At 38.6% G+C, this 57671-nt stretch carries 40 protein-coding genes, 2 pseudogenes and 1 riboswitch (1 of these 43 running past the window's edge); of the genes and pseudogenes, 32 read left to right on the top strand and 10 right to left on the bottom strand.

Translation table 11 applies throughout. The annotated features are described in order from the left end of the window. The 3 genes from clpB to VB713_RS07260 form a co-directional block, all read right to left on the bottom strand. Window positions 1-869, bottom strand: partial view of an ATP-dependent chaperone ClpB gene (gene clpB / locus VB713_RS07270; RefSeq protein ID WP_323310897.1) — the 5' portion only. It extends 1816 nt beyond the left edge of the window; 869 of the gene's 2685 nt are visible here — the first part of the coding sequence; its start codon is at window positions 867-869; its stop codon lies beyond the left edge, outside the window. A gap of 386 nt (window positions 870-1255) precedes the next feature. Beyond that, complete coding sequence (gene gloA, locus VB713_RS07265) at window positions 1256-1690, bottom strand: lactoylglutathione lyase (protein ID WP_323310896.1); 435 nt, start codon at window positions 1688-1690, stop codon at window positions 1256-1258. 179 nt (window positions 1691-1869) lie between these two features. Then, complete coding sequence (locus tag VB713_RS07260; RefSeq protein ID WP_323310895.1) at window positions 1870-2772, bottom strand: TetR/AcrR family transcriptional regulator; 903 nt, start codon at window positions 2770-2772, stop codon at window positions 1870-1872. A gap of 120 nt (window positions 2773-2892) precedes the next feature. On the opposite strand from VB713_RS07260, the gene VB713_RS07255 reads away from it, so the two are divergent. The 3 genes from VB713_RS07255 to VB713_RS07245 are packed head-to-tail and all read left to right on the top strand — an operon-like array spanning window position 2893 to window position 6131. After that, entirely contained in the window at window positions 2893-4182 is a 1290-nt protein-coding gene (locus VB713_RS07255; protein WP_323310894.1) for an ABC exporter membrane fusion protein, read from the top strand. Then, complete coding sequence (gene devC, locus VB713_RS07250; protein WP_323310893.1) at window positions 4179-5357, top strand: ABC transporter permease DevC; 1179 nt, start codon at window positions 4179-4181, stop codon at window positions 5355-5357. Before VB713_RS07255 ends, devC begins: the two co-directional genes overlap by 4 nt. 57 nt (window positions 5358-5414) lie before the next feature. Further along, a complete protein-coding gene (locus VB713_RS07245; RefSeq protein ID WP_323310892.1) occupies window positions 5415-6131 on the top strand; it encodes a DevA family ABC transporter ATP-binding protein in 717 nt (238 codons plus the stop codon). A gap of 327 nt (window positions 6132-6458) precedes the next feature. Here VB713_RS07245 and VB713_RS07240 read toward each other — a convergent pair. Then, window positions 6459-6687 (bottom strand): annotated as a pseudogene (locus VB713_RS07240) (Txe/YoeB family addiction module toxin). Then, complete coding sequence (locus VB713_RS07235; protein ID WP_323310891.1) at window positions 6668-6874, bottom strand: prevent-host-death protein; 207 nt, start codon at window positions 6872-6874, stop codon at window positions 6668-6670. Before VB713_RS07235 ends, VB713_RS07240 begins: the two are co-directional and overlap by 20 nt. Window positions 6875-7735: 861 nt before the next feature. On the opposite strand from VB713_RS07235, the gene ndhL reads away from it, so the two are divergent. The 4 genes from ndhL to VB713_RS07215 all read left to right on the top strand — a co-directional run bounded on the left by ndhL (window position 7736) and on the right by VB713_RS07215 (window position 10053). Next, window positions 7736-7945, top strand: coding sequence for an NAD(P)H-quinone oxidoreductase subunit L (gene ndhL, locus VB713_RS07230; RefSeq protein WP_323310890.1), 210 nt, complete (start codon window positions 7736-7738; stop codon window positions 7943-7945). A gap of 24 nt (window positions 7946-7969) precedes the next feature. After that, window positions 7970-8269 carry a DUF3007 family protein gene (locus VB713_RS07225; protein WP_323310889.1) on the top strand — a complete coding sequence of 100 codons (300 nt, stop codon included), beginning with the start codon at window positions 7970-7972 and terminating at the stop codon, window positions 8267-8269. Window positions 8270-8352: 83 nt separating this feature from the next. After that, a complete protein-coding gene (gene trpA / locus VB713_RS07220) occupies window positions 8353-9156 on the top strand; it encodes a tryptophan synthase subunit alpha (RefSeq protein WP_323310888.1) in 804 nt (267 codons plus the stop codon). 240 nt (window positions 9157-9396) lie between these two features. Next, the gene (locus tag VB713_RS07215) at window positions 9397-10053 is read left to right on the top strand and encodes a heterocyst differentiation related protein (RefSeq protein ID WP_323310887.1); all 657 of its coding nucleotides are present in this window, start codon (window positions 9397-9399) and stop codon (window positions 10051-10053) included. 60 nt (window positions 10054-10113) lie between these two features. Here VB713_RS07215 and VB713_RS07210 read toward each other — a convergent pair whose 3' ends face one another. Next, the gene (locus tag VB713_RS07210; protein ID WP_323310886.1) at window positions 10114-11991 is read right to left on the bottom strand and encodes a protein kinase domain-containing protein; all 1878 of its coding nucleotides are present in this window, start codon (window positions 11989-11991) and stop codon (window positions 10114-10116) included. Between the two features lie 165 nt (window positions 11992-12156). On the opposite strand from VB713_RS07210, the gene VB713_RS07205 reads away from it, so the two are divergent. From VB713_RS07205 to lepB, 16 genes are all read left to right on the top strand, one after another. Beyond that, window positions 12157-12645 carry a hypothetical protein gene (locus VB713_RS07205; RefSeq protein ID WP_323310885.1) on the top strand — a complete coding sequence of 163 codons (489 nt, stop codon included), beginning with the start codon at window positions 12157-12159 and terminating at the stop codon, window positions 12643-12645. A 424-nt stretch (window positions 12646-13069) separates the two neighbouring features. Then, window positions 13070-13273 (top strand): hypothetical protein, encoded by a 204-nt coding sequence (locus tag VB713_RS07200; RefSeq protein WP_323310884.1) that lies wholly within the window; start codon window positions 13070-13072, stop codon window positions 13271-13273. A 669-nt stretch (window positions 13274-13942) separates the two neighbouring features. Then, entirely contained in the window at window positions 13943-15292 is a 1350-nt protein-coding gene (gene mgtE, locus VB713_RS07195) for a magnesium transporter (RefSeq protein WP_323310883.1), read from the top strand. 368 nt (window positions 15293-15660) lie between these two features. Then, window positions 15661-16656: an aspartate carbamoyltransferase catalytic subunit gene (locus VB713_RS07190; RefSeq protein WP_323310882.1), complete on the top strand. Its 996-nt coding sequence runs from the start codon at window positions 15661-15663 to the stop codon at window positions 16654-16656. A gap of 144 nt (window positions 16657-16800) precedes the next feature. After that, window positions 16801-17550, top strand: coding sequence for a Uma2 family endonuclease (locus VB713_RS07185; RefSeq protein ID WP_323310881.1), 750 nt, complete (start codon window positions 16801-16803; stop codon window positions 17548-17550). Between the two features lie 151 nt (window positions 17551-17701). After that, window positions 17702-20059, top strand: coding sequence for a hypothetical protein (locus VB713_RS07180; protein WP_323310880.1), 2358 nt, complete (start codon window positions 17702-17704; stop codon window positions 20057-20059). Between the two features lie 233 nt (window positions 20060-20292). Next, on the top strand, window positions 20293-21891 hold the full coding sequence (gene gpmI / locus VB713_RS07175) for a 2,3-bisphosphoglycerate-independent phosphoglycerate mutase (protein WP_323310879.1): 1599 nt from the start codon (window positions 20293-20295) through the stop codon (window positions 21889-21891). A gap of 237 nt (window positions 21892-22128) precedes the next feature. After that, window positions 22129-22362, top strand: coding sequence for a preprotein translocase subunit SecG (secG, locus tag VB713_RS07170; RefSeq protein WP_015216141.1), 234 nt, complete (start codon window positions 22129-22131; stop codon window positions 22360-22362). Window positions 22363-22368: 6 nt separating this feature from the next. Then, complete coding sequence (locus VB713_RS07165; RefSeq protein ID WP_323310878.1) at window positions 22369-23190, top strand: peptidase; 822 nt, start codon at window positions 22369-22371, stop codon at window positions 23188-23190. A gap of 285 nt (window positions 23191-23475) precedes the next feature. After that, on the top strand, window positions 23476-28872 hold the full coding sequence (locus VB713_RS07160; protein ID WP_323310877.1) for an ATP-binding sensor histidine kinase: 5397 nt from the start codon (window positions 23476-23478) through the stop codon (window positions 28870-28872). 125 nt (window positions 28873-28997) lie between these two features. Then, window positions 28998-31193 (top strand): Hsp70 family protein, encoded by a 2196-nt coding sequence (locus VB713_RS07155; protein WP_323310876.1) that lies wholly within the window; start codon window positions 28998-29000, stop codon window positions 31191-31193. Between the two features lies 1 nt (window position 31194). After that, entirely contained in the window at window positions 31195-31695 is a 501-nt protein-coding gene (locus tag VB713_RS07150) for a LysM domain-containing protein (RefSeq protein WP_323310875.1), read from the top strand. Further along, entirely contained in the window at window positions 31692-34118 is a 2427-nt protein-coding gene (locus VB713_RS07145; RefSeq protein WP_323310874.1) for a peptidase M, neutral zinc metallopeptidase site, read from the top strand. The genes VB713_RS07150 and VB713_RS07145 overlap by 4 nt, the downstream gene beginning before the upstream one ends. Window positions 34119-34184: 66 nt before the next feature. Continuing rightward, window positions 34185-34841: a molecular chaperone DnaJ gene (locus VB713_RS07140; RefSeq protein WP_323310873.1), complete on the top strand. Its 657-nt coding sequence runs from the start codon at window positions 34185-34187 to the stop codon at window positions 34839-34841. Further along, window positions 34834-35406 (top strand): nucleotide exchange factor GrpE, encoded by a 573-nt coding sequence (locus VB713_RS07135; protein WP_323310872.1) that lies wholly within the window; start codon window positions 34834-34836, stop codon window positions 35404-35406. The genes VB713_RS07140 and VB713_RS07135 overlap by 8 nt, the downstream gene beginning before the upstream one ends. Before the next feature lie 233 nt (window positions 35407-35639). After that, entirely contained in the window at window positions 35640-36212 is a 573-nt protein-coding gene (gene lepB / locus VB713_RS07130) for a signal peptidase I (protein WP_323310871.1), read from the top strand. Between the two features lie 209 nt (window positions 36213-36421). Here lepB and VB713_RS07125 read toward each other — a convergent pair whose 3' ends face one another. Both VB713_RS07125 and VB713_RS07120 read right to left on the bottom strand, forming a co-directional pair. Next, a complete protein-coding gene (locus VB713_RS07125) occupies window positions 36422-36955 on the bottom strand; it encodes a ComEA family DNA-binding protein (RefSeq protein WP_323310870.1) in 534 nt (177 codons plus the stop codon). A gap of 14 nt (window positions 36956-36969) precedes the next feature. Beyond that, window positions 36970-37344, bottom strand: coding sequence for an NINE protein (locus tag VB713_RS07120; protein ID WP_323310869.1), 375 nt, complete (start codon window positions 37342-37344; stop codon window positions 36970-36972). Window positions 37345-37632: 288 nt separating this feature from the next. Between VB713_RS07120 and VB713_RS07115 the strand changes: the two genes are divergently transcribed. From VB713_RS07115 to VB713_RS07100, 4 genes are all read left to right on the top strand, one after another. Beyond that, window positions 37633-38592, top strand: coding sequence for a J domain-containing protein (locus VB713_RS07115; protein ID WP_323310901.1), 960 nt, complete (start codon window positions 37633-37635; stop codon window positions 38590-38592). A gap of 48 nt (window positions 38593-38640) precedes the next feature. Then, window positions 38641-41196, top strand: a complete 2556-nt coding sequence (locus VB713_RS07110; protein ID WP_323310868.1) for a CHAT domain-containing protein — start codon at window positions 38641-38643, stop codon at window positions 41194-41196. Between the two features lie 138 nt (window positions 41197-41334). Beyond that, window positions 41335-43683 carry a filamentous hemagglutinin N-terminal domain-containing protein gene (locus tag VB713_RS07105; RefSeq protein ID WP_323310867.1) on the top strand — a complete coding sequence of 783 codons (2349 nt, stop codon included), beginning with the start codon at window positions 41335-41337 and terminating at the stop codon, window positions 43681-43683. A 148-nt stretch (window positions 43684-43831) separates the two neighbouring features. After that, on the top strand, window positions 43832-47137 hold the full coding sequence (locus VB713_RS07100; RefSeq protein ID WP_323310866.1) for a filamentous hemagglutinin N-terminal domain-containing protein: 3306 nt from the start codon (window positions 43832-43834) through the stop codon (window positions 47135-47137). Between the two features lie 20 nt (window positions 47138-47157). On the opposite strand, the gene VB713_RS07095 is transcribed toward VB713_RS07100, so the two are convergent. Beyond that, complete coding sequence (locus VB713_RS07095) at window positions 47158-48930, bottom strand: ShlB/FhaC/HecB family hemolysin secretion/activation protein (protein ID WP_323310865.1); 1773 nt, start codon at window positions 48928-48930, stop codon at window positions 47158-47160. 236 nt (window positions 48931-49166) lie between these two features. Further along, complete coding sequence (locus tag VB713_RS07090; protein ID WP_323310864.1) at window positions 49167-50672, bottom strand: dolichyl-phosphate-mannose--protein mannosyltransferase; 1506 nt, start codon at window positions 50670-50672, stop codon at window positions 49167-49169. A 677-nt stretch (window positions 50673-51349) separates the two neighbouring features. After that, window positions 51350-51491, top strand: a riboswitch (cobalamin riboswitch). A gap of 370 nt (window positions 51492-51861) precedes the next feature. Here VB713_RS07090 and VB713_RS07085 point away from each other — a divergent pair. The 5 genes and pseudogenes from VB713_RS07085 to VB713_RS07065 all read left to right on the top strand — a co-directional run. After that, a complete protein-coding gene (locus VB713_RS07085; protein ID WP_323310863.1) occupies window positions 51862-52272 on the top strand; it encodes a DUF1636 family protein in 411 nt (136 codons plus the stop codon). A gap of 249 nt (window positions 52273-52521) precedes the next feature. Further along, window positions 52522-54624 carry a TonB-dependent receptor gene (locus tag VB713_RS07080; RefSeq protein ID WP_323310862.1) on the top strand — a complete coding sequence of 701 codons (2103 nt, stop codon included), beginning with the start codon at window positions 52522-52524 and terminating at the stop codon, window positions 54622-54624. A 17-nt stretch (window positions 54625-54641) separates the two neighbouring features. Next, window positions 54642-55502 carry a (2Fe-2S) ferredoxin domain-containing protein gene (locus tag VB713_RS07075; protein ID WP_323310861.1) on the top strand — a complete coding sequence of 287 codons (861 nt, stop codon included), beginning with the start codon at window positions 54642-54644 and terminating at the stop codon, window positions 55500-55502. Window positions 55503-55566: 64 nt separating this feature from the next. Then, a complete protein-coding gene (locus VB713_RS07070; RefSeq protein ID WP_323310860.1) occupies window positions 55567-56778 on the top strand; it encodes an ABC transporter substrate-binding protein in 1212 nt (403 codons plus the stop codon). Further along, window positions 56778-57617 (top strand): annotated as a pseudogene (locus tag VB713_RS07065) (iron chelate uptake ABC transporter family permease subunit); the annotation flags it as partial. The gene VB713_RS07070 and the pseudogene VB713_RS07065, both read left to right, overlap by 1 nt. Window positions 57618-57671: the final 54 nt, after the last annotated feature.

Here is a 57671-nt window from a genome sequence, read left to right as displayed (position 1 = left end):
ACGGTATGAAGTTCGTCAATAAAGAGAACTATTTGCCCGTTGGATTCAATAACTTCACGGAGGACATTTTTTAACCGGTCTTCAAACTCACCTCGGTATTTTGCCCCAGCGATTAAACTACCGATGTCTAAAGATATCAATTGACGATTCTTCAAAGACTCTGGAACGTCGCCGTTGACCATTCTTTGGGCTAAAGCTTCGGCGATCGCAGTTTTACCAACTCCCGGTTCACCAATTAGCACAGGGTTATTTTTACTACGACGCGATAAAACCTGAATAACCCGGCGAATTTCATCATCTCGGCCAATCACAGGATCTAATTTTCCAGCTTTTGCCTGTTCTGTCAAATCTCTACCAAAACGTTTTAAAGCTTCATAAGGTGTGTCCGCAGATTCTGGTTCTCCCACCTTTTGAGTCACTTTCTGGGTAGCGCGAACTGTTTTGACAGCAGCTTCTAACTTAGCTATATCTACATTTAAGCCTTTAAATATTTTTCTGCCAATGCGATCGTCTTCAGCTAAAGCCAGGAGTATATGTCCTTCGCCAATTTCCTCTTCTCTCATTCTCGCTCGAATTTCTTCAGCGCGATCTAGTAGCAAATCTAAATTGCGTCCTAAGTAAAGTTGATCACTTTTACCAACTTTTGGCTGACGTTGGGTATAAGCTTCTAATTGTTGTTTTAAACGGTTAGAATCAACATCCCCACGGGCTAAAATACCTATAGCTAAACTTGTAGGTTCTTCTAAAAGAGCAATAATTAAATGTTCGACTTCTAATTGCTGTTGTTGATAAGCACGGACTATATCCTGAGATTTAGTAATTGCTTCCCAGGCCGTATCAGTAAATTTATTAGGATCTGTAGGCTGCATCTGTAGAATTTTGGATTTTTAGTTTAGAAATTGGGGAATGGGGAAATTTTAAGTATATAGACTAGGAAGACCTTTCGCTGTGCATACAAACAAGGGAATAGCAAAAAACATATCACTTCATACTACATACTGAATATCTTCCTAGTACAACATGGCGTAAATAAACCAACTTTTGTCAATTGCCAAAAAGCCTATACTATCTTAGTTCTGACTTTTGACTTTTGACTTCCGCCCTGCGGTACTATTATTCCACTCCCCCAAATAATGATCCAAACATAATTAGCGTGTATCCGCTTATATCTTCGGTGGCAATTTGAGATTGGCAATTTAGCTGAAGCCTGAGCAAATTGGCCTGTTTGTACTTCACCTAGATTTTGGTGGAAAAATTACTGTTTCACCAGCTGGTTTTCTGATTCCGCTTTTTCAGTTGTTCCGTGAGTAGCCAATTGAATTAACTCAACTTTATACCCATCTGGATCTTCCACAAAGGCAATGACAGTAGAACCATGTTTCATAGGCCCTGGTTCCCGGACTACCTTACCACCACGATTTTTAATTCCCTCACAGGTAGCGTAAATATCATCTACTCCCAGGGCAATATGACCGTAAGCATTACCCAATTCGTACTTTTCCACGCCCCAGTTATAAGTTAATTCTAGTACGGTATGGTCGCTTTCTTCACCATAACCAACAAAAGCGAGAGTAAATTCTCCCCCTGGATAATCTTTGCGTCGCAGTAATTTCATTCCTAGAAGTTCACAGTAAAATTTTAATGACTCTTCTAGGTTGCCGACTCGCAGCATTGTGTGTAGTAATCGCATCTTGATACCTTTGTTCAATTCTTATATTTTATCAAAAATGAAAATTTGAATATGTCTCACGCAAAGGCGCAAAGGCGCAAAGGTTAAATTTCCCAAAGGCCATATTTTGATTTAAAGTAGTGCGTTGCACTTTTGCTAAGGCATCCTACACAGATAAATATTCCATGTATATACAAAAATCATTCTCCCGACTTCTGAGCATCTCCAAAGCCTTGACGAGCAAAGATTTCAATCATCTCACTGCGGGTCAAATTATTTGCTGCCGCTAGTTCGTCCAACTTTGCCCAAGCAGTGTCTGTAAGCCGGATAGACCGCAACTTTTTAGTCTCAGAACCATAATCAGCCTGAAATTTACCCCCCGGTGTGCGCTTGCGTCTGGGTGATTTATGCCTTGTACCGGAATACTTATCACCATGTATATCTATTTTATTACTGGTGATTAAATTAACCAAATTATCAATCAAGCGATCGCTCTCCATTGGCAAAATCTCTCGACTATGCAGCATATTCTGAAGAATTGTGAAATGGATTAATGTCCCCTTAAAAATCCGTGCAGCTACCTCTGGATCAGGTAATTGTAGTTCTGGATGGGCTTGAAAATATTTGCTAATCACCTCCAAAGCAGGTTTATCTACATTGCGGACAAATACCTGTGCTAGTGAGGGAAACCTCCCCGATTCGGCAATAATCAGCCTCACAAGACCCAGTAATTCCTGTGAACAATTAGTATTATCTAAAATACTTTTTGCCAAGCGACGCAGCACAATTTCCGGCTCACCTTCCAAAAATCCGGGTTCAGGGTTAAAAACAGCCAAATATTTTTGCTGCGCTAATCCTTCAATCAATGCAGTGAATAATCCTTCTTTATCCTGAAAATAGCTGTATACAGTTGTTTTCGATACACCTGCGGCTGCTGTCACTTTATCCATTGTTGTTGCAGCGTAACCATGTGCCAAAAATTCCTGCATAGCACCAGCCAAAATAGCATCAACTTTATCTGCTAACAGTGATTGTCTTTGGTTTTGCGCTCCGTGCGATCGCTCTACAAGACTTTCTTCTACAGCTTTGTTCTTTTTTCGCATATCAGCTACCCAGATTAATTTTTCCGGTGACTATTGACATTATTGTAATGAACAGTTTAGTTTAGTAGAGTTACTAAACTAATTAGTTTACTTACCATTCTAAATTATAGAGAGAAATTTATGGTGCGTAATGTAGCATTTAAACCTAGTTTCCAACCAATAATTATGCTGGCTACGGCTATAATTGTCGGCATTGGTGGCTTACAAGGGTATAGAATTTTACAAAATCAATCTAAGACTGCCGATCAAACTCAAGTCTCCCCAGTCAACATACCGCAAATTAAGACGGTGACAGCATTAGGGAGAATCGAACCCAAAGGCAAAATAATTAAACTTTCCGCACCTACTTCTAGTCAAAATAGCCGAGTAGAGACACTTTTGGTTAAAGAAGGAGATAACGTTAAAACTGGTCAAATCATAGCCATTTTGGATAATCTTCCCCGTCTCGAAGCCGCTTTTCAAGAAGCCCAAGCATCAGTGAAAGTTGCCCAGGTAAACTTAGAAAAAGTTCAATCTGGTGCGAAATTAGGCGAAATAAATGCCCAAAAGTCTGAAATTGACCGAATAGAGGCGCAGAAGCTAGGAGATGAAGCCGGACAGAGACAAGCCGTGGCTAGATTAGAAGCTCAATGGCAAGGTGAAACAACAGCACAACAAGCAACAATTAATAGACTCCAAGCTGAACTCAAAAATGCCCAAGTAGAACTGCAACGTTATCAGCAACTTTACCAAGATGGGGCAATTTCTCAGTCTTTATTTGATACTAAAAGCCTCAGTGTTGATACCATCACCCAGCAATTGAGTGAAGCTAAAGCCAACCTCAATCGCATTGATAGCACAGGACGTAAGCAAATTAGCGAAGCCAAAACCATCCTCACTCGGATTAACGCCACAGGTAGCAAACAAGTTAGTTCAGCCACAGCTACCTTAAACCAAATAGCCGAAGTGCGTCCGGTAGACATAGCAGCAGCGAAAGCCGAAGTTAACCGTACTATAGCCGCAGCCAAGCAAGCCAAGGCTAACTTAGACCAAGCTTATGTGAAATCTCCTCAAAATGGTGTAATTTTCGACATTTATACCCGTTCCGGTGAAGTAGTATCCAATGACGGAATTGTGGAAATTGGACAAACCAAGCAAATGTATGCGGTTGTAGAAGTTTACCAAAATGATGTCAGTAAAATTACTCCTAAACAAAAGGTAAAAATATCCAGCAACTCCCTACCAGGTGAATTACATGGAACCGTAGATTGGGTAGGCTGGAAAGTACAACGGCAAAATGTGATCAATAGTGACCCCAGTGACAATATTGATTCCAGAGTTGTAGAAGTTCATGTACAGCTAGATGAGGCATCTAGCCAAAAAGCAGCAAAATTTACCAACTTACAAATTAAGGCAGTAATTTCACTATGATAGGATTAATTCAAGAACTGCAAAGACGTACACCTTTGGGATGGTTGCAACTCAACCACCATAAAAGTAGGCTTTTAGTTGCTTTATCAGGGATTGCTTTTGCTGATGTCCTCATTTTCATGCAGCTTGGCTTTCAGAATGCCTTGTATGACAGCAACACCACCTTAAATCGGGCTGTACTTGCAGACATCGTTTTAATCAGTCCGCAAAGCCGAAATATGCAAAATATGTCTACTTTTTCCCGAAGACGACTGTTTCAAGCTGCTGATGTACCTGGTGTGAAATCAGCCGAAGCCATGTATATCGGTTTAGTAACCTGGAAAAACCCCCAAACACGCCGCAAAACCTCAGTGCAAGCAATCGGGTTTAATCCGGAACAAGCTGTATTAGATATACCAGAAATCAACGCCCAATTAGATAAACTTAAATTACCAGATCACTTCCTGTTTGACCGGGGTGCTAGAGGTGAATATAATCAGGTTTTTAGTAAAGTTGATGCAGGTCAAATTGTCAGCACAGAAATAGAAAAACGGACAATTAATATTAGTGGATTATTTAAATTAGGAGCATCATTTGGTGCTGATGGTACACTAATTTCTAGCGACGAAAACTTTCTCCGTATCTTTCCCAAACGACGGGCTGGAAGTATCAATCTTGGCTTAATTTCCATTCAACCTGGCTATGATCCACAACAGGTTGCACAAGCATTAAAATCACAACTAAAAAATGAAGATGTGAGAGTTTTTACCAAGCAAGAGTTTATTAAATTTGAAGAAAATTATTGGAAAAAAGAAAGTCCTATCGGCTTTATATTTACAGTAGGCGTATCTATGGGATTTATTGTTGGTGTCATTATTGTTTATCAAGTTCTTTCTACAGATGTAAATGCCCATCTCAAAGAATATGCCACATTTAAAGCAATGGGATATCAAAACTCATACCTATTAGGTGTAATTTTTGAAGAAGCCATTATTTTAGCAGCATTAGGTTTCATTCCTGGATTCATAGTACCTTTAGGACTTTATCAACTGACTAGAAATGCCACAAACTTACCGATATATATGACCTTAACAAGAGCATTAATAGTTTTATTATTGACAATCATCATGTGTGCAATCTCCGGTACAATAGCCACTGGTAAACTACAATCAGCCGATCCAGCCGATATGTTTTAAAAACTTCAACATTACCCTCTACGCCTCTGCGTAAAAAAATCTTAAAAAACTTCGATTATGCAAACTATTAATTCTCCCATACCAGTCATTTCTGTTCAAAATCTCGACCATTATTTCGGAACTGGACAACTGAAAAAACAAGTATTATTTAATATCAATCTCACTATTAATACAGGTGAAATTGTCATCATGACAGGGCCATCAGGTTCCGGAAAAACCACACTATTAACCTTGGCTGGTGGTTTGCGTTCTGCTCAATCTGGAAGCTTGCGAATATTAGGTGAGGAATTATGCAAAGCTAATCCCAAACAACTCACCCAAGCGCGACGAAATAACGGTTATATCTTCCAAGCTCATAACTTACATGGTAGTTTAACAGCACTACAAAACGTGCGAATGGGTTTAGAATTGCAACCAAGAATATCAACTCAAGAAATGCTCAATCGTTCAAAAGCAATGCTAGAAGAGGTAGGATTAGGAAATCGAATTGATTACTACCCAGATAGTTTATCCGGTGGACAAAAACAACGAGTTGCGATCGCACGAGCATTAGTAAGTCAACCTAAAATAGTCTTAGCCGATGAGCCTACAGCCGCACTAGATAAGCAATCTGGGCGGGATGTGGTAGAATTAATGCAGAAATTAGCAAAAGAACATGGTTGTACAATTTTGCTTGTTACCCACGATAACCGCATTTTAGATATAGCAGATCGTATTGTTTACATGGAAGATGGTCATCTAGTCAGGGATAGTGTAGGTGCTGTGACTGCGTAAAATAAAAAAGTTTTTATCTTCTGCTTGATGTAAGTTACAACACGTTTGTAAATCACTCAAGCTTTTAATGGTGTCTGTAACTACACAACCGGGGTTATAGCTATCAACGAATAGCTGATAGATTATACTGCAAACGGGTCAAACTTGGACTTATGTCATACTGACCGTAACGTAGTGCAGGGAAGTATCTCGGAGATTCTTCACTTCGTACCCTGCGGGAAGCAAGCTACAGAATGACACTTTTAACCCGTTTTTAGTATAAACAAATCTGGTTACACAACTTCACGTGGTGGCCAGTGGTCTAAGCAGGTTGTATATAAGCGATTTTCAGTAGTGAAAGCGGCAGGTGAGAATTCTGATTTTATCATCTAGGACTTCATAAACCAGAGGATGTTCTTGATTCGTGTTTTAGCGCTTCAGGTTGTCCTGTGCCTTCAAATGGATTACGTTGTACTTCACGAATTAGTTTGATGATTTTTAATGCTTTTTTACGGTCGCTTTCGATCCACCAAGCTAAGTCCTCAAAAGCATCTGCATCAAATTCCAAGTTTTTCACAGGCTGCTTCTAAAGAAATTCCATCTTGACGTTTTCTAGCTGTAAGTAATCTTGCTTTCATGGCTGGACTGCTCAACAGATAAGCAGTTTCTCTCTCAGCAATTATTTCTTGCCAAAGGGCAATGGGGACAACTACGGAAACTGGTTGCCCTTCTGAATCACAGATGTATTGTAATGCGTCATTCATAGCAGCCAATATAATTTACTGGATTGCTAATAATTATAACGGCAAAAGTTTTTATGAAATATTTGTGATTCCTACGGAGCGCTTCGCGATCGCACCTCCCGTTTAAACTCCAGTTACTTCAAACATAAATTCACAATTACAAATTATTTTAATGGGGGTGGGGGGACTTGAACCCCCACGACCGTTTAAGGTCAACGGATTTTCATTCTTCCACAGCTTTCACTGTTGCCTTGTTGATTGAACAACTCCAGGTTTTAAGAATTGGACTCTCCCTTTACCCTCGTCTTTACGTTAGGGTAGCTCCCGTCGAGTCTCTGCACCTTCCCGGAAATTTGAATTTTAGATTAAAACCTTAAATCAAATATTTCTGGGCTTGGCTCAGGATTGCCATATCTGTAAACAGATTTAGGTTTCCCTGAATTTGAGAGCTTCCACTTGAAAGATTTCTCTATCAAGGCTCAGTTTTCTAAGTCCGTAGCGTCTACCATTCCGCCACACCCCCAAGGGTTTTTGATGTTTAGAGGCTTAAAAAACCTCCCCATCTATTTCATCATTAATTGCGTATTTTGTGCAAGTAGTTTTCAAAATTTTTTTTCAAGCACTACTTTTTTCACTTCAGCCCCAAAATCATAATTTTTAAGTTATGAGCTTGTTTAGCTAGCTAGGTTGCACAAACGCGTTTAACGGCGAAATATAACCATAACACAATATAAACTTTTTTTCAAATTATTGCAAGTCAGACAAAATTAATTTATTTGCTTTCCCAACAAAACTGATGCGTGATACTTCCCTGAGTCTGACCATTCAGCATATTATGGGAATAGATACACCGAATAGTCTTCTCAAATCCGATAAAGAATTATGGTTGTAGCGCTACTATATCTAATTTTGGCCGGAGCTTATCTTCTGGTAGTCCCAATGGCTGTGATGCTTTATCTAAAGCTGCGGTGGTATACAGCTAGTTCTGTTGAACGTGCATTTATGTACTTTTTAGTGTTCTTCTTCTTTCCGGGTTTGTTGCTGCTTTCGCCCATTGCGAATTTTCGACCCCGGCGCAGGCAAATTGTTTAACTTGATTGGTAGGTCATAACTCTCATGCGACGCATTGATGCAATCGGAATTGCTTTGGGGATTTTTGTAGCTGGTGGCTTGGCCTATGCAGGATTACAGCTAGTTGGGTTAGATGGACAAAAAGCTGGAATTTGGAGTCAAGTTTTACTGGTTGTTGGTTTGTTGGGCTGGTTGTCCACATATCTTTTCCGAGCAGGTAGCAAAAAAATGACCTACCATCAACAACGGGAAGAGTATGAAAAGGCTTTCCTGCAAAAGCGACTAGATGAACTCACTCCTGAAGAATTAGCAAAAATTCAAGCTGAAATTGAATCAGGAAATTAGGTGACAGGTGACAGAAAAGATAGGAAGATATGGAGAATAATATTTTCCCTGTTAAGAGTTCCCTGTTCCCTTCTTCTGAACTAATGACTGCAATTTCTCGTTGTTTTGAAAATTTAAGACGGAATCAAGAGTGCGCTCTGATTCCGTTTATTACTGCCGGTGATCCTGATTTAGAAACTACCGCTAAGGCTTTACAAGTTTTAGATCGTTCTGGAGCCGACATAATTGAGTTGGGTGTTCCTTATTCTGATCCTCTGGCGGATGGTCCTGTGATTCAAGCCGCAGCTACCCGTGCGTTGGCAAGGGGTACTACTTTAGATCAGGTGCTGGAAATGTTGCGAGCAACTACTCCTAGTTTAAAAGCACCAATTATTTTATTTACGTATTACAACCCAATTTTACACCGAGGAATTGATAAGTTTCTTCAGCAAATTAAGGCTGCTGGTGTAGCAGGTTTAGTAGTTCCTGATTTACCTTTGGAAGAGGCGGCAGGGTTATTAAAACCAGCGAGTGAGATGGAGATTGATTTAACTCTGTTGGTAGCTCCTACTAGCTCTACTGAGAGGATAGAAGCGATCGCTCGTGCTTCTCAAGGATTTATCTATTTGGTGAGTGTGACTGGTGTAACAGGAATGCGATCGCAAATGGAAAGCCGAGTTTCCGATTTACTCACACAAATTCGCTCGGTGACAGATAAACCCATCGGCGTAGGCTTTGGAATTTCTGACATTGAACAAGCTCATCAAGTCCGAGAATGGGGTGCAGATGCAGCAATTGTGGGTAGTGCTATAGTTAAGCGTTTAGCCGAAGGGACACCAGCACAGGGATTAGATGCGATCGCTCAATTTTGCCAAAATCTGAAGACAGCAATTACAACTACCTCTTGATGATTTGGGAAAATTAGATTAAAAAGTATAACAAGGTAGTTTTTTTACCATCCATTAGTGGACAATTTGACTGATATGGTCTTGAATATTAACAGCACATACTAAGGTAAAAAAACTACCTGGATATATTTGCTTATAGTTTGAGTCTTATTGTGAATTGAAGTAGGCAAGCAATATGAGTGTGAGAGTGAGTCAGTCAAAATCTAGTTACGCTGCCGTCGTAGTTGAGGGATAAAAGCAATGAGTGAAAGTATGGCATTTATCGGCGGAGTTGCTGTAGCTGGTCTGGCGGCTCTCCTCCTCTTAAAAGGAACAAATACTCCTATACAACAATCTAACTTTGCTGCTACACCACAAATGCCATCATTTGTACAGCCCCAGCTAATGCAGCAACCTGTCCAGTATCCCCCTAATTACGGGCAACCAGCATATCCATATCAACAACCAGTCACGCCTAATTCCGAGCAGCGTGTGGAAATGGAAAAGCTGAACATGACAATGGAGAAGTTGAAAACCGACAACGAACAGTTGAGGTTACAAAACCTGCAACTCCAGGGACAAGTACAGAATTACACCCAGCAGCAGTGGCAATTAGCCCAGCAGCAAAATCAACAAAAAATGGCGATACTCCCATCTGAACAGAAAGCGTGGTGGGAATCACCTATAATTTGGGCAGTCGGGGGAGCAACACTAACTATCGGTGGTGGTGTTGTGGTGGCTGGAGTTTTATCTCTATTTTCTCCAAAACAACATCGTCCTACCCGCACTGTGCAAGTAATTCATCCCTACAATGGTGCGACACCACCATTAGCAAATGTCCGTCGGGCTGAGTTTTTACCCTCCACTCGGATGGAAACCAGACGCATGGAAACCGCAGAATATGATGAACTACACTAGGACTTGATTTAATTCAGTCAAGCTGGTAATGGGAAGAAGATAGTTTCCATTACCATGCATTTACAAACTACTAGCTGGCTTGTCTGTAGCGCTAGGAGTTGGTGTAGAGGTTGGTTGATTTTCATTACTATTCTTATCTTGCTTAGGAAGAACCTGTTTAGCTGCATTTTCAGATGCTTGTTTAAACATTGGTTCTAATTTGTCCTGCCAGTATTTAATATTGGGTAATTTTTCAGGATTATCTCGATAAGCTAAAACTTGATCCCATTTACCATCATCAATAGCCTTATTGATGTCATTAGCTAAGGCTTCTGCCTTTGCCCAATCATTCTGCCATTGATTGACAATCTCAACAGTTTCTTTAATTCCTGATGCAGCATTGGCAGGTATTGATCTCAGTATAGCGATCGCACCTTGCAAATCTCCAGACTCAAACTTCTGTCTAGCTTGTGCGACAATTTTATCCTTATCCTTACTAGCTTGGGATTTTTCAGATTCTGATATTTCTGGCTCAGAAGTAGCAACAGCAATAGCTTTAACTTGCGGTTTCGGAACAGGGATAGATGTAATTAAAGAACTATCATCTACCGTTTGCACAGAAATACCTTGATCCCTCAAGCAAGAAATCCAATTGTCATTATTAGTAATCACATCGGAATGCGCCCAGGCCAAACGTCCCGACTTGAGTTTCAGTTCAATCCAACCCCGTTTTGTACGCTTGCCAGTCACATCAAATTGGCTATTATCACCAACAGTTTTCAAAATATTATCAGAATTAATTGCACTCGGTTCAGAGCGGATATTAGAATTAGCCACCACTACAGCCAAGCATTTGTTTCCCAATGTGTGATCGTTCCCTGTCCAATTAGCAGTTAAATTTTTCACATTTGGATATAAATTTGTCACCAAAGCCGCTGCACCACCTGCTAATAAAATGCCAATTAGCAAAGGTAATGGATCAGGTTTGTTAGACTCTCTGAGAACAGGCTTAGAAACCACCGGATTAGCGGGTGCAACAGCCACTGTGTGCTGTGAAAACACTTGAGAAGAGGGGGTAGGGGTTTGGTAACTAACTCGCTTAGGAGCCTCTGAAGGTAGGGAATATCCAGAAGTAAGATTCATCAACTCTCTACAGGCTTGCAGCGCTTCCGTAGCGGTTTGATAGCGGTCTTTAAAGTGATAACGTACCATTTTGCTGAGAATTTCTGCCAAACGGTAGTCAACAGGTAGAAAATGCTGCCAGAGAATTTCACCTGTATTGGGATCTTCTTGTAATTGCTTGGCTGGTACTCCCGTTAAAGCTTGAATAGCAATGATACCCAGAGAATAAATATCACTATTAGGACGGGGTTTGCCTTGTCCTTGTTCTGTAGGCATATAGCCCGGAGTACCAATCGCCACTGTAGCCGTGAGTTGTGCGCCAACTGTCACCAAGGGCGATCTTAATTGTTTAACTGCCCCAAAGTCCACTAAAACCAATCTATAATCAGCAGCGCGACGAATAATATTATCTGGCTTAATGTCGCGGTGAATGACACCTTGTTGATGGACAAATTCTAAAATACCCAGAACTTCCAGCAACAATTGCATGACTTGGCCTTCATTCCAAGGTTGTCCGGGAATTAATTCCTGACTCAGAGTATGTCCGTCAACATATTCTTGAACTAAGAAAAATTCTTGATTTTCGTCAAAATAAGCGAGTAGCCTGGGTATTTGGTCATGATTACCCAGTTTTTCTAAAGTTTCGGCCTCGCTGTTGAAGAGACGTTTAGCCGTTTCAAAAATTTTGGGGTCAGTGCTGGCCGATTTGAGGTGTTTAACAACGCAGATGGGATTGCCTGGCCGCCTGGTATCTTGGGCAATGTAGGTTTGACCAAATCCTCCTTTCGCCAAGATGCGAATGACTTGGTATCGGTGGTCTAGTAGTTTGCCTATCATATTCCCTCCCCAGTTTTAATACCTAATTTTCCAGATAGTAATAGATATCTCCAAAATTTCTTTGAGGAAATCCGCTATCTTGAGAAAAGATTTAAACTAAAAACGCGGTTTTTTAATAAAAACAACAAATTGTTACGTTTGATTTAGTATCTATGTTAACTAGCAATGCCACCTAAGATAACAAATTCCACTACATGGCAGCAAGCTGAACTCCTCATGCAACCTGCATTTATTCGCGTTGTCGATAATATTCGTAAGCATCTTGATGTATCTTCCTGGAAAGGTACTTACCATGATGTACTGATTTGGCCGCCTAACACAACTGATGAAACAAAAGTCTTGGTGACACAGTTGTTGCAAGAAATGGAATCTGCAACACATGAACGGGTGGAAGACATTAGAGAAAATCTTGCCCATCTGCCGATGCCCCATCCAGGATACCATCTGCGCTTGCAACGTCAAGAGCAGCAAGTGAATGTGGATTTGTGGGATATTTGTTACCAAGTGTGTTTTTTAGATTACAGTGCAGGAATTTCCGAAGTTGATATTGATACTAGTTTAGTTGATGAATCAGGAGAAGTGGATTGGCATCATTTGGAAGAAAAAACGAAGCAGCTAGTTAAACACCTATTTGATAGTTTACCAGGGGGTTGAAGCGTTGGGGTGTGGTGTGTGCGAATATACAGGGTTTTGGTATTGGGTATTTAAGATGAAAATAAATGGATTTTTGTATTCGATTAGCTCATTTAGAAGATATTCCGACGCTGACAACTTTAATCTCAGAGTCTGCCAGAGTTTTGCAATCAGGCTACTACAGTTCAGAACAAATTGAAGGCGCACTGGGCATAGTTTGTGGGGTTGATAGTCAACTAATTCAAGACAAAACATACTTTGTGGCTGAGAATAATCACCAGATTGTTGGTTGTGGTGGTTGGAGTCAGCGTAAAACGCTTTATGGAGGTGATTCAGGCAAAAATAATCAAGAGGACAGTCTGCTCAACCCAGACAGTGATTCAGCCAGGATTCGTGCATTTTTGTTCATCCAAAATGGGCGCGTCGAGGAATTGGAACTCAGATTATGCAAGCATCTGAAAAGGCTGCTAAACTTGCTAAATTTAAGGACGCTGAGATTATTGCAACGCTGTCTGGAGAGCCTCTCTACACAAAATTTGGTTATCAGGTGATTGAGAGATTTGAAATTTCTCTACAAAATAGTCAGTTTCTCCCCGTTGTCCGTATGTTTAAGAGCTTTAGGCGTAACCCAGCAAGTGACTTTAGCTAATTATTTGAGCGATATCAGGTTAAGCAAATCTGCATTATTATATACTTACGATTTTGGGCGATTGAATTACTATTTGACGGATATATCTGAAACGGTATTTTACACGTAACTACTAAACGTAAGGATTCAGCATACAGAATTTTTGATATGGCAGGGAACAGAAGAGAAAAATATTCTTCTTCCTGACTACTGAACTCCTGACTCCTGAATTCTTACTACTAAATTCTATGTAGGTTAAAGATATATCAGCATTCAGTTGAGACTGAACTAAAAATCAAAAAATTGATCGTGATGACAAAGTTTCAAAGTTAAAAATAAAAACTATTTTTTGTAATTCAAATATATTGATTTTGTAAAGTTTGTCAGTAAAGAGGCTATTTGACTTGACACAGATTAATACAGTAGTAAAATCTCTAAATTAAACTGGAACAAAGACCGCTATTTTCATAATCATGTACAATTTTACCAAGGATGTACATTATTAGCAAGCATTTGTCCGAGAAAACCATTCTGGGATAGGATGATAAACTAACGGTGCTTTAATCCAATATCAATAATATTGAGTTTTTAAGATTTTATGGACAGATGTCCACCAGATGGCAGTAGCAACCTCCTCTAAGCTGGCGAGTTAGTTTCCCAGCGTGGGGGAGACTATCGGAGGTATTTACTATGCTCACACAAGATGTTCGCAATGCCCTAGACATTGCTGACTTGAATCAGCTTAAATTTGATTTAAACCGATTACAACCCGTAGATGTTGGAGAATACATTACACAGCTACCTAAAAAACAAAGAGCGATCGCATTTCGTCTTCTCAACAAAGGTCAGGCTATAGATGTTTTTGAATATTTACCCACAGAAGTACAGGAAGAATTAATCAATTCCCTGCATGATATTCAGGTAGTACAACTTGTAGAAGAAATGAGTCCTGATGAACGGGCTTATTTATTTGATGAACTCCCAGCAGGAGTAGTTAAACGGCTATTACAACAACTAAGTCCAGAACAAAGACAAGCTACATCTACAATTCTCGGCTATCCAGAAGGAACTGCTGGAAGAGTGATGACAACTGAATATGTGCGGTTGCGAGAAGGATTAACTGTTGGTGAAGCTTTAAGCAAAATTCGTCTGCAAGATGAAGATAAAGAAACAATTTACTACGCTTATGTTACAGATGATAATCGCACCTTGCTAAGTGTTGTTTCCTTACGTCAGTTGTTATTTACTTTTCCTGATGTCTTAATTAAAGATATTGCTAGTGATCATGTAATTAAAGTTAAAACTGAAACCTTGCAAGAAGAAGTTGCTCGCATTATGCAGCGTTATGACTTAATTGCTATGCCTGTAGTTGATCGGGAAGATAGATTAGTAGGCATTATTACTATTGATGATGTCATTGATATTTTAGAAGAAGAAGCAACAGAAGACATTCAAAAATTAGCGGGGGTAAGTGGTGATGAATCGGCTTTATCTTCTCCACTGGTAACAATTTGCAAACGATTGCCTTGGTTGTTAGGGATTATGGGATTGTATATAGGTGCTGCTAGTGCGATCGCTCCTTTTCAATCTGTAATTGCTGCTGTACCAGTCCTCGCTGTGATTATGCCCATTTTTTCTAATACAGGTGGCACTGTCGGCATACAATCTTTAACCGTCACTATTCGCGGCTTGGGAGTGGGAGAAGTCACACCCAAAGATACTCTTAAAATTCTTCGTAAAGAACTGTTAGCGGGTTTAGGAACAGCCCTTGCTTTGTGCATAACCATGATGCTACTTTCCCTAATTTGGGCTAAACCCCAAGAAAGATGGGTAGCCCTGATTGCAGGAACAGTCATGGCAACTAATACAATTGTCGCTGTCACCCTCGGTACTTTACTGCCTATGGCTTTAACCCGTTGGAAGCTAGATCCGGCTTTAATGAGTGGTCCATTAGTCACCACACTTCTGGATACAATTGGCTTTTTAACCTTCCTCAGCATGATTTCTATTGCTTTAAAGGTTTTTAATCTACAACCTTAAATAGCCACATTTGCCGAAAAATTGAAATCTGCACTTAGCAACTTTTGGAGTGAGAGTTATGGACAGATTTATTGTTTGGTAGGCAAATGATAGAACAATTCCGGGAATGACAACAGCAATTGCTACAAAAATACTTAGGGCTTGCTGAAAATCTAATATTCCTGATTGGCTGATAACAGCAAGTTATCAGATGTATGTAACTTAGGCATTAATTAGTTTGGTGTGATGAGACTTTAGTTATACTGAATCAGATATTACAAAAAAAATGATAGAACAAAGGTGTGATTATTTGCGTCTACATATGTAAATTCACAAGCTGTAGAGAAACATTCAGTATCAATCTCTACAACCGAAATTAATAGTTATTTATGCCTAGTACTAACTGGAATCGTCATCACATTCTTTCCCTGGCTGACTTCACAACTGTTGAATATAACGCGGTTTTGCAAACTGCGGCCTCATTTCAAGAGGTACTATCACGGAGAACAAAGAAAGTACCTACCTTACAAGGACAGGTGGTGGCCAATTTATTTTTTGAACCCTCTACCCGCACCCGCAGTAGTTTTGAAATTGCAGCTAAACGGTTAAGTGCGGATACTCTCAACTTTGCGGCTGCGACTTCTTCCATGACAAAGGGAGAGACAATTCTCGATACAGCGAAGACCTATTTGGCGATGGGAACTGATATTATGGTGATTCGCCATCGAGAAGCGGGAGTACCGCAAGCGATCGCCCAAGAAATGGATCGTTTAGGTGTCAAAGTTAGCGTCCTCAACGCCGGTGATGGTCAACATGAGCATCCATCCCAAGGATTACTTGACTTATTTACCATTTGTACATTAATTGACCCAGTACAACCCCGCATTGAACTATTACACGGTAAAAAAATAGCTCTTGTTGGCGATATTCTCCATTCTCGCGTAGCACGTTCCAATATTTGGAGTTTAATCGCCAGTGGTGCTGAAGTTCATCTCGCTGCACCTCCAACATTATTACCTAAATTCTTTAGTGAATATTTAGGTGAAGCAGCAAACACAGGCAAGTTATTCACCCATTGGCAAATAGAACCAGCCTTAGAAAATGCCGATTATGTCATGACATTGCGGTTACAAAAAGAGCGCATGACGGCTCATTTATTGCCCAGTTTGCGAGAATATCATCAACTATTTGGCATTACCCGCGCCAAACTCAAACTGTGTAAACCTAACGTCAAAGTTTTACATCCAGGCCCAGTTAATCGGGGTGTAGAAATTAGCTCTGACTTAATGGATGATCCTGAATTTAGCTTAATTCAATCACAAGTTACCAGTGGCGTAGCCGTGCGGATGGCGTTGTTGTATTTTATTGGTAGTGGTAGAGCTTAATTTTAAGGAGGCAGGGGGCAGGAGGCAGAAGGCAGGGGAAAAGAATTTCTTATAATTACCCAGTCCCCAATCCCCATCTCATCCTCGTAAATTGGCGAAGGTATTTCAGATAAAATAAAAACAAATCAACAAGAGGCAGTCTTTATGGCAACCCAAATCAGTGAAATCAAATCTCCCACTGAACTGGTAATCTCTTGGGAAGCCTTACCCGATGATTTTCAGTTAGAGGATGAACCAGTGGAAAATACAGGACCGCCAATATTGGCTGGTGCTTTGCGAGAAAGCTTAGAAATTGCGGGTTTTATTCAGCCACAGATGTTGATAGCCTCAAATTTTGGTTTGTGTGCCACATTAGACGGTCAATTTATCGCCAAAGCACCTGATTGGCTATATATTCCCGCAGTTAAAGAGATTATACCGGAGCGCAAAAGTTACACACCCAATTTAGAAGGGGATGTTCCGGCTATAGTTATAGAATTTTTATCAGATACGGAAGGTGGAGAATATTCTGTTAAGCGAACATATCCACCAGGAAAATGGTTTTTTTATGAGCAAATTTTGCAAGTTCCTATTTATGTAATTTTTGATCCAGATGGTGGTTTATTAGAATTTTATCAACTAGAAAATGGTCGCTACGAATTAAAGCAACCGAATGAAAATGGTCTGCATTGGATTGATACAATGGGTTTATTTTTGGGAACTTGGAGAGGAGAAAAAGAAGCTAGAACAGGGTATTGGTTAAGATGGTGGGATAAAGCAGGTAATTTGTTACCTTGGTCTGTAGAAAAGATTGCAGAAGAACGTCAACTGGCTGAACAAGAACGCCAGGAGAAAGAACGGCTAATAGCTTATTTAAAATCCCAGGGTATTGATCCCAATAATTTACCGATTTGAACAACTTAGAGGTAGGTTGGGTTGAGAAACGAAAGCCAACACTTGAAAATTCTGTAGATGTTGGGTTTCACTTTGTTCAACTCAACCTACGGGTTTACTGTAGAAAAAATGCCTGAAAACCATACCCCAATAAAAAAGGTTTATCAAGTTAATGTCACTTGATTTAATTAAGCAAGAAGCAATTAATCTTAATACTTCACCACAAAGATTACGAGAACTAGCTGCAATTAATGATGATCTTGCGAGATTAGTTGCAGCTAACTCTGTGGCTGATAGTAGTTTATTAGGAGAACTTTTCCTAAAAGCCAGAATTAACAAAGATGTGGAAATGCAAAGATCACTCGCAAGTAATCCCAATACACCAACACAAAGGTTAATTGGACTAGCATATCTGTTTCCTGAAGAGTTTTTTAGCAATCCGGCTTATAATTTATCAATTCTGGAAAATGTCAATTTTACTCACAGGTTTGAGAAAAAATTACTCTTCAAGCTGGTTTGTGCATCTAATACACCAACATCTTTTCTAGAATTTGCTGTTGGCATTTGTGAGACTAATCTTAAGCGTATTCGGAATAATGACTATTTTGGACACTTCTCTCTAGAGCAACAATATGGTATTAAGTATCTTCGGATGAATATAGGGTATATGCATACATTCTCCTTTGAAGAATTTTGGAAATGGAGAGAGATTTTAATTGTTATAGCCAGTCATCAGAATACTTCTAGAAAAAAACTATTGGATTTATCAACATCTGGTGAGGATATTGTTGTAGAACTTGCTCATTTACGTCTTGATTGTCCCAATGATGACATTATTTTCTGGGATCAGGTTGCTTTAAATAAGAAACCAAATCTCATTCTTTTTATTCCACGTAGGCTGATGTTTAAATTGGTGCAATTGCCAGATATATCGACAAACTTTTTAAAAGCAGCATCTGAGCTTGAGACATTTACAGGAATTCTCAATATTATTGCCAATCATCCAAAAACACCCAAAGAAGTACTCGATAACCGTGCAAAAAACAGCTTTTCTTTTGTTGCTGAAGCAGCAAAGCTACATATTAATTATGCGGGAGAATTGGAAACTGGATGGCGCGATCTAGCTGAAGAAAAAATCGATAGAACCCAACTACCTAGTTTAATTATTAATGCAGAAGAAATTGAACTGCGATTGTGGTACGCAGGAGCAATTGATGAAAGTACTTTACCTTATTTAAATCAAAATTCAGTACACGAATATATAAGTACTTTATTAAAGATTATTTCTTCTGCTGACACACCCCGACCGATCTTAGATAATCTTGAAAACCACCCCAGAGTTTCTCAATTAATCACTGAATGTATTACTTATTTAAAACAGCGAGAATCAATAGTTTTCGATTTACTTCCGGGAACGATGCCAATAAATAGTACGAAATTATCGAATAACTTTGCTGCCAATCAAATTAACCCCATAGTTGCCGATTTAAATACTCTATTTGCAAATTTAGAAGATAGAAATTGGTGGTTTAAAATAAGATATATTCCCATAGATAACCCAACAATTAATCTATGTTTACTTGACTTGATACAGAAAAGGGGTTCGAGAAACAGAAGATCCCGCCTACGAAATATGCTTATGGATTTTGATAGAGGTAGATATAAAGACCAGAATCTAATGTTTATTAAATTTTCTAATTTAGAATACTATGGTGTAATTCTAGCGAACGACCCAAGAACTTCACCGCAAATCCTATCAAAATTAGTGGAGCATCCAATCCAGCGTGTAAGAGTTTTGGTAGCTAGTCATCACAATATTGCTCACAATTCTTTAGATAATTTAATTGATGATCGCAATCCAGAAGTTAGAGCAGCCGCTATGGCAAATCCTAAACTTGATTCGATACTTAGAGAACAATTAGCAACTTTGGAAAATCCAAATTTATCTTCATTAGATTTACTAGAACTAGCAAATAGTGAGCATACTGCTGTGAGAGCTAAAGTTGTTCGACATCCCAACGTTGATGGTTCAATTCTGGCAAGATTAGCTGACGATAAATTAATTGTCAGATTGGCTGTAGCTAAACATCCGAAAACTCCTGCCGAGATTCTAACTAGATTTACTGAGCATCCAGATCGAAGATTACCTCTAGCAGTTGCTCAAAACCCTGGTGCGCCAAAAGATTTACTAATTCAGTTAGCTACTCAACCCGGAGGACGTGGAGGATTTCACTTTAATCCACTCAATTTAGCTGCTATTAAAAGTTTACTGATTCAAGAACCAGAAGCGGCGATTCCTTTTTTAGATCGATGTCTCAAATTTCCTGAGCGACCATCATTTTCTCGGTTTTTGGTGCTGATGAATCCTCGGATACCTAGTTCATTTTTGGCAAGATACTATAGATCTTGGTTTTGGCCAGAAAGATATGCGATCGCTCAAAACCCGAATACTGACCCCGATATTCGCCAACAACTAACGCAAGACCCCAATAGGATTGTTCGTGCTGCCGCACGGGATACTTTAAAATAGTATTCGCTCTTAGGAGTTGCAAAATAGGCAGGCAAGAGCTTGATTTCTGCACTGTTCTTGTAAAGATTAACACAGTCCATTGAAGACTCTGAGAAGACCCTCAGTGATGATTTAGAACTATAAATACTTAACAAAATTTGAGATTTTAGATTTTTTCCTTCTTAAATTAACCTCCAGAGTTGGTTAGCAATGGTATCATTCGGTTATTACAAAAAGTAAAGGGCAATTTTACTATGACCAAAGCACCTGTTGCTCCTGTGGTGCTAGTCATTTTAGACGGATGGGGCTACTGTGAGGACAAGCGAGGAAACGCGATCGCTGCTGCTAAAACTCCAATCATGGACAGTTTATGGGCAGCCTATCCCCACACCCTCATTCGCACATCAGGCAAAGCCGTAGGGTTGCCAGAAGGTCAAATGGGCAACTCGGAAGTTGGTCATTTGAACATTGGCGCTGGAAGAGTGGTTCCCCAAGAACTGGTACGCATCTCTGATGCTGTTGAAGACGGTTCTTTAGCCGCCAACCCAGCACTTGTCAAAATTTGCCAGGAAGTCCGCTCTCGCAATGGCAAGTTGCATCTCATCGGCCTTTGTTCTGAGGGTGGGGTACATTCGCATCTTACCCACCTATTTGGACTACTTGACTTAGCCAAAAAAGAGCAACTTCCAAAAGTTTGTATTCACGCCATTACTGATGGACGTGACACTGCCCCATCTGAGGGTATTAAAGCAATCCAGAAACTGCAAGATTATATAGATAGCGTCGGTATTGGTCAGATAGCCACTATTAGCGGTCGTTATCATGCAATGGATCGCGATCACCGTTGGGATCGAGTCCAACGCGCCTATGATGTTATGACACAAGATGGTGCAGGAAATGGACTCATGGCGGTAGAGGTCTTAAAAGAATCCTACGCCAAAGGTGTAACTGACGAGTTTGTTGAGCCAATTCGTATTGCACCTGGTGCAGTAGAACCAGGTGATGGGGTCATATTTTTCAATTTCCGCCCCGATCGCGCCAGACAATTAACTCAAGCCTTTGTCAGTCCCAAATTTGCAGGTTTTGAAAGGCAGCAAATTACACCGCTGTCCTTTGTGACTTTTACCCAGTATGATCCTGAATTACCAGTATCCGTGGCTTTCACACCACAGAATCTGAATAATATTTTAGGGCAAGTCATCGCTAATCAAGGTTTAAAACAGTTTCGCACCGCCGAAACCGAAAAATATGCTCACGTCACCTACTTCTTTAATGGTGGATTAGAAGAACCTTGTGAAGGTGAAGATCGGGAACTAGTCAGCAGTCCAATGGTAGCGACCTATGACACAGAACCAGCAATGTCAGCCCAAGCAGTGACAGAAGTTGCGATCGCAGCCATCAAGAAGGGCATCTACTCCCTCATGGTGATGAATTATGCCAACCCAGACATGGTAGGGCATACAGGACAGATAGAAGCTACTGTTACAGCCATTCAAACCGTAGATCGCTGTTTAGGTCGTCTCCTCGAAACTATCAGCAAAGCTGGCGGCACAGCAATTATTACTGCTGACCACGGTAACGCGGAATATATGCTAGATGAAGACGGTAATCCTTGGACAGCGCACACTACTAACCCAGTTCCCTTAATCTTGGTAGAAGGCGAAAAAGTCAAAATACCAGGATATGGCACAGATGTGGAACTGCGAGATGATGGCAAGTTAGCAGATATTGCCCCCACTATTCTGGATATCTTACAGCTACCCCAGCCATCAGAAATGACAGGGATATCACTGCTAAAACCGGCAGAATATGACTTGAAACCTATTCGCACCCCTGCACAAATAGGTTTGTAAAATAGTGAAAGATGAACAGTTAACGATGACAAAGTTAACTGTTTTCTTTTTGAATTTGCAGTTTTGAGCGATGTCTTTGGCGGGTCTAAAAGAATAAGGATTAAATGAACCGCGAAGACGCAAAGGACGCGAAGTGAAGAAGGAAGAAGATAAGTAATTTTACACTAGAGAGGGGATAATAGTCCTTAGCCGTTATAATTTATATTTGGTCTAATAATTTTTGTTTTTGAATTACTTATGACACTTACTAACATCGTGCAAGGTATTTGGGCTTTTTCTGCTTTAGGTTTAATTATTCTAGTTTTACTCCATAGTCCTAAAGGTGATGGTATTGGGGCAATTGGTGGACAAGCACAATTGTTCAGCAGTACCAAAAGTGCAGAAAATACATTAAATAGAATTACTTGGGCTTTAGTAGTAATTTTTATGGGTTTAACTGTAGTTTTAAGTGCTAATTGGTTGCCTAAATAAGTAAAAATGGGGAAAATTACCCAAATATTGATATACAAAACCCGAAATAAAATATTTTGGCGGCGGTTATTAGCAGTCCTGACTTTAATAATAATTACAGGACTGTTAGTTATTTTTACTAACTTTCAGACTGAAGCTATTTTGAATAAATCCGTCGCAGAAACTGAATTTAGTCAAGATATAGCCGGAAAAATCTCTATAAACGACCCGAATAATAATTTAGATATCAAGACAAATTTGATACAAAAAGTCCATCCTTTACCACCCAATCTTGAAAATTGGCAAGATCAAACTAATAGCAGTGATTATTTTGACCAAATTACACCCACGAAAATTGGTTATCTAATTTGGTCGCGTTTTCCTGTGCAAGTGAAGATAGACACACCAACAGGAATTAGTGAAAAACAGGCGCAAGTATGGGTTAATAGCGTTTTACAAGCTGTACAAGAGTGGAGTGTTTATTTACCTTTGCAGGTAGTAAAACAGGCAGAATCTGATATTACCATCATCAGAAAAGCCCCACCGCTTCAGTTGTCACCCCAAAAAATTCCCCGTGCGCGTTCAGCTTTAACTACATATCAGTTATACACAACTAATAATGTGTTATCTCACCGCTTCACTATTTTGCTGAGTCCTAGTCAGACAGGGGAATATGTGCAAGCAGCAGCACGTCATGAACTTGGTCACGCATTAGGAATTTGGGGTCATAGTCCTCTCCAAACTGATGCACTTTATTTTTCTCAGGTTCGTCAACCACCATCTATTTCTATTAGAGATATAAATACATTAAAGCGTGTTTATGAGCAGCCTACAAGTCTAGGTTGGTGATTGTTATACTGCAAACGGGTCAAACTTGGACTTATGTCATACTGACCGTAACGTAGTGCAGGGAAGTATCTCGGAGATTCTTCACTTCGTACCCTGCGGGAAGCAAGCTACAGAATGACACTTTTAACCCGTTTTTAGTATAATTGTTCTAAAATTAACCTGTAACTCTATTTTGGCTAAGGGTACAGAATTTGCAATTGAAATTCCCGCCTAAATTCTAGCTCTTGTGACTTCATAACATATATCTGGGAATACTAAATCTAGAAGTTCTAAAGATTTAGCAATATGGTTAGCAACTTTGTCAGTATTCCCGGATATCAGATCAGCGAAGAACTCTACAATGGTTCGAGAACCATGGTTTATCGAGCAGTTCGAGAAACTGATAGCTTACCAGTAGTGATTAAACTACTGAAAAATCCGTATCCTAGTTTCAGCGAACTCCTATCGTTTCGCAATCAATACACCATTGCTAAAAATCTCAAATCACCTCCAATTGTCCAAACTTATAGCCTAGAACTCTACCAAAATGGCTATGCAGTAGTGATGGAAGACTTTGGAGGGATTTCCCTAAAAGATTATTTTGCCTCTGTAGACACACGACATATCATACTTCTACAAGAATTTTTACAAATAGCGATCGCACTTTGCAACGCCTTAGATATACTCTACCGCGAGCGAATTATTCATAAAGATATCAAACCCAGCAATATATTAATTAATCCTGAAACCAAACAAGTTAAATTAATCGACTTTAGTATCGCATCTCTACTACCAAGAGAAACTCAAACACTGATCAATCCCAATGTCTTAGAAGGGACACTTGCTTATATTTCTCCCGAACAAACCGGACGAATGAATCGGGGCATAGACTACCGGACAGATTTTTATTCTTTGGGTATAACTTTCTATGAATTACTCACAGGAGATTTACCTTTTATCTCAAATGATCCAATGGAGTTGATACATTGCCATGTTGCCAAAGTACCACTATCTCTTCGGGAAGTTGAAAATCAAAAGTCAAAAATTAAAAGTGAAGAGATTCCGCAAGTATTGTCAGATATTGTAATGAAATTGATGGCGAAAAATGCCGAAGATCGCTATCAAAGTATTTTAGGCTTGAAATATGATTTAGAAAATTGTTTAACTCAATTCATAGAAATGGGTGAAATTCAGCATTTTGCAATTGCACAGAGAGATGTGTGCGATCGCTTCATCATTCCTGATAAACTCTATGGTAGAGAAACCGAAGTAGAAATCCTACTACAAGCATTTGAGCGAGTCAGTCAGGGTGCAACTGAAATGATGTTGGTTGCTGGGTTTTCAGGGATTGGTAAAACAGCAGTTGTCAACGAAGTTCATAAACCAATTGTGCGACAACGCGGTTATTTTATCAAAGGCAAATTTGACCAATTTAATCGCAATATCCCTTTTAGTGCCTTTGTGCAAGTATTTAGAGATTTAATGTGGCAATTATTAACAGAAAGTGATGCCCAAATCCAATATTGGAAAAGCAAGATATTAGAAGCTGTTGGTGAAAATGGACAAGTAATTATTGAAGTCATCCCTGAATTAGAACGCATTATTGGTCAACAACCACCAGCGCCAGAATTATCCGGAACTGCTGCACAAAATAGATTTAATTTATTATTCCAAAAATTTATCCAAGTCTTTACTACTGCTGCACATCCAGTAGTAATATTTTTAGATGATTTGCAATGGGCAGATTCAGCATCGCTGAAGTTAATGCAATTACTAATGACTGATACAGGACATCTTTTGTTAATTGGTGCATATCGTGATAATGAAGTTAACTCAGCACATCCATTGATATTAACCTTGAGTGAAATTGAAAAAGCAAAAGTAATAATTAATACGATTGCTTTAGCACCTTTAAGTCAAATAAAAGTAAATCAATTAGTTGCTGACACACTGAAATGTCCAGAAAATTTAGCATGGAATCTTTCTGAAAAGATATTTCAAAAAACTCAAGGAAATCCATTTTTTGCTACTCAGTTTCTCAAAGCATTACATCAAGATGGGCTAATTCAATTTAATTTTGATATTGGTTGTTGGCAGTGTGACATAGCACAAGTTACTCAGCACTTGGGTACAGATGATGTTGTGGCTTTTATGAGTTCTCAATTGCAAAAACTACCTCTATCAACTCAAAATACATTGCAGTTAGCAGCTTGTATTGGTAATCAATTTGATTTAGAAACACTAGCAATTATTTCCCAACAATCATCAATCGAAACTGCTACTGCTTTGTGGAAAGCATTACAAGAAGGGTTGATTTTACCGTTCAGCGATGTTTATAAATTTTATATTGGGCAAGAAAATACAGAAATTACTCGAAAAAATCAACAGACTGTTACCTACAAATTTTTACATGATCGCATCCAACAAGCAGCCTATTTATTAATTCCTGAAGATCACAAACAAGCAACTCATCTCAAAATTGGGCAATTATTATTAAATAACGTGTCCCAGGAAAAACAAGAAGAAAAGATTTTTGATATTGTCAATCATTTGAATATGAGTATAGAGCTAATTACGCTTCAAGAAAAAAGAAATCAATTGGCTCAATTGAATCTCATCGCTGGATGCAAAGCTCTTGCTTCAACTGCCTATATTGCTGCCGCCAAATATTTTGATCATGGGATTAATTTACTAGGTGTTGATAGCTGGCAAAGCCAGTATCAGTTAACTCTATCACTCTATAAAGCTGCGGTTAAAGCAGAATATCTCAACATCAATTTTGCCTATGCACAAACCTTAGCTAACTTTGTTTTAGAACACGCAAATAGCCTACTAGATCGTGTCAAAGTCTATGAAGTACAAATTCAAATGTATATGGCTCAGTCAGAAATGCCAAAAGCACTGGCTGTAGGAATATTGGCTTTGGAACTTCTAGAAGTCGATTTAAATCATGCACCTATATCTTCAGCAATTGAGTTGCCGAAACTGGCGGAGATAGAATCATTACCAATGATGTTAGATGTCCATCAAATTGCTATCATGCGTATCCTGATGGCAATTTTTTCCCCAGCCTATACAACACAACCAAAGCTTTTATCACAGATTGTCTTGACAATGATTGATCTGAGTTTAAAACAAGGACACACATCGCTGACTGCTTTTGCCTATGTGTTTTACGGCATATTGCTGTGTGGATTTGAGAAAGATTTAGATAAAGGATATTATTCTGGATTACTTGCTTTGAAAGTTCTGGAGCATTTTCCGGCAAGAGAATTAGAATGTAAAGTCAACAATTTATTTAATGTTTTTATTAGACCTTGGAAGCAACCCCTAATTGATACTATTGAGCCATTGGTGAGAGCTAGTCAAATTGGTTTTGAAATCGGAGATATTGAGTACGCTAGTTATGCCACAACACATAGTTGTACTCATCGTTTTATAGTTGGAGAGCCACTAGCAGAGGTGCAAAAAAGACAAGATGCAGCTCTTGAGGTTTTGCTGAAAATTAAACAAGATCATTCCCTTCATAATGCCAAAATTTGGCAGCAACTTGTCTCAAATTTACTGGGAGATGTTACTGATCCACAGCAATTGTCAGGTAAAAATTTTGATGAAATCGAGCTTTTACCTGTTTTTTGTTCAGGGAACGATCGCTCACTACCATTTGCGGTCTATTTGGCTAAGTGCATTCTCAGCTATTTATTTGAGGATGATGCAGCGGCAGTGATATCAGCAGTAAATGCAGCAAATTATGCTGATGCTGCTATTGGGGTAACTGTTGGTATACATAATTTTTACTATTCTCTGGCTCTGTTGGCTCGGTGTATTGATTTGCTTCCCTCTTCCGTAGACGATCGCCATTGTCAATCTCTGCTAAATCAAGTAGATGTGAATCAAAAATTTATGCAGGAATGGGCGCTTCATACACCTATGAACTTTGAACATAAATATATTTTAGTAGAGGCAGAAAAATACAGAGTCTGGGGACAGAAAAGCGAAGCAATTGAGTTATATGACAAAGCGATTGCCAGTGCAAAAACCAACAAATTCATTCAAGATGAAGCCCTAGCTAATGAACTCGCCGCTAAATTCTACCTTGACTGGGGCAAAGAAAAAGTCGCCCAAGCATATATGCAAGAAGCTTACTATTGTTATGCTCGTTGGGGAGCCAAAGCCAAAACCGACGACTTAGAAAAACGCTACCCCGAACTACTACAACCCATCCTGCAACAGCAACAAATCAATTTCAACACCCTAGAAACGATCGCCTTTCGTGGAACTTCCTCATCCACTCACGCTTCGACGACAGCTAGTACCAATATTTCTGATGTCCTAGATTTTACTTCTATCCTCAAAGCTGCTCAAACTATTTCTAGCAGCATCGAATTAGATCAACTCATTACCAGTCTTACCCAAATTATTCTGGAAAACTCCGGGGCGAAAAAATCCATCCTCATTCTCCCCCAAGAAGATATCTGGCAAGTCCGAGCAATTACCTTTATTAATCCCCAAGCTCAAATACAAACTATCCTTGACCCACAAGCACTAGATACTTGTGAAGATATCCCCAGAAAAATTATCAATTATGTCAAGAATACTCAAGAAACAATTGTCATAGATAATTGCCAAACAGCTATCTCTGGGGTGATTGGGGAATATATCCTAGAGCATCGCCCAAAAAGTGTATTATGCACACCAATTATTAATCAAGGGCATTTGGTTGCTATTCTCTACCTAGAAAATGAACTTACAACTGGGGTCTTTACTAATCAACGTCTGCAAGTTATTAATCTACTTTCTTCTCAAGTTGCCATCTCATTAGAAAATGCCAGACTTTATCAAAAATCCCAACAAGCATTACAGGATTTACAACAAGCGCAATTAAAAATTATCCAAAGTGAAAAAATGTCAGCCCTGGGTAATTTAGTTGCAGGGGTAGCCCATGAAATGAATAATCCTTTGGGCTTTATTTATGCCAGTCTCCAACAAGCTAAACCCAGTGTTGCAGATATTGTTGAACACTTGAAATTATATCAAGCAAATCCACCCAGTACAGATGAGGAAATCAAAGATCATGCCGAAGAAATTGAATTGGATTATACTTTAGAAGACTTACCTAAGATGATTGATTCAATGGTGATGGCGTGCGACAGGCTTACAAATATCAGCACCAGTTTGAGAACTTTCTCTCGTGCTGATAAAGACTACAAAGTGCCGTTTAATATTCACCAAGGTATTGATAGTACGATTTTAATTTTAAAACATCGCCTCAAGGCTAATGAACAACGTCCCGCTATTGAAGTTATCACAAACTACGGCAATTTACCCCAATTTGAATGTTTTCCTGGTCAATTAAATCAGGTATTCATGAACTTGTTAGCAAATTCTATTGATGCCTTAGAAGAATTAAACAAGAGACGTACATTTGCAGAAATCAGAAGTTATCCTAACCAAATTATAATTACAACTTCAATAGTAGATAATTTCGTAAGAATTGCCATTGCAGATAATGGAATGGGAATGAGTGAATCAGTCAAACAAAAAATATTTGATCATTTATTTACTACAAAAGCTGTAAGTAAAGGTACAGGGTTGGGGTTAGCGATCGCTCGGCAAATTGTTGAAGAAACTCATGGTGGTAAATTAACTTGTAACTCTGTTTTGGGTAAGGGTACAGAATTTGTAATTGAAATTGGTATTTAGTTAACCTGAGTTCGGGTTAATTTTAGTTCTTACTCAAAACTCAGTACTCAATAGACTGCTTTGGTGATAAAGTGGCGATCTACCTAGTACATTAAAAACAATACATAGTAGGGTGAAGATTAGTAATGGGTAAGGCAATAGGAATTGATTTAGGGACGACTAACTCTGTCGCTGCGTTTAAGTTAGCAGAAGTGGAAGTAGTAACAGCAAACGATAACACGCCTCCAGACCGGAAACTCACTCGTTCTGTGGTTGCTTATGACCAAGGTAAATTTTTGGTAGGAGATCAAGCTTACAACCAGCTACGCCATGACCCAGAAAATGTAATTATTTCTATTAAGCGGTTAATGGGTAGGGGTTTTGGCGATTTAGCAGTTCAAAAACAAAAGTCGGAATTTGGCTACAAAATTACCCAACCAAGCCAGGGAACAGACAACAGTATTGCTGTGTGGTTAGGAAGTCAAGAATTGCAACCTGAGGATATTTCGGCAGAAATTCTCAAAAAGTTGGTGCAGAATACCCAAGCTTATCGCCAAGGAATTGGTAAAGTTGGAGAAATCATTGATCAAGCTGTGATTACTATTCCTGCCTATTTCAATGATAAACAACGCTATGCTACTCGCACCGCCGCCCTTAAAGCTGGATTGACTCCCTTAGAACTACTTCCAGAACCAACAGCAGCGGCGATATCCTATGGTTTTTCACCAAATAGCGATGAAGTGAAGACTATTTTAGTCTATGACTTTGGCGGTGGGACATTTGACGCTTCAGTCATTACCGCAGCGGGAACTCAATTTATTGAACAGGGAAAAGCTGGTGATTTATGGTTGGGAGGAGATGACATTGACTCTCGTTTGGTTCAATTTGTGACTCAGCAAGTTGCTCAACAAGAAAAAATTGGCGATATTGACGGCTTAATTGCTAAAATGCCCTATTATCAACGGGTGCGATTTAAGGCTGATTTAAAGATAGCAGTAGAACGGGCAAAGGTGGAATTAAGTAATGCGAAATCTGCTCAAATTAACCCTTCTACTCAATTGCTTGATGAGTTGGGAATTGCGATTCCGGTTGAGGTGGAAATTACTCGTGAGCAATTTGAGGAAATGATTGGAGAGTTGGTAGAGAAAACACTGCAAATTTGCCGCCAAGCTTTGGAATATGCTGAATATCACCTAGAAATGGTGGATGTGGTGCTGTTGGTGGGTGGTTCTTCCCAAATTCCCTTGGTACAACGCAAACTTAAAGAGGCTTTTGGTGCTAATAAAGTGGTTTTACATCCCCGTCCGATGTACGCAGTGGCTGAAGGTGCAGCAATTGTGGCGGCTGGACAAACAGATAAAGTCACAACGGTGTCCCGCGATTATGCCATTAAATTAGCTGATGGTGAGTATACAAAAGTGATTAATCGGGGTGATATTTTACCCGTGACAACATCCCACACCTTTAAGACTGTGGCGGAAGGACAACGCTTGATTCATTTTCAATTTTTTAGTCCGGATGAAGATAATAATTATGAAATAATTGGAGAAATATGGTTGGGTTTAGATGAAAAATATCCAGCCGGGACGGAAATCACAGTGTATTTAGAGTTGGATGAAAAAAATAGTGATTTGCGAATGACAGCGACTTTAAAAAATGATCCGACTGTGAAAGTTAGTTGTATTTTTTCTCGTGGTCGTGCTGATGAGAAAATATATAAAGAGTTAGAGGATGCGATCGCACAATTGAATCACCAAAGCCTGACTGTATTCGGTGTGGAAGAAGCTTTGAAGTTAGCAGTACCTGTTGTGCAGTCAGCTAATCAAATTATTAATCCCATTACGGGAGAAGAACGCAGCGATTTACGGGAACGTGCGGGAGAAAATCTGCAAAGATTCCAGGTATCCATGTCTCCAACTCGTCTGGAAGCTGAGACTCAGATCAATGATTGCGATCGCATTCTCCAATTTTGCGATTTTATGATTCCTGAACCACAGCAAGAACGTCTGCAAAGTTTGAGCCAAGAATTATCATCTGCTATTAATAGCAATAATCTCTCGGCGATGGAATATTACAGTGAAGAAGTCAGACGTGAACTGAGCAACCTACCAGAACCAGTACAGGTAATTCAAGCTTGTATTCTTGCCATTCAACAGGCTAAACCCGTCGCCCCAACCCAAGCAAATGCTATGTCTGACAAACTCTCCCGACTATTGATAGCGATGGAAAATGGTGATCGCAATGAAGCCGAACATTTGTTAATTGAACTGCAACCAGATGTGCAGAATTGGCTCAATCAAGACTTACCCAATAATAGCATTGTCACAGGAATCACAAGATAAGATGAATACTAAAATTAATTGTCCTGTCTGTGGATATCAAGATATTGAAAGCAATATTTGCCCTAACTGTGATACTGACCTTTCCCTAATTCGCACACTCCAAGAATTACCATCGGTAGAAAAAAAATCCCTCAAAATAAAATTGAGCGGTTGGACATTAGCAGTGGCTTTGTTAATGTTAATTATAGGTATTGGTTTGGGAGTGGGAAGTAGTTTTATAATTTTGCAATCTGGTCTATATAATGCAACTATTTTAAACCCTAATCCAACGGTAGTTAATAGCAGCATATCACCGATAAATAAGCCTGTATTACAACCAAATATTATTTATACTGTCAAACCAGGAGATAACCTGAGTTTGATTGCTTTAAAATTATGTGGTCAAGGTGGTGCTTGGAAACTTATAGTTAAAGCTAATCCCGAACTAGAAAACCGGAAAAACTACTATATAGATCCGGGGGAGGAGTTGAAAATTCCTAACTGTCAGGAGAAAACTGAATGAGTATCTTTGACACCGTAAAGGAAGCAAGCCAGAAAGCTGAAAAATTGGCTCTAAACAAGCAACTGCGAGAAGCTGTAACTACTGCGGAAACAGCCCTAAATATGTGGGCAGAAGAACCCAATTTTTGGGAAGTTTTAGTTGGTAAAATATTAATTGGTAATCTTGTAGAGAGGTTGCAAAAACAATTAGTAGAGTGGCAAAATCAAGTTACAGAGGCGGATAAATTGGCTGCTAGGGCTAATTTGATTTTGATGAATGATATTGGTGATCCTTTCGTCACTCAAGGCATATCTGATGCGATCGCACTTTATCGCTTACATAGTATAATTCTGGAAGATGAGCAAGTATTGTACTCAATTCAGCAATGCCAACAGGAACTGCAAAGGCGCAAGCAATTTCAGGATTTGGTCAAACAAGCCCAGTCACAGGCAGAAAATTACTTCTTTAAAAATGCGATCGCTATTTATCAAGAAGCTGAAAAACTATACACCACTGAGTTAGTCAAACAAGCCTTTACTGATGCTTTAACCCAAGTTCCTCTCGAAGAAAGTTATAAATCTATCTTCCGCAAGGCAAAGCAAGCCGAGTCTAAAGGTGAATTACAGGAAGCGATCGTACTTTTAGATTCCGCTTTGACTAATTTCCCTCGCACTGACGGACTTGATTTACGCCAAAAACTCAAATCTACAGTCAAAGGTAGAGAACTATTTCGTCAAGGTTTAACAGCAGAAAAAGCAGGTGATTTCCCAGCAGCTAAATCTTTATATAAAAATGCTCAATCACTTTTACCAAATCCTCAAGAGTCCCAAATTCGCTTAGGTATAGTGGCAATTAAAATGCAAGATTGGGCAACTGCACTATCTTATTTACAAGGTTTATCAGGACAACAAGCGGCTTATTTGCGTGGTTTTGCACTAGCTCAACAAGCAAATTTACAGTTAGCTTATTGGGAATGGCAGAACGTATCTGCGGTATCAATAAATGAGCAAAAAACAATTATTCAGGACGTTTTTCAGTATCAATACTCATTGTCTTTACATAATATTGAAGAGTTAGTTAGGTCTAAACAATTGGAGAAAGCTAAAACAGCGAGTAGGGAATTTATTCAAAAATTTGGTGCTAACGCCTTAGTCGAAACTAATCTGAAAGAACATATCCAACCAAGTTTAGAAGCCGCAGTTTGGCAAGACTCAGATTGGAAAAATATTGCTCCTAAAATGGAAAATATCTGGATTGTTAATCCTAATATCACCACACTACATAACTGGACAGTAGCAACTTATTACCATGCCCAAAGCAATCCTGATAAACTGATTGATTTAATTATTGCTTTATCCACTGCAATAGCTAATTTAAACTCTGATTCTAGCCTCCAAAATATTCCTTGGTTAGGAAATAAAGCTGTTGATTTTAATTTTGTATCTTTAGAATTAAAACGGTGTTTAGAAGCAGCAATTGATCATATCAAAAATACCAATATTGAAAATTATTTAAATTTGCGCGATTACTTACGTTGGCAAATAGTTACTCTCAGATTTATGGGAGAACCTGCCAATTCAGGAATGCAGATTAATGAAGTATTTATCACACCTGGCTGTTATCAAAAATTTAGTTCCCAATGGCAGAGTACTATAGTATATAAAATACATTCTAGTCAAAAAATTCTCCATTCCCTTTATACTCATTGGGGATTAGCTGTGGCTGCTTGTTTAGAAGGAGATAGGGAAAGAGCAATTCAACTTAAACCTGTTAGTAACCATACTATTGAAGTTGAAGAATTTGCTCACAATTTCGTTGCTTATCATGAAGGTTGTTATCATCTACAACAACACAAATGGCAACAAGCAATTACTCCTTGGCAACAAGCAAAAGCAGAAATTAAAAATAATCAAGATTGGCAACAAGAAATAGATCGACTGTGTAATTCCCAGCGTCAGATTATATCAGAGTTTCAAGAACATTTAGAATTTGCTGAATTTTGGTATGATATTGTAGATACTCAATCTGCTATTAGTTACTTGGCTGAGTATCAAGCAGAAGAAATTAGACAACAACTTATTAATAAACAAATTTCTTCAAAACAAGCTCTGACAAAACTCCAGAAACTTAAAAATATTGATGGCAATAATCCTGTTGTCAATGACATCATAGAAAACGTTGAATTTGACCAGGAAATAGAAGAAATTAATCGCTTATTTAAAACTCGACAGCATGAGGAAATGGTTAAAAAAGCTAGAAATTCAAAACGTGATAGAGTTCGTTATATTGTCGCTGAATTCTTTATAGATTTATTAATTAAAGGTGTAGAAGACGGTAGTTTAAATGACCCAGAAGTAGTGCTACAATTAGGGCGTTGGGCTTACGAAATTTGTCCAAATGAACCTGCATTTCAAGAAGTTTATCGGGGACTGAAATTTTGTTAAAGATTTTGTAAAAATTCAGGAGTCAGGACTACCATACAGCTTTATTTATACCCTTCTAATTAAATTATGGAAAATAACCCCTACGATATTTTAGGTGTATCTCAAGCCGCATCGAAAGCAGAAATTGCTAAAGCCGTAGCAATAGCCATGAAGCGCAAACTATATCCAGTAGATGTGATTGCTAAGGCGCAAAAGAGCTTGATGAAGTCAGAAGAAAGAATTATTGCTGACTATTTGCGTCCGATATTGCCGACTATTAAGCGATTTAAGTATACTGATTTGACAGTTTTGACTAAACCTGCGCCTACTCTAGTATTATTATCGGAATTTGACGGCTTAGATGATGCGATCGCAATGTCCGCCATTCGCGGAGCGTCTCGTAGAGAAGACATCCCACAAGCTACCCGCCAAAACAATATCAAAAGACAACCTTTACCGATTCCCTTATCACAACTATTTACAGAAGGAGTGGCAGCTTGTAAAGAGGGACGTTACCCCAAAGCGACAAAATACTTGGAAGACTACCGCCAAGGCTGTAAAAAACATAATAGCCAAGAATATCTACAAGCTACAATGTGGCTAATTAAAGCCTATCAAATGGGTGGACAATTACAAAGAGCGATCGCTCTTGCTGAGTCGTTGAGTAATCATACTCACCCCCAAGTCAATACTTGGGCTAACAAAATTTTAGCAATATTATCTAAAGAGATAACCCGTGTCTGACTTAAATCCTACCTATTTTATCAGCCAAGAATTGCGTGATTTGCTCATGCTTCAAATTGGTGAAATCAAAAAAGAAAACGTTACTTTACAGCAATCACTACGAGAACAACAAACTCAAACCGCAGCCCAAACTGAAGATTTTTTTTTAGAACTTTTAGAAGTTGCTGATGCATTAGAAGCTTTATTAACCTATCTAGAAAATAATCCCAATCCTAGTCCAGAATTTATAGAACGCTTACCCCGTTCTGTAGCCGCAGTTAATCGGAAATTTCTGAGTGTATTAGGAAAACGTCAACTCATACCTATAGAATTACAAGTAGGTACAGAACCGGATTTTAACCTATGTCGCGTCATTGATCGAGAAGAAAGAACTGATGTTCCAGACCAAACAATTACTAAAATAGTCCGTCGTGGCTTTTGTTGGGGTGAAAAAATTCTTCGTCCCACAGAAGTAATTACCGCTAAAGTAGAATCAAATTTAAATGGTAATATAGATGAAACTTTGGAGAAGGAGCCAGAAGTCAGCACTTCGACAAGCTCAGTGACCAGTCAGGAGTCAGAATAAATTAATAAATGGGGGATTCATACTTGCTAGTAATTAAAGACTATTTGGTGGCAGCCTTAAACCTGATTATACATCCGAAATTAGGAGATAATTAATTCTGTATTCTTTTTGATAAAATCCGTAATTACTAGATTATTTGTATGGGTTCGCACAGAAGCAAAATTACTAATAATCCTACCTTTAAAGTCACAATCGTCAAGATAGTTCCAAATTTAAACTAGCTGCAAAATTCTATGAATCCCCCTGAAAATAATATTAAAGAAACTTCCGCACCTTCAAAAACATGGCGTGCTTGGCAGGAAAATTTTACTTTAGTAGCGATCGCACTAACCTTAGCACTTCTGATTAGGACATTTATCGCCGAACCCCGGTTAATTCCTTCAGAATCAATGTACCCCACCTTACAAACAGGCGATCGCTTAGTAGTCGAAAAAGTATCCTATCGGTTTCATCTTCCCAAAACTGGTGATATCGTCGTTTTTAAATCACCTCCAGAACTGCAACGTCGGGGATATGAAGCCAACCAAGCCTTCATTAAACGGGTAATTGGGATGCCAGGAGAGGTGATTAGTGTAGCCAAAGGAAAAGTTTACCTCAACGGTGAACCCCTACAAGAAAAATACATCGCAGAACCACCAAATCAGCCCTTCCCACCCGTCACAGTTCCAGAAAATGAATTTTTTGTCATGGGAGACAACCGAAACGATAGTAATGACTCTCGCTACTGGGGCTTTTTACCTCAAAAAAATCTTATCGGTCGTGCAACTTTCCGCTTCTGGCCTTTCAACCGCATTGGGTTAATTTAGCTATTAGGGACTGGTAATAGAGGAATGAAGAGGAATCTATCTTTCTCCTTCCTAATCCCTACCTCCTGCCTCCTGCCTCCTACCTCCTACTCCCTACCTCCTGACTCCTACCTCCTGACTCCTGCCTCCTGACTCCTGCCTCCTGACTCCTGACTCCTGATTCCTGACTCCTGCCTCCTGACTCCTGCCTCCTGCCTCCTGCCTCCTACCTAAAACCGCAGATAATACATTAACTGAGCGATCGCATCCCCAGATAATTCTAGTCGTTGCTGAAAATCAACCAGATTACGGTAAGGCCCCGCAGTGAGGCGATTTTGTAGCACCGCTTGGGCTAAAGATAAATCTATAAAAGGAATTTTTGCCAGACTCTCTGCCGTTGCTGTATTTGGGTTAACCAAATAAGTCGGCTGATCTATAGATTCATCGTCATAATAACTAAAATTTAGCAATGGTTTTAGTGGCTGCACCCGTTGTACTGGAACACACAAAGCTGCTGCAATATCTTCAATACAATAGAACCTCACACCAGAACGAGAGAGTTCGACTAGCGATCGCCCTTGATGAATAGACAACCCCGGTAAACGTAGCCAATCATCAACCGTTGCTTGATTAGCATCAATACGCATTCCCAACTGTGCAGCCATCTCAATTTCTTCCCCAGACTGTAAACGATAGTAGGGATCATTCAGCAGCTTAACGCGGAGTTTTTGCAATTTCAGATTTAGAGGTAGCCAGTTATTCATTATTATTGCTTGCGTCAAGAAATCTGGTCTAGCATCTGGCGACGTTTTTGCTCAAATTCATACTCAGAAATTAAACCATCTTGGCGGAGAGCATCTAACTCACGTACCGCATTCGCTATTGATTCTACTTGATTACTTGTCTGTTGTGAAACCTTGGCTGTTGACTTACCTAAATTAAAATTTCGGTCAAAAGCTTCTTCATCTTGAGCTAAATACCAAACTCCCTCAATAGCACTAGCTACCTTAGGAATTGGTGTCCAAGACAACAAAACATACAGAATCCCCCAGAATGGTTGTCCCAGGTAAAATTTATGTAATCCTGAGATTGTCAGTGTACCAGAAAAGGCTAAAATAGCAGCAATGCTACGGTTTTTATGTTTAATTAACATTATCGTTATCAATCTCCAAATTCTATAATTTCTAAGATAAGACAGCCATATTCGCAAACCTCATTCATAAATTCAGTTTGGTCTAGTTGAGATGCAAAATATATATCTAAATCTATTGTAGGCATTAATTGTGATCTCTATCAGCTATCCCTGACGTACTAGGCACATTAAAAATACCTAACTACAGATAGAATAATTAAACGCTTTGTAGTAATTCACCCAATTAACAAAAATTCTGCATTTAGCTTTGATGATACCTTAAAGCTCTTATTTGCAAATATTAAAATGATGTCACAGCACTCCCTACCACCAGAAGTACTTGAATTACTGATTGACCCCTATGCCGTATTGGGAGTTTCTGTGAATGCCGATGAGCGTCAGATTCTTAAGCGCTACCATGCTTTGGCGAAACAGCTACATCCTGATAACTACATCAATAGAGATGAGAAAGACCGCGAATTAGCCACAATAGTATTTACGAGATTAATTAACCCAGCTTATCAGCAATTAAAGCAGGTAAAAACAAGGTTTAAAATAATAGGGGAATTGCGATTAAAAGCCGTATCGTTGGATCAGCAAACGATTTTAGAACTTCAAGCTGCCATCAATTTGCAAATCATGCCACTATCTTTACAAGAGACTAATATTGTTTATGAACAAGCGATAGCTTCTTGTGCAGAAAACCAATATAAATCACTGCAAAAAGTATATCAAGTAACTAAACATATCCTGCAACTGAATTTAGTTTACTTATCATTGCATAAAAAAAATTATTTCCAAGCGCCACCATTACCAACAATAGCAACATCCACCGCGTCCGTCTCTATTGTCCCTCGACCACGCATTCCAAAAGTCGAACTAACATTATCTAAAGATAAAGAAAAAGATTCTAAACCTGCACACATAAATTACGCTCAACGTCATTATGAACGAGCCGTTGAATATGGACAACAGGCAAAATGGGCATTAGCTGTACAAGAACTGCGTGACGCTATTAAACTAGAGCCAAATAATAGTGATCATTATGCTTTATTAGGTGTAATACACTTCCAACAGAACTTCCCAGGCATGGCTAAAGTTTATATACGTCAATCCTTAAAACTAAACCCAAAGCAACCACTAGCTTTGAAATACGCTGGAATACTCAAAATTAAAAATGCTGAAGAAGAGACTAGCCCTAAATCAATCGGAAAAGCTTTGAGTCTTGCCGCTTTATTAAGTCGATTTATATCCGGTGATCATTCTTGACACTCTCAGGGCTAAAGCCGCTGCGTTTCCCACTTACCGCGAGGTTTTATGATTATCAATAAGGTAATATTTAAATATTTTTGTTTAGGAATATTAGTCACATCGCTGACTATATTACAAGTAAATAAAAGTGTTTCTTTCCAACTACCTGTAGTCACTGCTGTTACTACAGAAACTACTTCATTAGTAGAAGCTGGAAAGCAACGCTATCTATTGGAACAGTTTACAGAAGCGATCGCACTTTGGCAACAAGCCACAGAGATATTTGCTAAAAAAGGTGATACCCTCAACCAAGCAATTGTACTCAGTAACCTAGCCTTAGCATACCAACATTTAGGTAAGTTACAACCAGCAAACGAGGCTATATCTCAAAGTATCAATTTGCTCAGTAGGGGCGGTGTCTCCCCGTCTTCCCAGTCCTTCTCCCTCTTAGCACAAGCATTAAATATCCAAGGAAATCTGCAACTATCTCAAGGAGAAGCAGAAACGGCACTTATCACCTGGAAAAAAACCGCTGATATGTATAAAAAAGCTGGAGATCAAACAGGAGTCAACCGCAGCTTACTGAATCAAACTCAAGCTTTGCGATCATTGGGATTATACCCCCGTGCGAGGAAAACTTTAGAGCAAGTAACCCAAAACCTGCAAGCACAACCAGATACTATGTTAAAAGCATCTAGTTTGCTGAACTTGGGTGATACTCTGCGAGTGATGGGTAATTTAGAAAAATCATATGAAATTTTACAACAAAGTTTAGCCATATCTCAAAAATTAAATTCCCAAACTGACATCGCTGTAACATTACTCAGTTTAGGCAACACGGCGTTTTCTCAACAAAGTGAAGTAGCTACCAATTATTATCAACAAGCAATATCTGCATCCACTTCACCTACTATAAAACTCCAAGCCCAACTCAATCAATTACGTCTTTACGTCAATACCAAAAAATGGTTAGAAGCTAAAGCTTTAATCCCGGAAATTCAGCCTCAAATAGAGAACTTAGTCCCCAGCCGCACCAGCATATATGCACAGGTAAATTTTGCCCAGAGTTTACAAAAAATTGCTCAAAAACAACTTGCTGCCAAAACTCTCGCCACCGCTATCCAACAAGCTCAAAGTATTAGCGATACAAGGGCAGAATCTTACGCTTTGGGTTACTTGGGTGGAATGTATGAACAAAATCAACAATGGTCGGAAGCGCAAAAACTCACTGAACAAGCCTTAATTCTTGCCCAAACAGGTAATGCTGCCGAAATCAGCTATCTTTGGCAATGGCAACTAGGAAGAATTTTTCAAGCTATTGGCAACTCAGAAAAAGCTATTGGTGCATACGACACAGCGGTTAAAACCCTAGCTTACATTCGTAAAGATTTAGTGGCCGGGAATAGCAATCTTCAGTTTTCTTTTCAGGAGAGTATAGAACCTATTTATCGAGAGTTAGTGAGTTTATTACTGCAACCCACAAAAACAAAAAATACCAAAGATATCAGTCAGTTAAATTTGACCAAAGCCCGTGATTTGATGGAATCGTTGAAAGTAGCAGAATTAGATAATTATTTTCGGGAAGATTGTCTCACAAGTCAGATTACCAAAGTTGATCAAATAGATTCGCAAGCTGCAATTATATATCCGATTATTTTGAGCGATCGCTTGGAGATGATTATCTCCGTTACAAATCAACCTCTACGTCACTATACTACGACTATTCCCCAGCCAGAACTAGAGAAAATTTTACTAGAAATGCGATCGTCCCTCAGACCCAACTTAGGAAATCAACAACGTCTAGCGATCGCTCAAAAAGTTTACAATTTAATCATCCGCCCCATAGAAGCAGATTTAGCTGCCAGCGACATCAAAACCCTAGTATTTGTCCTCGATGGCGTAATGAAAAACCTGCCAATGGCAGCACTTCACGACGGAAAGCAATATCTAGTAGAAAAATACAGCCTAGCGCAAACACCAGGTTTACAACTACTTTCTCCCCAACCCCTACAACAAAAACCCCTCAAAATACTAGTTGGTGCCATCAGCGAAGCCAGACAAGGTTTTTCCTCATTACCTGGAGTAGGTGTAGAAATTGAAGGTATCATTTCTGAAATTCCTACTCAAGTCCTATTTAATCAAACATTCACCAGCACAGATATCCAAAATCTCATCCGTGCAACACCATTTCCCATAGTACATTTAGCTACTCACGGTCAATTTAGTTCCAATGCTCAAGACACCTTTATTCTCACCTGGGACAATCGTCTTGACGTTAAAGAATTAGGCGAATTACTCCAAACTAGAGAACAAGATACTAGTAATCCCATTGAGTTATTAGTTCTGAGCGCCTGTCAAACTGCCCAAGGAGATAACCGCGCCCCACTAGGAATAGCAGGTGTAGCTGTTCGTTCTGGCGCACGTAGCACTCTAGCAACACTATGGTCTGTAGATGATGAATCTGCCGCTGAATTTATGGTGGAATTTTACCGTCAATTAGCCAAATCTAAAGTAACAAAAGCTGAAGCTATCCGTCTTGCTCAATTAAAACTACTAAAACAACCTAAATACAGTAATCCCTTCTACTGGGCCCCATTTGTGCTACTAGGAAATTGGCTTTAATGCAAATCATAGAAACGCACTGTAAAAATTAACCATAGTAAGTAATAACGGAATTATGTATCAACTTACCCTCGTAAATCGGAGAAGGTATTGGTATTGTAATTCGGAACATTCTTGCCAGAGTCATGGGTAACTGCTATGTTGTACAGCTTTTATTTGAGCCTCTACCTTTTTGCATTACTCACATCTGTTTTCATTACCAAAAAAGCTACAGCCCAAATAGTTCCTGACAATACTCTGCCAGTTAACTCTCAAGTACAACCAGGTTGCACGGTTTGTGAAATTAACGGTGGTACAGTTAGAGGTGTCAATCTATATCACAGTTTCCAAAAATTTTCCGTACCCACAAATGGACAAGCTTTATTTAATAACAGTCCAACAATTCAAAACATCCTCACACGAGTTACAGGTAGCAGCATCTCCAATATTGATGGACTAATTCGTGCCAATGGTAACGCTAACCTATTTATAATCAACCCCAACGGCATTATCTTTGGTAACAATGCCAGTTTAAACATTGGTGGTTCATTTGTAGCGAGTACAGCGAACAGCCTCAAATTTGCAGATGGTACGCAATTTAGTACCCAAACCGTTGAAAATACATCCCTATTAACTATCACTACTCCTCTCGGCTTGCAATATGGCAGCAATCCCGGAAAAATTCAAGTCCAGGCAACAAATAGACTACAAGTACAACCAAATCAAACCTTAGCTTTAATAGGTGGTGATATCACCTTAACAGGAACAACATTAGGAACCTCTGGAGGAAGGATAGAATTAGGTAGTGTTGCTGAAGAAGGTTTAGTTAACCTCACTGCCATTAACCAAGGATTTTTCTTCGGTTATGATGGCATAAAAAATTTTGGAGACATTCTACTTGCAGATAGTACTATTGATACCAATAGCATAACTGGCGGTGAAATTCGGGTACAAACAGGTAATCTGCGAATGATTGAAGGTTCACGGATGACATCTTTAAACTCGGGTTCAGTTCCAGGTGGGGCTATAACCATTAACGCCACTGATACTGTAGAAGTAATTGGTACTGGTAACTTTGAAAAAGTTTTTGCAGAAATTATTAATCCCAAAAATCTGCGTGATAATCGCAATGGTTTTTTTGCCGTCAGTCTGGGGACTGGAAGTGGTGGCAATTTGGAAATGAATACAGGTCAATTAATCCTCAAAAATGCAGCATTTATACTTGTTAATACTGCGGGTCAAGGTAACAGTGGAAATATTAATATTAACGCCTCTAATTCAGTGCAAGTAGTTAATTCCTTATTGGGAACAGGAAATGATTTTTATAGTACAGGAGATGCAGGTAATGTGAATATTAATACCAAGAATTTGATTCTCCAGGATAGAGCATTAGTAGGAGCGCCTAGTCTTGGTAATGGTAGAGGTGGGAATGTTACCATCAACGCTACAGAATCAATAGACATGACTGGTGGTAAACCTTTTTCAGATTCAGAACTAATTATTACTGGTCGCAGTATTAACACTAGGATCAGCTCTGAAACTTTTAGTGCTTTTGATCCAGATAATTTGAAGGTAAATACTTCTGATACACAACTAAGCGGCTCAGATGCTAGATATATGTCGCGTGCAACAGGAGCAGCAGGAAATATAAAAGTTAGCACCAATACCTTAAAAATTCGTGATGGGGCTACGATTACTGTAGAGGGTCGAGGAACAGAAAATGCAGGTAATATCATCGTCAATGCTCGCTTTATCCTCTTGGATAACTCGGCCACCATCACTGCAAATACCCGTGGTGAAAACACTGAACTCCATCCAGAGCAAGCAAGTATTAATTTAAGCACTCAAGGCTTAATAATGCGTCGTGGCAGCAGCATTACCACTAATGCAACTGGTAACAATGTTAATGGTGGCAATATCATTATTGATACTGATGTTTTAGCTGCATCAGAAAACAGTGATATTAGTGCTAATTCAACTGATTTTCGGGGTGGTAAGGTAACAATCAATGCTCAAGGTATCTTTGGGACAAAATCTCGTCCACAAGCCACTCCAGAAAGTGATATTACTGCGACTGGAGCAAATCCTGAGTTGAGTGGTAAAGTCCAAATTAACGAGTTAGCTGTTGATCCCAGTCAAGGCTTAGTCACTCTCTCAACAAACCTAATTGATACTGATAATGAGGTTGATCAAGAATGTACTGCTGATAGCAAATTTACAAGTCGAGATAATAAATTTACTATCGTTGGCCGTGGTGGATTACCATCTAGTCCTGATGATTTATTCACGGGGACGACAGCATTAGTTGATTTGGCAGAATTAGTGCCTAGTCAGAAAAGTAATCAGGATATTCAATCTGAAATTGCTACTAGCAGTTTACCAACAAAGATTGTGGAGGCTCAAGCATTGGTTGTTGATGACAAAGGTAACATTCACTTGGTTGCTCAAGTAGCAAATGTTTTACCTCATACTCCTATTTCACCTCAAGTTTCTTGTTCTACACATTAATTAATGTAGAATCCTGATTGTGTCAGACATCGCTTTAACTCAGTATATTTTCAAAACCACATATAAATCTTATAATAAAATTTACACCTGAATTAAGCAATTACCAGTATCTGGTCTAGCAGAATTCAGTATAAAACATAATTAGACTATGCTTGAAGATCAAATTAACCCTTACAAATACAGCCAGATTACCAAGAAATACAATATTTTAACTTTCAGTCTTTACCTGTTAGCATTTCTCACTTCTACTTTAATCTCTAAAAAAGTTACTGCCCAAATAGTCCCTGACAATACCCTGCCAACTAACTCTCAAGTACAATCAGGATGCACAGTTTGTGAAATTAAGGGTGGTACAGTTAACGGTGTCAATCTATATCACAGCTTCCAAGAATTTTCCATACCCACAAATGGACAAGCTTTATTTAATAACAGCTTGGGAATTGAGAATATCCTCACTAGGGTGACAGGTAACTCCATCTCCAATATTGATGGACTAATTCGTACAAATGGTAGAGCTAACCTATTTTTAATCAACCCCAATGGCATTATCTTTGGTAACAATGCTAGTTTAAACATTGGTGGTTCATTCACAGCTACTACCAGCAACAGTTTAAAATTTTTCGATGGTAGTGAATTTAGTGCTACCAATCCCCAAGCACCACCATTATTAACAGTTAATATTACTCCTGGTTTGCAATATGCTGAAAGTCAAACAGGTGCAAAAATTACAAATTTCGGTAATCTCTCAGTCGGGCAAGATTTTAACTTCGTTGCAGATCAACTAGACTTGCAAGGAACGTTAACAGCTGTCAATGACTTCATACTCCAAGCAACCGCAAACCTGCAAATACAGGATAGTACTATCACTACTGCTGGCGGAAACTTCGATATTGATGCTGGACAACTAAATCTGATTAATACCACTATTAACACTAACCCTAATAACAGCGGTGGAGAAATAGCTGTCAAAGTTAGCGACTCTGCAAACTTGACAAATTCCACAATCTCTACAAACCAACAAGGTAGTATTACTGTCAGTGCCAATACATTAACCCTTGATCACCAAGCTAAAATCACAACTAATACAGCATCGGGAACTAGTGGCGATATTCAGCTACTAAACTTAAAATCTTTACAAATCAGCAACAGTGAAATCTCTGCAAACGCAGTAGATGGACTAGCCGGAAATATAATTATTAATGCCAGTGATTCTATCAACCTTGATAGCGGTAGCCGGATCGCATCTGAAGCAAGTCAGGGTGATGCTGGCTTCGTCGAAATCAACACCGGACAATTTACTATGATTAATGGGGCAGAGATTAGCGTCAGTAGTTCAGATGATGCAGGCTATTTGCGACTTACAGCTAATACCGTCACTCTTGATAAACAAGCAAAAATAGTAGCTAATACAGCATCTGGTATTGGTGGCGAGATTGAGGTGTTAGGCTTAAAATCTTTGCAATTAAGCAATAATAGTGTAATTACAGCTTCCACAATTAATAGTGAAGCTGGAGATATAACTATTAATGCCAGTGATTTTATCAACCTTGATAGTGGTAGCCTGATCGCATCTGAAGCGATTGATCAGGGTGATGCTGGTTTCGTAGAAATTAATACTGGACAATTCACTATGAGTAATGGGACAGAGATTAGCGTCAGTAGTCCCAATGATGCAGGTTATTTGCGACTTACAGCTAATACAGTCACTCTTGATCAGCAAGCTAAAATTAAAGCCAATACAAGCTCTGGTACTGGTGGTGAAATTGAATTACTAGGCTTAAAATCCTTGCAGTTAAGTAATAACAGTTCTATCTTATCTGTCACAATTGATGGTGAGGCTGGAGATATAACTATTCATACTAGTGATTTTATTAATCTCGATCATGGTAGTCTGATTTCCTCTGGAGCTATTAACCAAGGTAAAGCAGGTTTTGTAGATATCACTACCGGACAATTTACTATGAGCAATGGAGCAAATATAAATGTCAATAGTAAAGATAATACTGCTGGCTATTTGCGTCTTGAAGCTAATACCGTCATTCTTGATCAGCAAGCTAAAATAGAAGCGAACACATTCTCTAGTAATGGTGGTGAGATTGAATTGCTAGGCTTAGAATCTTTGCAGTTAAGTAATAACAGTTATATCTCAGCTGCCACAAATAATGGTCAGGCAGGAGATGTAACTATTAATGCTAGTGATTTTATCAGTCTCGATAATGATAGCCTGATTTCATCTGAATCTATTGGTAATGGTAATGCCGGTTTTATAGATATCACTACCGGAGAATTGAATATCAATAATAGCTCACGAGTATCTGTTAGCAGTCAAAATAATACAGGTGGATACACACGCATTACAGCTAATAAGGTAATTCTTGACAACCAAGCCCAAATTAGTGGGGAAACTTTTTCTGGTATTGGTGGAGATATCGAATTATTGGAATTAAAATCTTTACAGTTAAGTAATAACAGTGCAATTACAGCTTCTACAGCCAATGGTGAAGCAGGGAATATAACTGTTTATGCCAGTGATTTGATTAAGCTCGATAGTGGTAGTCGGATCGCATCTGAAGCTACTGGTAAAGGTGATGCAGGCTTTGTAGATATCACTACTGGGCAGTTTACCATCTCCAATCAGGCGATCGCAACAGTGAGTAGTCCTTTAGGAGAAGCTGGGTATTTAACAATCACCGCAAATAACCTGTTTCTCGATCAAGGTCTATTAACAGCAGAAACAGGGTTGGGAGAAACTGGAGAGAACGCTACTATTAATTTGTTTGTGCAAGATTTATTACTGATGAGGAACAATAGCCGCATTTCTGCACAAGCCTTTAATAATGCTCAAGGTGGCAATATTTATATTGATGCTCAAAATGGGTTTGTTGTCGCGTTACCGTTTGAGGATAGTGATATTAATGCTAATGCTGAACAAGGTAATGGAGGCCAAATAGAAATCACTACACAGGGAATTTTTGGGACAGAGTATCGTTTACAAGGTACAGCAAAAAGCGATATTACTGCCAGTTCCCAATTTGGTCTGAATGGTGATGTCAGTATTAATGTATTGAGTATTGACCCTTCTCAGGGATTATTATCTTTGCCTACGAGTCTTATTGATGTCTCCAATCAGATTGTTCAAGGGTGTGCTGCGGGTAGTAAATTAGTTAGTAGTAAAAATAAATTTACTGTAGCTGGTAGAGGTGGTATCCCATCTAGTCCTCATGATTTATTGACAGGGACAACAGCTTTAGTTGAGTTGGTTGATTTAGTACCTAGTCAGAACAATCAGGAAAATAGTAAATCTGTTGGTGTTAGTAGCAGTCCCACAACGAAGATTGTGGAAGCACAAGGATGGGTAATTGATAGCAAAGGTGAAGTTCACTTAGTTGCTCAGGTAGCAAAAGCTCTCCCTCATAGTCCTGTTTTACCCACTGCTTCTTGTTCTGTACCTTAGGGCAACTTGCAGAAACTTATTCAAAAAGGACTATATCGTAAAGAAAAATACAGTCCATTTTCTTGCCATGTTCTTGGTTGTGAATCAACTGATATTAAGGGAATCCCCCAATCTAAACGAGCGGTAAGATTGTTCTGTGTCCATTGCCAACCTATTCCCGCCGCAGCTAGGGTGTTAGGTGTGGGATTGTCTGTACCGGAATTATTCCAGCCGACACCAAAATCTACAAAGGGGATAACCTGTAACATCCCATTCATTTTTGGTAGGCGAAAAATGGGAATGAGGACTTCAGCAGAAACGAAAGCACCATTATCTGTGAGTAAGTAATCTTGACGGTAGCCGCGCACGTTATCTTGACCACCTAATCCAAACTGTTCTAAAGGCAGTAACGCTCTTGAGGCTAATTGTGTATTTGCACGGAGTAAAAATAAGGTGTCAGGAGCTAAAAGCCTTGCCCATTGAGCTTGTCCCTGCCAAGAAAAAAAGCGTCCATCGGGAGCAGATGTATTAATTGTAGGATTTAAGAAATCAATTCCTAAATTAAATTGCGATCGCACTGCAATTACTTGATAGTTGTTGCGAGTAGTCCATTCTTGAAAAAAGCTCAACGCAGATAACCTTGTACGTCCTTCTTCATCTGCGCCCACCGAGGGGAAAGGAATGCGATCTCCGGGGAGATAAGAAGCTTCACTTTCTCGTCGGGAACCTGTCAAACCAAGAGTAAGTTCCTGTGTGGGACTTTGAACAATGGGTTGACGAAATGTGAGTTCGTAGGAACGGGAATTAGACTGAATATCGAGAATATTGAAAGGCTTTTCAATCACATTACTGCCTGTATTACTGAAGCTAAAAGCTATGGTTCCATTCCGAGAATTAACAGGTAATGTATAGGTGGCATCAAGAGAATTACTACCATCTGTATTGCTGTAAGTCAGGCTCAGAGAGTCTCCCAAGCCCAGTACATTTCCCTCGAATACATTTAAGCGGCGACGAAAACTACCAACACTAGGCGATCGCCCATTATCTAAGGTAATTTGGGAATGGAACGTTTTCGCCTCGTTAATTTTAACTTGCAGTATATTAGTGCCAGTACGAGAGCCAGCAGACAGTTCCGCAGACAGGTTTTCAATCAAAGGATTAAGTTGCAACAATCGCAGCGCCTCCAGTAAACGCTCCCTATTTACAGGTGCTTTTGTAGCTATTGCCAAACGACTACGTATATAATTGGAATTGAGTCGCCCCGTACCAACTATTTCTATGTCTTCTAATTTACCTTCAATTACCTGAATTTTAATCACACCAGATTGGATGCTTTGTGGCGGAATATACGCACCCGAAGTTATATAACCATTCTTAATATACAAATCAGTAATTTGAGAACGAGCCTGAAACAACTCAGCCAGAGAAATTGGTCGTTTAGTAAATTCAGCCGTGACTTGAGCTAATTTTTCGGCACTAAATACTGTACTACCAATCACTTCAAACCGTTCAACAACAATAGTTGTAGGTAAATTATCAGGAACAGGCTCAGGTTGTGGGGAAGTTTGCTCAGTCGGCGGAAATAGTTCTGCTGGTGGAGGTAGTGTTTGTGGTATTTTCGGTGTCGGAAATGGGGAAGGTAAAGATGGCTGTAAATCTTGAGGGAGTGGGATTTGTTGGGATAAGAAGATGTCGCTATTTGATATTTGTCCAGTTCCTATAGTCTGCGCTTTCAGTGGTCGGGACATTACACTATCAAGGGATACAAGTATAATTAACAGGCAGTAATAAAACGCATTTCTTGTGTAGTGCATACTATAATATTTTGCTCTCCATCAAAGAAAATAATACTTCTCACGAAGATAATTTTAAAGATTATAGTGATAAATTTATTACAAAGATTATTTTATGATTAATAATTAGCCAGAGGCTACGAGTAGCTTACTTCCCCAGAAGTGTAAGCTCAATGCAAGCATCGCACCAAATTTAAACACTTTTAAAATTTACTGTAAACTTTATCTAGTACATTACGGCGGAAATAAATAGTGACTCAAATCCAAGTTCTAAACCACATCCGCAGACGATAATCTTCCACAGAAAGAGGTAAACCCAAATAAATAGGCATCCAAAACACAAAAGCAGCTATGATAGTGAAGGTGATAGTAAGACCGAGTATACGCAGTTTTCGACGATAACTACGAAGACATTGATCAACAAACCAAGCGATCGCTATAAATGTAAAAACCACTGCACACATATAATGGTAAATAAACACACACCGATTGACCTTCACCCAAGGTAAGAAATTAGCTGCATAGTTAATAACTAAATATAACCCAATCCAAGTATCAACACTCAGATTTTTAGGAATAAAGACACGTTTTCTCTGTATCCCTGGTAAAAACATCTGTACAAACAGCATTCCCATTAAAAATATAATTGCCGCAAGACCAAACCACCAGAGAAACGGATTACCTATTGCATGGACATCATAAATTACTTTCCCAGTACCAGCAGGTAAGGGAGGCCCAAATACAGGTATGGGATCTTTAAAACTTTGAGTTGTTTGATAATAATAAGCCATTGGTCGAGTTAATAATGGCCATTTGTACCAAGCAGCACAATAAGGATGAACACTAGAATTGTTACCACCTAAATGTAGATGAAATTTCAGAATTTCCTGATGAACTTCTATAAATCCATATCTGGTATCTAATTGCAAGTGAGGAATCCAAATCAGACTATAAACTGCTGCGGGAATCATTCCCAGACAGGATATCATCTGCAAAATATTTACCTGAATTAGGTTTTGTAATGGTGTTTGAATAGTAATTTCATTGCTATTAATTTGAGAATTTTTAGAAGTGCTTAAAGGACGCAAATAAGAAAATATAGGAACATGGCATGATGGTGAAAAAGATTGCAACCAGTTAATTATCCAAGCTGCTATCCACATTCCATAAGCACCTAAAAGAAACCAGAGACCATTCCATTTTGTAGCGATAGAAGCACCAAATCCAACACCAGCTAACGCCAACCACAACCAACGTTGTTTATTTTGCTTTTCTAAAGCTAATAATAAAAACCATTGCCCAATTAAACCAAAAATAACTATATATATATTGCTCAAAGCATAGCGAGATTCTACTAAAAATAAGCCGTCACAAGCTGTAAAAAAACCTGCTAATAAAGCAAAGCCACGCCGATAAGATAATTGATAAGTTAATAAAACAACTACTAAAGGAATAAATGAACCAGTCAAAGCATTTATCCACCGATAACTCCAAGGAGATAATAAAGAACCTGTCAAACCATTTACAGTATTTTGCCAAAAAGGAATATGATTCCCAATCCAAATTCCAAAGCCAATTAGATATTGACTTAACGGTGGATGAGCATTAAAAAATGGCGTTCGTGTAAGATAGTTATTACCAAATTGAGCAAAATAAATTTCATCAAATACAAGGGTATTAAATCGCTCCAAACCCCAAAAGCGTAATATAAATGATAGGATGAATATCACTATCATGCCAGTCCGAAACAATTTTTTAGTCATTGATTATTGAGCAAAGGGATATATAAAAATATTTCTATTATAGCGGTATGCACTTCAATGAGATACATCATATTCCCCTCATCTCTGGCTGTAAACCATCCCTGTAGGCGGGTTTTCCACCGTAGGCGATTGGTGTAAACTGCGCTTACCGCGTAGCTTGCCGGAGGCATCATCCAAAGGAGGAGGGGGTTGGGTTCTTGTCTCTCACTCAACCGATAACGGCTATAAATAAGACTGCATCCAGTGAGAAATATCAACTTTATCGGCTTGAAAAATAGATATACACTTAAATAAGTAAATTTGCCGGAATCGGTAGTACAAATCCTTTCAAAAATGAGTTTATTAGTGGGTTTAAATTAAGTGAAAGTGAAAAACAGGATTTACTGGCATTTTTGCAAAGTCTGACTGATGAAGAGTTTATTAAAAACCTAGATTTTAGTAATCCCTACGAAGATAAACTAACAGAATAATTATCAATATAGTATTTCCTAGTACAAAATTATCCGCGTTTATCTGCGTCCATCTGCGTCCATCTGCGTTGAATTAGTACTGCTTGTACCTCACTTGAATGGCAATTCCTATATATAACAGCAATCTGCTGTAATTGCAGTTAAATTCAACAAAACCTAAATAAAATTATCCTGCCACTCCCATTGACAACCAACGAAAATTATTGTATGTTTATTTTCAATGTCGGTTTTAATGGAAAACCCATTAAACGCAAGGGGGAAAGTTTGGTGTAAATCCAACGCTGTCCCGCAGCTGTGATGAGGCTTATGTCTCTGAGTCAGAATGCCCGCCGAGAGTGAAACCAACCATATCCATCTGCGTGGTACAGATGAATAAATCCATGAATATTTCCATCAAAATTAATCATTTTGGCTTCAGAGATTCTCTACAGATTGTGTATTACTCTGAGACTATTAACAGTAGATTTAATTTTTTACAACTTTTTATCCAAGAAAACGGGAAGCGTATATAACTGACGCTTACTGCTATCTTCAATAGATTTCTTCAAATAGACATAGCAGTTTTCAATTGAATCAAATATATCAATTGACATCAGCCCTTTTTTATAAAAGCAATGATTTCAAACATTATTTGTTTGTAGGAGAGGTTGCTGCTGTAGTCCGGCTTTAAAAATTATCATGTCTGCGTTTCTAACTGATTCTTACACATTTTTCAATCAATGCTGAATCAAAAACATACTCTATTTGTCTGCACGACTTGTGGTGGTAAGTGGCAAGATGGTAAACGGGTTGGTGAAAGTAAAGGAGAACAACTACTACAACAGCTTCAACAACTTGCACAAGATAGAGAAATGCAGGATAAATTCTGCATTCAGGGGGTTGAATGTATGAGTGCTTGCAGTCATTCCTGCGTCGTTGCTTTTACCGCAGAAGGAAAATCAACCTATCTCTTTGGTGATTTACCCGTAGATTGTAGTACATCTGCAATACTAGAATGTGCAAGTCTATACTATGCTAAAGCGGATGGTTTATTACCTTGGTCAGAACGCCCAGAACCTTTGAAAAAAGGTATTTTAGCGAAAATTCCTGCACTAAATAAGTGGGCAAATTTAAACGCCAATTGCTGTTAATTGTTCACCAGATATCAGTATCAAAAGTATTTTGCTGTTGGTGACTAGTTGAATTGATGCCAAGCCGCTATTGCAATTTTTACCATTTGTGTGATAATGATTATAATTCTCACATCAATGCGGCTTCTTTCTTTACTGTCGCAGTCTTTTTTTAGCGTGTAATTGAGTAAATTACCGTGCTGGTTAATGAAAAAGACTGCAACTGTTACCTTGGTCAAATTTTTAGTTATACAGGTGTTTAGGTAAAAAATGTCTACTAATTTAGTTGCGAAACTGGGAATTCAAATTATTGCGTCTAGTGTGACTTTGGGAATATGGGGTGAGAATTACAAAGTTATAGGAGTAGAAATTCCCCAACACGAAGGTTCTGCAAAAGATTTACAACCAGTCGCAGAGAAAATTACTCAAAATACACCAGCAGATACTGAAGAAAAAGAAGCTGATATTGAAATAAATGTCATTCAGAAGCTATTAAATGAACCTGTTTTTTCACCCTTTCGTCAGGAAGGAACAGTCAAAGATTCTACCCGGACAATTTATGTAATTACGGGTGAAGAAATGGAAGCACAAGGTGCGAGAACTGTAAGAGAAGCACTTAAATTTCTGCCTGGTATATTAGGTGATGGTACTGTAGGAACAGAAGTTAATGCTTTAAGTGGTCAATTTATTCGTGGTTCTAATACTGGTCAAGTATTAATATTACTTGATGGTAGACCAATTAATAATGTCGGTAGTGGTGGTTTTGATCTTTCCGAATTTACAACAAACAATATTCAAAGAGTTGAAGTATTACCAGGAGGAGGTTCAACTCTTTATGGTTCTGATGCAATTGGGGGAGTAATTAATATTATCACCCGTCGTCCTACAGAGAAAATTACCACAGAGGCAAAAGTCAATTTTGGTGCTTACGGACTTAACCAACAAAGTATTCAAAATAGCGGCAAAAAAGGTGATATTTCTTGGGTTGTAGGTTACAACCGTACCCAAGCTGAAAATAATTATCCTTTTTCTATTCCTGAAGCTAATTTTTCGGGAACTCGAAAAAATAATGATGCACTTTATAACAATTTTAATCTCAAATTAGAAGCAGATTTAGGCAAACGAAATACTCTCAGTTTCTCGACTTTATACTTAAATAAAGAACAAGGAACACCAGGAGGAGTGCCAATTCCTTTTCCTGTCAATGGACAAGGTTTTTTTAATTCACTTACAGATAAAAATCGCAAATACACAGATCAAGTTTTAACTGATTTAACTTGGAATTCAAAATTAGGAAGTGGAGATGATTCTTTATTAATAGCAAGAGTTTATGGTGATTTTTTGAATACTCGTTTTGATCCTAGTGGTTCAAGTCGCTTTGAAACTAACCAAACTTCCTACGGAATTCAAACCACACACAGTTGGAATTTTGCTCAGAATCAAAGTTTAGTTTATGGCTTTGACTATCGCACTGTCAATGTTCGGAATACTTCCTTTAGCTATTCTACTAATATAGAAACATTGAACTATGACAATGATATTAATCAAGGAGCATTATTTGCCAAATACGAAGTAGCATTAATCCCTAATTTGACTGTTAATTTAGGTTTACGTCAAGATTTTAGCAGCTTGGTAAATGGTTCTGTTACATCTCCATCTGTAGGGACAAAATTTGCTGTTTCTGACTCAACTATTTTAAGAGCAAATTACATTCAAAATTTCCGAGTTCCCACCATTGCTAACTTATTTAATGTCAACCCTAGCAATATTGGCAACCCAGAACTTAAACCAGAAAAAGGTGATAGTTTTGATATTGGCATTGACCAAAAACTTGGTAATATTGGTTTACTAAGATTAACCTTTTTCAAAAATAGTGTATCAGATACAATTGCCTTTAAGCGACTGACACCACCAGTAAATGGTAATACAGGAACTTGGGAAAATATCGGACTGGTGGAAACTACAGGAATTGAGGCTACTTTGAATTTGCAACTTGCCAAAAACATTTATACTTTTGTTAATTACACGGCAAATGATCCGCGTATTTTGAAAAGTTCTAATGCGGCGGAAATTGACAAAGAATTACGCTTTGCTGGTTCAGATAAATTAAATTTGGGAGTTTCTTATGAAAATCCTCAAGGTTTGTATTTGGGTTTATTAATGAATTCCTTAAATGGATATCCTACTAATAATACAAATACAGAATTTTTATCTGGTTATACCACTTTTGATTTTAAACTGCGTGTACCTTTAAGTGATAAACTGGTAGTTACAGGTAGTTTGGAAAATCTCTTTAATCAGCGTTATCAGTTGTTTCCTGGTTTTCCTGACGGAGGTAGAGGTTTTCAAGTTGGTTTGAGTGCTACGTTTTAATATTAGGAAGGTGTTTTATGGCTGATTTTAATTGTTGGGTAACACCAGTAAATGAAAAAACAATTGAAGCGACGGGGAATGATTGGCAAATTGAATATGAGTTTTTTGATTGTCAAGGTGATGTCCTTGCTTGTTTAGCTTATACTTTATTTCAAGAAAACTGGTATCAAGTTGGTTTGGGACATTTGGAACAAGGTAGTGTTTTAGAGTTGGAGTTTCACGAAGCACCTAAAAAATGCGTTCTCTATGATGGATATTTAACTGTTATTACTAGAGATTGGCATTTTCATTTATGTATTGAGGAAACTCTAGGTGGTCCCAATGCTGAAACTTCTATCGAAGTAAGACAGCAACGTTTGATTAGTAAGGGTGCATTTTATCGCCGGATAAATCCCGAAGGTGAACCGAGAAGTTGGGGTGTTCAATTTTGGAATGGTGCTGGTGAAAAGGCTATGACGATATTTTTACCTAATCCCTATGTAGAGGATGAAAATTTGCGTCCTGAAGGGAAGGGAGATTTTACTAAGTTAGCTTTTTATCAGGAACTTAGAGATATTTATGTATTAGGTAGAAAGCCAATTCCTTTGACTAAAAATCCTCTCAAATGTGCCTATATTGCAGTTTGTACTTCTGGACGTTGTTATCCTTCCCGAAAATGGCAACCTACTTTTGATGCGTTAAAAGCTGCTGTTGAAAAAGCGGAATTAGATTTGGAAGTGAGAACAAGTGGTTGTTTACAAGTTTGTAAGTTAGGGCCTGTTGTTTATCATTCTACTGATAGAACTTGGTACAGTCGTGTTAAGCCGGAAGTTGCGGAAAGAATTGTACAGGAACATTTGGTAGAGGGCAATAAGGTTGTTGAATATGTGTATCCTTAGTTGGTGTTGGGGTAGGGTTATTTTTTCACGCAGAGGCGCAGAGGCGCAAAGAGAAATATGGAAGATGGTTTTTGGGAAGTATAAGGTTATTATCTTTTTATTTCAGTTGTTTTTAGTTGCTATTTTGGTTGTTTCTTGTCAAGGTTCTCAGAATAGTCTGGTTGTTAGTTATCCTAATAATGGTTGTGTTCAAAGTTATGATCCTGATGTTGATTATTTTCCCAACAAGGTGAGGGTTACTCATGCTATAGGTTTTGCAGTTGAATATTATAAAAACTACAAAGTCGTGACGATTAAAAATCCTTGGAAAGATGCTAAAACAGGTTTTAAATATGTTTTGGTTCAATGCGGTACACCGACACCATCAGGGTTTGAGAAATCACAAGTATTTACTACACCTGTAAATTCTGTGATTTCTCTTTCTACAACTCATTTACCACATTTTTCTAAGTTAAATGTTGTTGATAAGTTAATCGGTGTTAGTGATATTAAACAAGTAACTACACCAGATTTTATTGACAGAATCAAGGCTGGTAAGGTGGTATCTGTGGGGAGTAATTCTACTGTAAATGTGGAGAAAGTTTTAGAACTTAATCCTGAGTTAGTTACCACTTTTGGGACTGGAAATCAACAAACTGATAGTTTTCCTAAGTTGTTGGAAGCTGGTTTAAAAGTGGCAATAAATGCTGAATATATGGAAGATACACCATTGGGAAGAAGTGAATGGTTAAAATTTACTGCTCTATTTTTTAATAAGGAGGAAGAGGCGGAAAAAATATTTGCTGCAATTGCTAAAAAATATGAAGATATTGCTGTTAAAGCTAAAGCTGTTAAAAATCCTCCGACTGTGTTTGTAGGCTTCAATTTTAAGGGAACTTGGTATACACCAGGTGGTAATAGTTATGTAGCTAAATATCTCGCTGACGCAGGTGCAAATTATCTCTGGAGTGAGGATAAATCTTCTGGTAGTTTACCTATATCTTTTGAAGCTGTTTTTGAACGGGCTGCTAATGCTGATTATTGGTTGAATCTTAGACAGTCTTGGAAAACTTTCAAAGATGTCGTTGTCGAAGATAATCGCTATGGTGATTTTAAAGCTTTTAAAAAAGGTAATCTATATAATAATAATGCTCGCGTTAATATTAATGGTGGTAATGATTATTGGCAAAGTGGCATTAGTAGTCCAGATGTAGTTTTATCTGATTTAATAAAAATATTTCATCCAGAAATTTTAGAAGGTCATCAATTATTTTATTATCGGAAACTTAGTCAATAATGTTAACTGCAAAATCTAAACTTTCAAATTATTTATTACACCAAAAACCTGCAACTCGAATCAAGGCTCTAATTTTTTCAGTTTTACTAATAAGTTTAATTTTGGCATTTTTACTAGATTTAGCTTTAGGTGCAGTGGAGATTCCTCTTAATCAAGTAATCACAATTTTACTCGGACAAGAAGCAGAAAAAACAACATGGACGAGTATTATTTTCAAGTTTCGTTTACCTAAAGCCTTAACTGCAATTTTAGCAGGTGCGGCTTTAGGTGTGAGTGGGTTGCAAATGCAAACTTTATTTAAAAATCCTTTAGCGGGGCCATTTGTATTAGGAATTAGTTCGGGTGCAAGTTTAGGAGTTGCGTTAGTTCTACTGACAGCAAGTGTGACTGCACCAACATTATTAAATGATTTGGGAGTAATTGGTGATTTTAGTTTAGTTATAGCTGCAAGTTTTGGTGCAGCATTAGTTTTAGGGTTGATGTTAGTTGTTTCTCGTCGTGTACAAGACACAATGACACTGTTAATTTTAGGTTTATTATTTGGATATGCGACAAGTGCAATGGTAAGTATTTTGTTGCAATTTAGTTCAAAAGAACGGATTCAAAGTTATATAATGTGGACTTTTGGCAGTTTTACTGGGGTAACTTGGCAACAATTAGCTATCTTAACTCCGGTTATCTGTTTAGGTTTATTAATTGCAGTGCTGCAATCAAAATCTCTGAATGCACTTTTATTAGGTGAATCCTATGCACGCAGTTTAGGGTTGACAGTGCAGAAAACTAGATTTTCTGTGATTAGCAGTGCTTCAATATTAGCAGGTGCAATTACTGCTTTTTGCTTAACGGGTGACAAGGGGGTTGAAGATGAGATGTGGCAATAATTTGAGAAAATA

The sequence above is a fragment of the Anabaena cylindrica UHCC 0172 genome (assembly GCF_034931625.1).
Classification (GTDB): domain Bacteria; phylum Cyanobacteriota; class Cyanobacteriia; order Cyanobacteriales; family Nostocaceae; genus Anabaena; species Anabaena cylindrica_A.
The sequence above is the reverse complement of the archived record's forward strand: the minus strand, read 5'-3'. Positions and strand labels throughout refer to the sequence as shown.

Coding starts and splice junctions, on each gene's coding strand:
- gloA (WP_323310896.1), bottom strand. CDS start 1,690: ATGCGATTACTACACACAATGCTGCGAGTCGGCAACCTAGAAGAGTCA.
- VB713_RS07260 (WP_323310895.1), bottom strand. CDS start 2,772: ATGCGAAAAAAGAACAAAGCTGTAGAAGAAAGTCTTGTAGAGCGATCG.
- VB713_RS07255 (WP_323310894.1), top strand. CDS start 2,893: ATGGTGCGTAATGTAGCATTTAAACCTAGTTTCCAACCAATAATTATG.
- devC (WP_323310893.1), top strand. CDS start 4,179: ATGATAGGATTAATTCAAGAACTGCAAAGACGTACACCTTTGGGATGG.
- VB713_RS07245 (WP_323310892.1), top strand. CDS start 5,415: ATGCAAACTATTAATTCTCCCATACCAGTCATTTCTGTTCAAAATCTC.
- VB713_RS07235 (WP_323310891.1), bottom strand. CDS start 6,874: ATGAATGACGCATTACAATACATCTGTGATTCAGAAGGGCAACCAGTT.
- ndhL (WP_323310890.1), top strand. CDS start 7,736: ATGGTTGTAGCGCTACTATATCTAATTTTGGCCGGAGCTTATCTTCTG.
- VB713_RS07225 (WP_323310889.1), top strand. CDS start 7,970: ATGCGACGCATTGATGCAATCGGAATTGCTTTGGGGATTTTTGTAGCT.
- trpA (WP_323310888.1), top strand. CDS start 8,353: ATGACTGCAATTTCTCGTTGTTTTGAAAATTTAAGACGGAATCAAGAG.
- VB713_RS07215 (WP_323310887.1), top strand. CDS start 9,397: ATGAGTGAAAGTATGGCATTTATCGGCGGAGTTGCTGTAGCTGGTCTG.
- VB713_RS07210 (WP_323310886.1), bottom strand. CDS start 11,991: ATGATAGGCAAACTACTAGACCACCGATACCAAGTCATTCGCATCTTG.
- VB713_RS07205 (WP_323310885.1), top strand. CDS start 12,157: ATGCCACCTAAGATAACAAATTCCACTACATGGCAGCAAGCTGAACTC.
- VB713_RS07200 (WP_323310884.1), top strand. CDS start 13,070: ATGCAAGCATCTGAAAAGGCTGCTAAACTTGCTAAATTTAAGGACGCT.
- mgtE (WP_323310883.1), top strand. CDS start 13,943: ATGCTCACACAAGATGTTCGCAATGCCCTAGACATTGCTGACTTGAAT.
- VB713_RS07190 (WP_323310882.1), top strand. CDS start 15,661: ATGCCTAGTACTAACTGGAATCGTCATCACATTCTTTCCCTGGCTGAC.
- VB713_RS07185 (WP_323310881.1), top strand. CDS start 16,801: ATGGCAACCCAAATCAGTGAAATCAAATCTCCCACTGAACTGGTAATC.
- VB713_RS07180 (WP_323310880.1), top strand. CDS start 17,702: ATGTCACTTGATTTAATTAAGCAAGAAGCAATTAATCTTAATACTTCA.
- gpmI (WP_323310879.1), top strand. CDS start 20,293: ATGACCAAAGCACCTGTTGCTCCTGTGGTGCTAGTCATTTTAGACGGA.
- secG (WP_015216141.1), top strand. CDS start 22,129: ATGACACTTACTAACATCGTGCAAGGTATTTGGGCTTTTTCTGCTTTA.
- VB713_RS07165 (WP_323310878.1), top strand. CDS start 22,369: ATGGGGAAAATTACCCAAATATTGATATACAAAACCCGAAATAAAATA.
- VB713_RS07160 (WP_323310877.1), top strand. CDS start 23,476: ATGGTTAGCAACTTTGTCAGTATTCCCGGATATCAGATCAGCGAAGAA.
- VB713_RS07155 (WP_323310876.1), top strand. CDS start 28,998: ATGGGTAAGGCAATAGGAATTGATTTAGGGACGACTAACTCTGTCGCT.
- VB713_RS07150 (WP_323310875.1), top strand. CDS start 31,195: ATGAATACTAAAATTAATTGTCCTGTCTGTGGATATCAAGATATTGAA.
- VB713_RS07145 (WP_323310874.1), top strand. CDS start 31,692: ATGAGTATCTTTGACACCGTAAAGGAAGCAAGCCAGAAAGCTGAAAAA.
- VB713_RS07140 (WP_323310873.1), top strand. CDS start 34,185: ATGGAAAATAACCCCTACGATATTTTAGGTGTATCTCAAGCCGCATCG.
- lepB (WP_323310871.1), top strand. CDS start 35,640: ATGAATCCCCCTGAAAATAATATTAAAGAAACTTCCGCACCTTCAAAA.
- VB713_RS07125 (WP_323310870.1), bottom strand. CDS start 36,955: ATGAATAACTGGCTACCTCTAAATCTGAAATTGCAAAAACTCCGCGTT.
- VB713_RS07120 (WP_323310869.1), bottom strand. CDS start 37,344: ATGTTAATTAAACATAAAAACCGTAGCATTGCTGCTATTTTAGCCTTT.
- VB713_RS07115 (WP_323310901.1), top strand. CDS start 37,633: ATGTCACAGCACTCCCTACCACCAGAAGTACTTGAATTACTGATTGAC.
- VB713_RS07110 (WP_323310868.1), top strand. CDS start 38,641: ATGATTATCAATAAGGTAATATTTAAATATTTTTGTTTAGGAATATTA.
- VB713_RS07105 (WP_323310867.1), top strand. CDS start 41,335: ATGTTGTACAGCTTTTATTTGAGCCTCTACCTTTTTGCATTACTCACA.
- VB713_RS07100 (WP_323310866.1), top strand. CDS start 43,832: ATGCTTGAAGATCAAATTAACCCTTACAAATACAGCCAGATTACCAAG.
- VB713_RS07095 (WP_323310865.1), bottom strand. CDS start 48,930: ATGCACTACACAAGAAATGCGTTTTATTACTGCCTGTTAATTATACTT.
- VB713_RS07090 (WP_323310864.1), bottom strand. CDS start 50,672: ATGACTAAAAAATTGTTTCGGACTGGCATGATAGTGATATTCATCCTA.
- VB713_RS07085 (WP_323310863.1), top strand. CDS start 51,862: ATGCTGAATCAAAAACATACTCTATTTGTCTGCACGACTTGTGGTGGT.
- VB713_RS07080 (WP_323310862.1), top strand. CDS start 52,522: ATGTCTACTAATTTAGTTGCGAAACTGGGAATTCAAATTATTGCGTCT.
- VB713_RS07075 (WP_323310861.1), top strand. CDS start 54,642: ATGGCTGATTTTAATTGTTGGGTAACACCAGTAAATGAAAAAACAATT.
- VB713_RS07070 (WP_323310860.1), top strand. CDS start 55,567: ATGGTTTTTGGGAAGTATAAGGTTATTATCTTTTTATTTCAGTTGTTT.